The 47,427-nt window shown below is 69.7% G+C and carries 42 protein-coding genes, 1 tRNA gene and 1 pseudogene (1 of these 44 running past the window's edge); 22 read left to right on the forward strand and 22 right to left on the reverse strand.

What is annotated here, in order from left to right; all coding sequences use genetic code 11:
• The 3 genes from AC1RRF_RS11830 to AC1RRF_RS11840 all read right to left on the reverse strand — a co-directional run.
• On the reverse strand, window positions 1–1,564 hold the 5' portion of the coding sequence (locus tag AC1RRF_RS11830) for a DUF885 domain-containing protein (RefSeq protein ID WP_492834714.1). 290 nt of this gene lie to the left of the window's left edge; 1,564 of the gene's 1,854 nt are visible here — the first part of the coding sequence; the start codon lies at window positions 1,562–1,564; its stop codon lies beyond the left edge, outside the window.
• A gap of 75 nt (window positions 1,565–1,639) precedes the next feature.
• Window positions 1,640–2,257 (reverse strand): DUF6655 family protein, encoded by a 618-nt coding sequence (locus AC1RRF_RS11835; RefSeq protein WP_492834716.1) that lies wholly within the window; start codon window positions 2,255–2,257, stop codon window positions 1,640–1,642.
• Entirely contained in the window at window positions 2,254–2,694 is a 441-nt protein-coding gene (locus AC1RRF_RS11840; protein WP_492834718.1) for a VOC family protein, read from the reverse strand. The genes AC1RRF_RS11835 and AC1RRF_RS11840 overlap by 4 nt, the downstream gene beginning before the upstream one ends.
• A 142-nt stretch (window positions 2,695–2,836) precedes the next feature.
• Here AC1RRF_RS11840 and AC1RRF_RS11845 point away from each other — a divergent pair, with 142 nt between their 5' ends.
• The 4 genes from AC1RRF_RS11845 (at window position 2,837) to AC1RRF_RS11860 (ending at window position 4,957) form a co-directional block, all read left to right on the forward strand.
• Complete coding sequence (locus tag AC1RRF_RS11845) at window positions 2,837–3,412, forward strand: YqaA family protein (RefSeq protein ID WP_492834720.1); 576 nt, start codon at window positions 2,837–2,839, stop codon at window positions 3,410–3,412.
• A gap of 45 nt (window positions 3,413–3,457) precedes the next feature.
• Window positions 3,458–3,991, forward strand: a complete 534-nt coding sequence (locus tag AC1RRF_RS11850) for a disulfide bond formation protein B (protein ID WP_492834722.1) — start codon at window positions 3,458–3,460, stop codon at window positions 3,989–3,991.
• Window positions 3,969–4,577, forward strand: coding sequence for a demethoxyubiquinone hydroxylase family protein (locus tag AC1RRF_RS11855; RefSeq protein WP_492834724.1), 609 nt, complete (start codon window positions 3,969–3,971; stop codon window positions 4,575–4,577). Before AC1RRF_RS11850 ends, AC1RRF_RS11855 begins: the two co-directional genes overlap by 23 nt.
• Window positions 4,578–4,654: 77 nt before the next feature.
• Entirely contained in the window at window positions 4,655–4,957 is a 303-nt protein-coding gene (locus AC1RRF_RS11860; RefSeq protein ID WP_492834725.1) for a hypothetical protein, read from the forward strand.
• A gap of 63 nt (window positions 4,958–5,020) precedes the next feature.
• Here AC1RRF_RS11860 and AC1RRF_RS11865 read toward each other — a convergent pair whose 3' ends face one another.
• Together AC1RRF_RS11865 and cobT are read right to left on the reverse strand one after the other, a co-directional pair.
• Complete coding sequence (locus tag AC1RRF_RS11865) at window positions 5,021–6,010, reverse strand: esterase-like activity of phytase family protein (protein WP_492834727.1); 990 nt, start codon at window positions 6,008–6,010, stop codon at window positions 5,021–5,023.
• The gene (gene cobT, locus AC1RRF_RS11870) at window positions 6,007–7,881 is read right to left on the reverse strand and encodes a cobaltochelatase subunit CobT (protein WP_492834729.1); all 1,875 of its coding nucleotides are present in this window, start codon (window positions 7,879–7,881) and stop codon (window positions 6,007–6,009) included. The genes AC1RRF_RS11865 and cobT overlap by 4 nt, the downstream gene beginning before the upstream one ends.
• Window positions 7,882–8,006: 125 nt before the next feature.
• Here cobT and AC1RRF_RS11875 point away from each other — a divergent pair, with 125 nt between their 5' ends.
• Window positions 8,007–9,473, forward strand: a complete 1,467-nt coding sequence (locus AC1RRF_RS11875) for a serine hydrolase (protein ID WP_492834731.1) — start codon at window positions 8,007–8,009, stop codon at window positions 9,471–9,473.
• Between the two features lie 20 nt (window positions 9,474–9,493).
• Here the strand turns inward: AC1RRF_RS11875 and ppa are convergent, their stop codons facing one another.
• Window positions 9,494–10,051, reverse strand: coding sequence for an inorganic diphosphatase (gene ppa / locus AC1RRF_RS11880; protein WP_291835585.1), 558 nt, complete (start codon window positions 10,049–10,051; stop codon window positions 9,494–9,496).
• A 166-nt stretch (window positions 10,052–10,217) separates the two neighbouring features.
• On the opposite strand from ppa, the gene AC1RRF_RS11885 reads away from it, so the two are divergent.
• Window positions 10,218–10,901: a DUF599 domain-containing protein gene (locus AC1RRF_RS11885; protein WP_492834733.1), complete on the forward strand. Its 684-nt coding sequence runs from the start codon at window positions 10,218–10,220 to the stop codon at window positions 10,899–10,901.
• Window positions 10,902–11,153: 252 nt separating this feature from the next.
• On the opposite strand, the gene AC1RRF_RS11890 is transcribed toward AC1RRF_RS11885, so the two are convergent.
• Window positions 11,154–12,020, reverse strand: coding sequence for an N-formylglutamate amidohydrolase (locus AC1RRF_RS11890; RefSeq protein WP_492834735.1), 867 nt, complete (start codon window positions 12,018–12,020; stop codon window positions 11,154–11,156).
• A 147-nt stretch (window positions 12,021–12,167) separates the two neighbouring features.
• On the opposite strand from AC1RRF_RS11890, the gene cpdR reads away from it, so the two are divergent.
• From cpdR to AC1RRF_RS11905, 3 genes are all read left to right on the forward strand, one after another.
• A complete protein-coding gene (gene cpdR, locus AC1RRF_RS11895) occupies window positions 12,168–12,524 on the forward strand; it encodes a cell cycle two-component system response regulator CpdR (RefSeq protein WP_492834737.1) in 357 nt (118 codons plus the stop codon).
• Window positions 12,525–12,620: 96 nt separating this feature from the next.
• Window positions 12,621–12,695: transfer RNA gene (locus tag AC1RRF_RS11900), tRNA-Val, on the forward strand.
• Window positions 12,696–12,842: 147 nt separating this feature from the next.
• On the forward strand, window positions 12,843–13,136 hold the full coding sequence (locus AC1RRF_RS11905; RefSeq protein ID WP_492834739.1) for a DUF6916 family protein: 294 nt from the start codon (window positions 12,843–12,845) through the stop codon (window positions 13,134–13,136).
• Window positions 13,137–13,173: 37 nt separating this feature from the next.
• On the opposite strand, the gene AC1RRF_RS11910 is transcribed toward AC1RRF_RS11905, so the two are convergent.
• Genes AC1RRF_RS11910 through AC1RRF_RS11925 form a run of 4 tightly spaced genes read right to left on the reverse strand, consistent with a single transcriptional unit; the run spans window position 13,174 to window position 15,361 of the window.
• Complete coding sequence (locus tag AC1RRF_RS11910; protein ID WP_492834741.1) at window positions 13,174–13,683, reverse strand: GNAT family N-acetyltransferase; 510 nt, start codon at window positions 13,681–13,683, stop codon at window positions 13,174–13,176.
• A 42-nt stretch (window positions 13,684–13,725) separates the two neighbouring features.
• Window positions 13,726–14,253: a phage tail protein gene (locus AC1RRF_RS11915; protein ID WP_492834743.1), complete on the reverse strand. Its 528-nt coding sequence runs from the start codon at window positions 14,251–14,253 to the stop codon at window positions 13,726–13,728.
• Between the two features lie 13 nt (window positions 14,254–14,266).
• Complete coding sequence (locus AC1RRF_RS11920; protein ID WP_492834745.1) at window positions 14,267–14,800, reverse strand: phage tail protein; 534 nt, start codon at window positions 14,798–14,800, stop codon at window positions 14,267–14,269.
• A 24-nt stretch (window positions 14,801–14,824) separates the two neighbouring features.
• The gene (locus AC1RRF_RS11925) at window positions 14,825–15,361 is read right to left on the reverse strand and encodes a phage tail protein (protein WP_492834747.1); all 537 of its coding nucleotides are present in this window, start codon (window positions 15,359–15,361) and stop codon (window positions 14,825–14,827) included.
• A 420-nt stretch (window positions 15,362–15,781) separates the two neighbouring features.
• Here AC1RRF_RS11925 and AC1RRF_RS11930 point away from each other — a divergent pair, with 420 nt between their 5' ends.
• From AC1RRF_RS11930 to AC1RRF_RS11950, 5 genes are all read left to right on the forward strand, one after another.
• The gene (locus tag AC1RRF_RS11930; protein ID WP_492834812.1) at window positions 15,782–23,851 is read left to right on the forward strand and encodes a putative Ig domain-containing protein; all 8,070 of its coding nucleotides are present in this window, start codon (window positions 15,782–15,784) and stop codon (window positions 23,849–23,851) included.
• A 204-nt stretch (window positions 23,852–24,055) separates the two neighbouring features.
• Entirely contained in the window at window positions 24,056–25,162 is a 1,107-nt protein-coding gene (locus AC1RRF_RS11935) for an ATP-binding protein (protein WP_492834749.1), read from the forward strand.
• Complete coding sequence (locus AC1RRF_RS11940) at window positions 25,159–25,860, forward strand: response regulator transcription factor (RefSeq protein WP_492834751.1); 702 nt, start codon at window positions 25,159–25,161, stop codon at window positions 25,858–25,860. Before AC1RRF_RS11935 ends, AC1RRF_RS11940 begins: the two co-directional genes overlap by 4 nt.
• Before the next feature lie 47 nt (window positions 25,861–25,907).
• A complete protein-coding gene (locus AC1RRF_RS11945; RefSeq protein WP_492834753.1) occupies window positions 25,908–26,732 on the forward strand; it encodes a DUF3313 family protein in 825 nt (274 codons plus the stop codon).
• A 69-nt stretch (window positions 26,733–26,801) separates the two neighbouring features.
• Window positions 26,802–27,260 (forward strand): hypothetical protein, encoded by a 459-nt coding sequence (locus AC1RRF_RS11950; RefSeq protein WP_492834755.1) that lies wholly within the window; start codon window positions 26,802–26,804, stop codon window positions 27,258–27,260.
• A 51-nt stretch (window positions 27,261–27,311) separates the two neighbouring features.
• Here the strand turns inward: AC1RRF_RS11950 and AC1RRF_RS11955 are convergent, their stop codons facing one another.
• The 3 genes from AC1RRF_RS11955 to AC1RRF_RS11965 all read right to left on the reverse strand — a co-directional run bounded on the left by AC1RRF_RS11955 (window position 27,312) and on the right by AC1RRF_RS11965 (window position 30,184).
• Window positions 27,312–28,133, reverse strand: coding sequence for an alpha/beta fold hydrolase (locus tag AC1RRF_RS11955; RefSeq protein ID WP_492834757.1), 822 nt, complete (start codon window positions 28,131–28,133; stop codon window positions 27,312–27,314).
• Between the two features lie 126 nt (window positions 28,134–28,259).
• Complete coding sequence (locus tag AC1RRF_RS11960) at window positions 28,260–29,042, reverse strand: alpha/beta hydrolase (RefSeq protein WP_492834759.1); 783 nt, start codon at window positions 29,040–29,042, stop codon at window positions 28,260–28,262.
• A gap of 212 nt (window positions 29,043–29,254) precedes the next feature.
• Complete coding sequence (locus tag AC1RRF_RS11965) at window positions 29,255–30,184, reverse strand: LysR family transcriptional regulator (protein ID WP_492834761.1); 930 nt, start codon at window positions 30,182–30,184, stop codon at window positions 29,255–29,257.
• A gap of 112 nt (window positions 30,185–30,296) precedes the next feature.
• Here AC1RRF_RS11965 and AC1RRF_RS11970 point away from each other — a divergent pair, with 112 nt between their 5' ends.
• Window positions 30,297–30,995 carry a pirin family protein gene (locus AC1RRF_RS11970; protein ID WP_492834763.1) on the forward strand — a complete coding sequence of 233 codons (699 nt, stop codon included), beginning with the start codon at window positions 30,297–30,299 and terminating at the stop codon, window positions 30,993–30,995.
• Window positions 30,996–31,104: 109 nt separating this feature from the next.
• Here AC1RRF_RS11970 and AC1RRF_RS11975 read toward each other — a convergent pair whose 3' ends face one another.
• Complete coding sequence (locus tag AC1RRF_RS11975; RefSeq protein ID WP_492834814.1) at window positions 31,105–31,500, reverse strand: MarR family winged helix-turn-helix transcriptional regulator; 396 nt, start codon at window positions 31,498–31,500, stop codon at window positions 31,105–31,107.
• A gap of 202 nt (window positions 31,501–31,702) precedes the next feature.
• On the opposite strand from AC1RRF_RS11975, the gene AC1RRF_RS11980 reads away from it, so the two are divergent.
• On the forward strand, window positions 31,703–32,269 hold the full coding sequence (locus AC1RRF_RS11980) for a DUF308 domain-containing protein (protein ID WP_492834765.1): 567 nt from the start codon (window positions 31,703–31,705) through the stop codon (window positions 32,267–32,269).
• Window positions 32,270–32,328: 59 nt separating this feature from the next.
• Here the strand turns inward: AC1RRF_RS11980 and AC1RRF_RS11985 are convergent, their stop codons facing one another.
• Complete coding sequence (locus AC1RRF_RS11985) at window positions 32,329–33,030, reverse strand: glutathione S-transferase N-terminal domain-containing protein (RefSeq protein WP_492834766.1); 702 nt, start codon at window positions 33,028–33,030, stop codon at window positions 32,329–32,331.
• 234 nt (window positions 33,031–33,264) lie between these two features.
• Between AC1RRF_RS11985 and AC1RRF_RS11990 the strand changes: the two genes are divergently transcribed.
• Window positions 33,265–34,653, forward strand: a complete 1,389-nt coding sequence (locus tag AC1RRF_RS11990) for a methylmalonyl-CoA mutase family protein (RefSeq protein WP_492834768.1) — start codon at window positions 33,265–33,267, stop codon at window positions 34,651–34,653.
• Window positions 34,650–36,788 carry a methylmalonyl-CoA mutase gene (gene scpA / locus AC1RRF_RS11995; protein WP_492834771.1) on the forward strand — a complete coding sequence of 713 codons (2,139 nt, stop codon included), beginning with the start codon at window positions 34,650–34,652 and terminating at the stop codon, window positions 36,786–36,788. The genes AC1RRF_RS11990 and scpA overlap by 4 nt, the downstream gene beginning before the upstream one ends.
• Here scpA and AC1RRF_RS12000 read toward each other — a convergent pair.
• From AC1RRF_RS12000 to AC1RRF_RS12020, 5 genes are all read right to left on the reverse strand, one after another.
• Entirely contained in the window at window positions 36,785–37,201 is a 417-nt protein-coding gene (locus tag AC1RRF_RS12000; RefSeq protein WP_492834773.1) for a hypothetical protein, read from the reverse strand. The genes scpA and AC1RRF_RS12000 overlap by 4 nt on opposite strands.
• A 32-nt stretch (window positions 37,202–37,233) precedes the next feature.
• On the reverse strand, window positions 37,234–39,042 hold the full coding sequence (gene mnmC2, locus AC1RRF_RS12005; protein WP_492834775.1) for a tRNA (5-methylaminomethyl-2-thiouridine)(34)-methyltransferase MnmC2: 1,809 nt from the start codon (window positions 39,040–39,042) through the stop codon (window positions 37,234–37,236).
• A gap of 95 nt (window positions 39,043–39,137) precedes the next feature.
• On the reverse strand, window positions 39,138–39,422 hold the full coding sequence (locus AC1RRF_RS12010; protein WP_492834777.1) for a hypothetical protein: 285 nt from the start codon (window positions 39,420–39,422) through the stop codon (window positions 39,138–39,140).
• Between the two features lie 261 nt (window positions 39,423–39,683).
• The gene (gene motA / locus AC1RRF_RS12015) at window positions 39,684–40,550 is read right to left on the reverse strand and encodes a flagellar motor stator protein MotA (protein ID WP_492834779.1); all 867 of its coding nucleotides are present in this window, start codon (window positions 40,548–40,550) and stop codon (window positions 39,684–39,686) included.
• 81 nt (window positions 40,551–40,631) lie between these two features.
• Entirely contained in the window at window positions 40,632–42,431 is a 1,800-nt protein-coding gene (locus AC1RRF_RS12020) for a long-chain-acyl-CoA synthetase (protein ID WP_492834816.1), read from the reverse strand.
• A 313-nt stretch (window positions 42,432–42,744) separates the two neighbouring features.
• On the opposite strand from AC1RRF_RS12020, the gene AC1RRF_RS12025 reads away from it, so the two are divergent.
• Window positions 42,745–43,275: a hypothetical protein gene (locus AC1RRF_RS12025; protein WP_492834781.1), complete on the forward strand. Its 531-nt coding sequence runs from the start codon at window positions 42,745–42,747 to the stop codon at window positions 43,273–43,275.
• A gap of 55 nt (window positions 43,276–43,330) precedes the next feature.
• Here the strand turns inward: AC1RRF_RS12025 and AC1RRF_RS12030 are convergent, their stop codons facing one another.
• Window positions 43,331–44,656, reverse strand: a complete 1,326-nt coding sequence (locus AC1RRF_RS12030) for a PQQ-dependent sugar dehydrogenase (RefSeq protein WP_492834783.1) — start codon at window positions 44,654–44,656, stop codon at window positions 43,331–43,333.
• A gap of 187 nt (window positions 44,657–44,843) precedes the next feature.
• Between AC1RRF_RS12030 and AC1RRF_RS12035 the strand changes: the two genes are divergently transcribed.
• From AC1RRF_RS12035 to AC1RRF_RS12045, 3 genes and pseudogenes are all read left to right on the forward strand, one after another.
• On the forward strand, window positions 44,844–45,782 hold the full coding sequence (locus AC1RRF_RS12035) for an ABC transporter ATP-binding protein (protein WP_492834785.1): 939 nt from the start codon (window positions 44,844–44,846) through the stop codon (window positions 45,780–45,782).
• Window positions 45,782–46,549, forward strand: coding sequence for an ABC transporter permease (locus AC1RRF_RS12040; RefSeq protein WP_492834787.1), 768 nt, complete (start codon window positions 45,782–45,784; stop codon window positions 46,547–46,549). Before AC1RRF_RS12035 ends, AC1RRF_RS12040 begins: the two co-directional genes overlap by 1 nt.
• Before the next feature lie 137 nt (window positions 46,550–46,686).
• A pseudogene (locus AC1RRF_RS12045) lies at window positions 46,687–47,427 on the forward strand (hypothetical protein); the annotation flags it as partial.

The following is a 47,427-nucleotide window of genomic DNA, read 5'->3' on the forward strand; positions in this document are numbered from 1 at the left end:
TCCAGCGCTTGGCGTGCAGGCCGGTGTCAGTGACCAGTCGCACCGCGCGCCACAGCTCGGTCGAAAGGCGGCCGAAGTCGGAATAGGGGTCCTGGTAGAAGCCCATCTCCTTGCCCAGCTGCTCGGCGTACAGGCCCCAGCCCTCGGCGTAGGCGCCGTAGCCGCCGAAGCGGCGGAACGACGGCAGGCCCTGCATCTCCTGCGCATAGGCGATCTGGAAGTGATGCCCCGGCGCGCCCTCGTGATAGCTGATGCCTTCGATCTGGGGCTTCAGCACCTGGGTCATGTCCGACAGGTTGACGTAGTAGATGCCGGGGCGCGAACCGTCGGGCGCCGGGGCGTTGTAGAAGGCGATGGAGGCGGTGGCCTCGCGCCATGCCTCGACCGCGCGGACCTCCAGCGCCGCCTCGGGCAGGTCGCTGAACCATTGCGGAGCGGCCGCCATCACCTGGGCGATGAAGGCGCGGGCGTCGGTCAGATACTGCTCCTTACCCTCCGGCGTGTTCGGATACTGGAAGCGCGGATCGGTCTTCAGATAGGCGAACATCTCCTGCAGCGTGCCGGTGAAGCCGACCTGGGTCATGATCGTCTGCATCTCGCCCTGCAGGCGCGCCACTTCGCTCAGGCCGATCTGGTGGATCTGGTCGGCGGTCAGGTCGGTGGTGGTCGAGAGCTGCAGGCGAGCGTTGTAGTAGGCCTCGCCGTCCGGCAGCCGCCAGACGCCGCCGTCCCGGTCGGGCATGACCGCCGCCTGCTGCTGTACCTCGGCCAGCGCCGTCAGCACCGTCTCATAGCCGCGCTTCCATTCGCCGGTCAGGGCCGCGCGGCCTTCGCCCAACAGCCGATCCTTGGTCGCCTGATCCGTGTCCAGCGCGCCGACTTTTTTCTGGAAGTCGGCCCAGACCGGATTGTCGGCGGCGTCGTCGAACGGCGCGCCGGTGATGATGTTGCGGGTGTTGGCGATCGAAGGCTCGAACACGAAGTTGGGCGAGATGATTCCCTTTGACGCCCGGTCGCGCAGCTCGGCGGCGATCTCTCCCATGACCCGCTCCGAGGCCCGGATGCGCGACACATAGGCCTCGGCGTCCGAGACGCTGGAGACGCGGTGGTTGTTGATCAGGAAGACCGGCAGTCCGGTGGTCGGATTGCCGTTGGCCGCGAACTGATAGCCCCAGTCGCGCCAGCGGTTCGACAGGCGCGCCTGCGCCACCCCGTATTCGAACAGCCGCATGGACATCCGGCTGTCGGCGTTCACGGTCGCCGGATCGAAGTCGCTCTTCATCCGCGCCAGCTGGCTCTCGGCCAGGGTCAGCGACCGGTCCGCGGCCGCGTCGGTGGCGTCGTCCAGCTTGTCGTAGTCCGTCTTGATCCCCAGCGAGGTCATCGTCTGCGGCGACAGGGCGATCCGCTCCTGCCACGCCTGTTCGAAGAAGGCCGCCAGCCGCGCGTCCTCGGTCTGGATCGACATGTCCGCCGCCGGCGCGGCGGTCTGGGCCATGGCGACGGCGGGCGCGCCGGCCAGGACGGCGACGGCGCAGGCGGTGGTGATCAGAAGACGACGCATGGAAACCCTCCCAGAAACATACGGCCCGGACCTTCGACGGTCCGGCGGAGGGACGCAAGCTACGGCGACGCTGACTTAGAACTGCCGCCAGCTGTCGCCGGGGTCGCGTTCGCCCGGGTCGACGGTCTGCTGGCCCCAGGCCACGATCATCAGCAGCTTGTGGCTGCGGATGCGGAACTGGCCGGTCATCGGCAGGACGGCGCCCAGCGGGGCGCCGGTCTTGGGCTCGTAGAGGAAGCCCGAGAATTCGGCCACGCCGATCCGGTCGCGGCGGCTGTAGACCGACAGCTCCGGGATCGAGACCACGTTGAAGCTCTCGTTGATCGGCACCCGCATGTCCGGCAGGCCGAAGACGCGGCGCATCTGCTCCAGCGACAGCGCCCCGACGCGCAGTTCGAACACCGCGTCGGCGTCGGCCTTGGACGGGGCCAGGGCGTAGCCGGCGTCCGACAGGGCGTTGCGGACGGCGCTGACGGCGTAAGGGCTGCTCTCAGCACGGAAATAGGTGTCGTCCACAAACACCCGCGAGCCGGCCGGGATCGGCAGGGTCAGGCCCTCGACCGCGCGGTCGGCGGCCCGGGACAGCAGGAGCTGCTCCGTCGCCGTGCGCGACGGATAGGTCTCCGAGGTCGAGGCGCAGGCCGCGAGGCCCAGCAAGGCCAGGGGGAGAAGCGCGAAAGCTCTCAAGATCACCAACTCCCGGTGTTGGGCATCGAGGCCCAGGGCTCGGCGGGGGACAGGGGCGCGCCCTCCTGGAGAAGTTCGATGGAGATGCCGTCCGGCGACCGGACGAAGGCCATGTTGCCGTCGCGCGGGGGTCGATTGATGACCACCCCGCCGTCCATCAAGCGCCGGCAGGCGGCGTAGATATCGTCGACCTTGTAGGCCAGATGGCCGAAATTCCGCCCGCCGGAATAGGTTTCCGGATCCCAATTGTACGTCAGCTCGACCTCCGGGGAGCGCTCGGCCTCGGAGCGCGACAGGTCCGCGGGAGCGGCGAGGAAGATCAGGGTGAAGCGCCCGGCCTCGTTCTCCATCCGGCGCATCTCGCGCAGACCCAGCAGGTCGCACCAGAAGCGCAGGGAGGCGTCGAGGTCCGTCACGCGGACCATGGTGTGCAGATAGCGCATGGTCTTCCGATCCGAAGGGGGAGGGCGGAGGCGGCCTTATAGCGACGGATCGCCGCGACCGCGACTCAAGCTGCGTTTCGGCGGATGCGCGGGGCGCGACGTCCTGCTAGACGCGAGGGCTCGGCCTTTCGCCGGAGGATCGATGCTCCGCAAGCTCTACGACTGGGTCTTCTCGCTGGCCCGCAGCAAGCACGCCACCACCTCGCTGGCCGTCGTGTCGTTCGCGGAAAGCTCCTTCTTCCCCATTCCGCCCGACGTCATGCTGGCGCCGATGATCCTGGCGCGGCCGGAGCGCGCGTGGTTCTACGCCACGGTCTGCACGGTCGCCTCGGTGCTGGGCGGCATCCTCGGCTATGCGATCGGTTATTTCCTGACCGACGTCGGGATGATGATCCTGTCGTGGCTGGGCAAGGCGGACACCTTCGAGGCGTCCAAGGCCCTGTTCCAGCAGCACGGCGCCTGGGTGATCCTGGTGAAGGGGCTGACCCCCATTCCGTTCAAGCTGATCACCATCGCCTCCGGCATCTTCCAGTTCAATTTCCCGCTGTTCGTCGCCCTGTGCGCCGTGACGCGAGGCGGCCGCTTCTTCCTTGAGGCCTGGATCCTGAAAACCTGGGGGCCGGCGGTGCTGGCCATGGTCGAGAAGCGGCTGGCTCTGTGGACCGTCATCGGCATTGCCGTGCTGGTCGCCGCCTTCGCGGCGGTGAAGCTTCTCTGATCGCCAATCGACGGACGGCTCAAGCCTCGCTATGAACGTCGTCTGATGAGAGGCCTGTATCGACTCCTGACGCGGTGGTGGACCGCATTCGCGCTCGTGGCGTCGCTGGCGCTGCTGGGCTTCGCCCACCTGTCTGAGACGATCTGGGACATCTCGCCCTGCAACCTCTGCCTCAAGGCGCGCGAGGTCTACTGGGGCGCGGTCGTCGTCGCCCTGCTCGCCACCGTCTGGCATCTGGTCAGCCGCGGCAGCCGCGGCACGCCGCGCATCGCCGCCTTCCTGCTGGCCGTGATCTTCGCCACCGGAACCATCACCGCCGTCTTCCACATGGGCGGCGAGTTGAAATGGTGGGACCTGCCCGCGACCTGCGCCGCGGGCGGCCGCGTCGATCTGGAAAGCATGACCGCGCTGGCGCTGGGCACCGGACCCGCCCCCCGGGCGGTCATGTGCGACGCCGTGACGTGGACCTTCCTGGGCCTCAGCATGGCAGGATGGAACGCGCTGATCTCCGCCGCATTGGCCGGGTTCAGCCTTCTCGCCGCCAAGAGGCCCAAGGATGCCCGCGCCCCGCGATCCTGATCCGATGCCCGGCTCCCCCGAGGGCGACCGTCGCATTCCCCTGCCCCGTCCCGGCCGCGGCGCCAGCAAGCGCCGCCGTGACGAGATCCTGCGTGTCGACCATGCGGGCGAATACGCCGCCGTCCACATCTACCGCGCCCAGCACGCCGTCTTCGCGGGCCGCGCGGGCAAGGCGGCCATCGCCGCCGACATGGAGGAGATGCGTGGGCAGGAGCAGGTCCATCTGGAGCGCTTCCAGGCCCTGCTGAAGGCCGAGAACGTGCGCCCCACGGTGATGACCCCGGTCTGGCGCCTGGCCGCCCTGGCGCTCGGCGCCGGCACCGCCCTGATCGGCGAGAAGGCGGCCCATGCCTGCACCGAGGCGGTCGAGAGCGTGATCGAGGAACACTACGCCGACCAGATCGCCGAAATTCAGGATCGCGACCCGGCGCTGGCCGCCGAGCTGACCAAATTCCGCGAGGAAGAGTTGGCCCACCACGACCACGCCGTCGAGCACGGCAGCCGCGAGGCTCCGGCCTACGAGCTGCTCAGCGCGATGATCAAGGCGGGCTGCCGGGTGGCGATCAAGGTGTCCGAGAGGGTCTGATCGCCTCGAGTTGATTTATCACCTTGGGCAGGCATTACTCGCGCCCAAGGTCATCAATCAGCATGGTGCGTTTGGTCATGGTTTTTGCATCGGTCGTTCTGGCGTTCGCGATCACGGCGCAGGCTCCCCAGGTCCCCGCATCGTCAGGGGTCGATGCGACCCAAGCCACGAATGCCCAAGCGCCGGCCGCCGGGACCTCCGGCGCCGCCTCGGCCCCGAACAACGATGCCGAGATCGTCTGTCGCAACGAGGCGGTGACCGGTCGTCGTGTCCAGACCCGGGTCTGCCGCAGTCGCGCGCAGATGCGAGCCGAGGCCGCCGCGGGCCAGGACGCCCTGCGGCGGGCGCAGGACAGCCATCGTAGAACCCAAGGCGAATAGGTTCGGCGACGTCAGATCTGGCGACGTTCGGACTGCGTCAACGCGAGCCCTGGCCCCGATGATCTAGTGCGCGACGTCGAACGCCAGCAATAGCGTCCGCTGAGCCGGGTTAGAATTGTCGTCGGACAGGATGTACAGGCGCGTCCCGCCATCGCGGGCGACGGCGGCGATCCCTTCGAAATTGTCGGTCGTGCCGGGCAGTTTCAGTTCGACCAGAACCGGGCCGAGCGCGCCGTCTTCGGCCATGCGGCGGACGCGGGCGCGGGCGTCCAGCGGCGGCCGGTATGAGCGCTGGACGATGACAAAGCCCTGACCCGCCGGATCGCGGTCCATGCCGGTGGTCCGGTAGTCGCCGTCGGTCGGCGGCGTCGCGGGCGGAGGCGTCACGACGCGGCAGGCTTCTGGGCGGCAATCCCAGACGCCGCCGTTCTCGGCCGAGACCCTCCAGCCGTCGTCACGGGCGACCGAGATCCCCTCCATGCCGTCGTTCAGCGGCAGCGCCACGTCCGGGCGACGCACCGGCGTCGGCATGGCGCGCGGGGCGTCGGCGGAGCCGTAGTCCCAGATGCGGTGATTGCGCTCGAAGCTGATGAACAGGTCGCCGCCGTCGGTGACCAGCAGGCCCTCGGCGTCCCCATCGGCCTTGTCGACGATGGGCGCGCCGTCCAACAGGGTCAGGCGGCGGTAGCGCAAGCCCGAGACGCCGGTCAGCCGTCCCCGGGCGTCCAGCACCAGGCGGCCGCGCACCAGGTCGCCCGCGTCGGTGATGCTGACGAAGCCCCCATCGCCCTGAGCGTCGCCGGTCAGCTTCAGATCGGACAGGCTGTGCAACGGAGAGGTCGCGTCCAGCACCAGCTCGACCCCGCCGGCGAAGCGGACGCCGTCAGCGAGGCGGGCGCCGCCGGGCAGGCCCAGGCCGATGGGCCGCGTAGAGGCCGCTCCGGTCGTCCAGCCCGCGACCGGCGTGAGCGGCGGCGTCACCGAAACCGCGCCGGCGCAGGCGGCCAGGGTCACGGCCGCGAGCGCGGGCAGCAGGCGGCGCAGCATGGTCATGCGGCCTTCTTCCGGCGACCGGTCGGCGCTTCGGCCTTGGCCTCGAACAATTCGGCCAGCTTCTCGATCATCGCCCCGCCCAGCTGTTCGACGTCGACGATGGTCAGGGCGCGGCGATACCAGCGGGTCACGTCGTGGCCGATGCCGATGGCCAGCAGCTCGACCGGCGAGCGGGTCTCGATCTGCTCGATCACCTGTCGCAGGTGCTTGTCCAGATACAGGGCCGCGTTGGCCGACTGGGTCGAGTCGTCGACCGGCGAGCCGTCCGAGATGACCATCAGGATCTGGCGCGCCTCGGGCCGGGCCATCAGCCGGTCGTGAGCCCACAGCAGGGCCTCGCCGTCGATGTTCTCCTTCAGCAGGCCTTCGCGCATCATCAGGCCGAGGTTCTTCTTGGCCCGCCGCCAGGGGGCGTCCGCCGACTTGTAGATGATGTGGCGCAGGTCGTTCAGGCGGCCCGGCATCGCCGGCTTGCCCGCCGTGATCCAGGCCTCACGGCTCTGGCCGCCCTTCCAGGCTCGGGTGGTGAAGCCCAGGATCTCGACCTTGACCCCGCAGCGCTCCAGCGTCCGCGCCAGGATGTCGGCGCACACCGCCGCGACCATGATCGGCCGCCCGCGCATCGAGCCGGAATTATCCAGCAGCAGGGTCACCACCGTGTCGCGGAATGGACTCTCGCTCTCGGCCTTGAAGCTGAGCGGGCTGGTCGGGTCGGTGATGATCCGGGTCAGGCGGGCGGTGTCCAGCACCCCCTCTTCCAGGTCGAAATGCCAGCTGCGGTTCTGCTGCGCCATCAGGCGGCGCTGCAGCTTGTTGGCCAGCCGGGCGACGACCGAGCTCAGCGCCGTCAGCTGGGCGTCCAGCAGGCCGCGCAGGCGTTCCAGTTCATTGGGGTCGCACAGGTCGGCGGCGTCGATGATCTCGTCGAAGGCGGTGGTGAAAACCCGATAGGCGTCGATCGCCCGGCCGTCGTCCATCGTCTGCTGGCGGTTGGGCAGGGCGCCTTCGTTCAGGTCGGGGCCATCCTCGGAGGCCTCGCCGTTCGGGTCGGCGGGTGAGCCGTCCGGGCGGGCGTCGCGCTCGTCGCTGGCGGTCTGGTCGTCGGTGGAGCCGTCCATCGACTGGCCCTCGCCGCCGCCGGCGTCATCCTCTTCCTCGTCCTCGGAATCGGCGGCGTCCGGGTCCTGCGGGTCCGGCTCCTCATTGCCCGGATCATCCGAGACGTCGTCGCCGCGCCCGTCGCCCGGGTCCATGTCCAGCGCCTTGAGCACGTCGCGCAGCCGCTCGGCGAAGGCCGTCTGGTCGCCCGCGACCTCGGTCAGGGCGTCGATCTTGCGGCCCGCCTTGTTCTCCAGCTCGGTGCGGACCAGGTCCAGCAGGGCCCCGGCGCCGTCCGGGGCGCGCTGGCCGGTCAGGCGCTCGCGCACCAGCAGGGCCACGGCCTCGGCCACCGGGACGCGCTCGGCGTCCGTCACGCGCAGGGCGCCGCTCTTCTCCAGCCGGGTCAGCAGGGCCGAGTTCATATTGGCCCGCACGCCGGCCAGCGACTGCGAGCCGACGGCCTCGACGCGGGCCTGTTCGACGGCCTCGAACACCTCGGCCGCGCGGCTGTCGGCGGGGCGCAGGCGGGCATGGACGCCCTCATCATGATTGGCTAGCCGCAAGGCCAGCCGGTCGGCCTGTCCGCGCAGGGCGGCGCTCTCGGGCGCGCCCGGATCGCGCGGCGGATGCGGCAGAGTCAGCACGCCGTTGGCCAGCTTGGGCCCGTCCGAGCCGAACACGACCTCCAGCTCCGATTGCTCGGCCAGGGCCCGCGCCGCGTGGGCGAGGGCGCGCTTGAACAGGTCTGAGGGGGTCTCGGCGGCGGCCATGGACCGGAGATAGCGGGTTCCCGATGGGGGGAGAAGGGGTGAGGCGAGCCGGATCGCCTGTCGAAAGCTTAACTTGCCGGGGCAAGCGAGCGTCTGATCTTACGCCCTCCCAGTTGGAGCGTTGCATGAAGTCCCTGATCGCCGCCGCAGCAGCCCTGCTGTTCTCCGTGACCGCCGCCGGCGGTGTCCAGGCGAAACCGTCCGACGAGGCCGTCGTCGAGGCTCTGGCGCGGACCATGGACGGCTATGTGCGCAACCGTGACTTCAACGGCGTGGTGCTGGTCGCCCGCGACGGACAGGTGCTCCTGCGCCAGGGCTATGGAACGGCGTCCATAGAGGCGGGGACGCCGAACTCGCCTGACGGTGTCTTCCGCGTGGGATCGTTGACCAAGCCGCTGACGGCGGTGCTGACCCTCAAGCTGGTGGAGGAGGGCCGGCTGGCGCTGGACGGAACCCTGGCCCGATACCTGCCGGACCAGTACGCGGGGACGTCGGCGGCGAACGTGACGATCGAGCAGCTTCTGGCCCACACGTCGGGGCTGAAGGACGTTCCGGGCAACTACAACGACCCATGGTGGCGAACGACCGCGCGCCAGTCGTTCACCCCGCAGGCGTACATGCAGGCCTGGATCCCCGGCGAGCTCACGTCGGCGTCGGGCGAAAGGCGCTACAACAACAACGGCTACTATCTGCTGGGTGTGATCATCGAGGCGGTCACCGGCCAGACCTACGCCGAGGCCCTGCGAGACCGGGTGCTGGCTCCGGCGGGGATGGACCACAGTGGCCTCTTCACCGCGACCCTGGCTCAGCCGGGGCTGGCCGCCGGCTATACCCGCGCGAGCAACGGCCGGATGGAGCGGCCGATGTACATTGATCCTTCGGTCTCCTATGCGGCCGCGGGCGCCTACACCTCGGCGGATGATCTGTTGCGTTTCAACCAGGCGCTGGATGACGGGCGTCTGCTGGGGCCCGCCATGCGCGCCGAGATGTTCCGCCCCCGGGGGGCTGACTACGCTCTGGGCTGGAACGTCGCCGAATGGCCGACCGCGTCCGGGACGAAGACCCCTATCCAGATGCATACCGGCAGCGTGCCGGGCTACCAGACCTATCTGATCCGCTCCGAAGCGGATCGCGGCGTGATCATCATTCTGAACAATTTCTGGCAGGGACAGACGGTCGTGCAGCTGGGCCGGGACCTCTACGACGTCCTGCAGGGCGCGGCGGCGCGCACGCCCAAACGTCTGCTGACCGAATTGATCACGCCCATCGCCCTCACCGGGGACCTGCAGGCCATGGATGCGGCCTGGCGCGCCGCGCCGCGCGAGGGGACCCAAGCCTATGACGTCAGCGAGGGCGCCCTCAACAGCCTCGGCTACGCCCTGAAGCGCAGCGATCGCCTGCCGCAGGCGATCCGGGTGTTCGAATGGAATGTGGAGGCGAACCCGACATCGGCCAATGTGCACGACAGCCTGGGAGAGGCCTATCTCGCGGCGGGCCGGCGGGATGACGCCCGCGCCAGCTACGGGCGGGCGTTGGCGCTGGATCCGGAAAGCGCTTCGGCCAGGGCTGCGTTGGCCGCCCTGGCCGAATAGGTGTCCTGAAGAGCCGTGGATCAGGCCGCGTTGGCGGCCTTTGCCTTCAGCTTGTCCTGGTGGGCGCGCATGCCTGCGGCGATCAGCTCGGCGGCCTCGCCGGCGTCGCCCCAGCCCTTGACCGTGACCGACTTGCCCTTCTCCAGATCCTTGTAGCGGGTGAAGAAGTGCTCGATCTGCTCGACCAGGATGGCCGGCAGCTGACGGTAGCTGGCGATGTCGGTGTAGTAGGGGTTCAGCTTGTCGACGGGCACGGCCAGGATCTTCTCGTCGCCGCCGGCTTCATCGACCATCTTCAGCACGCCGATCGGGCGCGAGCGGATGACGCAGCCCGGCACGACCGGGGCCGGGTTCAGCACGATCACGTCGCAGGGATCGCCGTCGTCCGACAGGGTGTGCGGGATGAAGCCGTAGTTGCCCGGATAGTACATGGCGGTGTGTAGGAAGCGGTCGACGAACAGCGCGCCCGAGGCCTTGTCCATTTCGTACTTCACCGGCAGACCGCCCTGCGGGATCTCGATGACGACGTTGATGTCCCAGGGCGGGTTCGGGCCGACGGGAATGGCGTCGAGGTTCATGACGGGCTCGTCTATGTTGCATCTGCGAACGGAAGGCCCGGGGTGATAAGCCTCCATGGCGCCCGAAGCAAGGCGCAGGCGTTGTTAAGACCGGCGGTATTCTCAGTCGTGGCTTGAGCGCGCGGGCGATGCGGGCGACTGTGTCGCGGGGCCGCAAGGAACACGCATGACGATCCTGGACTATCTGGCGCTCGGCCTCTTCTTCCTGTGCTGGCTGGGCTACGGCCCCCTGCTCAAGCTGCTGGCGCACCGCACCGGCACCCTGAACGACGACATGGGCATCGTGCGCCGGGTCTGGATGACGGCCATGACCCACCGCGAGATGCGGCTGGTCGACAGCCAGCTGATGGGTCACTCCATCAACTCCGCCAGCTTCTTCGCCTCGACCAACCTGCTGCTGATCGCGGCCGTCGCGGGCATTCTGTTCGGCGGCCAGACGGCGCTGGACGGCTTCGCCTCGATCGGCGCCGAGGCCGTGCCGACCCGGGTGCTCGAGGCCAAGCTGGCGCTGGTGCTCATCTGTCTGGTGCGCGGCCTGCTGGATTTCATCTGGGCTCTGCGCCAGATGAACTACACCCTGGCCCTGATCGGCGCCGCGCCGGAAATCCACACCGAGGCGGATCGCATCGCCCTGGGCGCGGCGGCCACGGACCTTCTGAACCCGGCGCTGAACACCTTCAGCCAGGGCGTGCGGGGCTATTATTTCGCGCTGGCGGCCGCGGCCTGGCTGTTCGGGCCGGTATGGCTGGCGGCCGGGGTGGCGGCGGCCTTCTGCCTGCTGGTCTGGCGTCAGTCCGGCTCGCCCGCCGCCCGGGCCATCCGCAGCGCGCGTCGGCTGCTCGAGCCCTGACTTTTTCGGATACGGCCATGCTCGTTCGCAGCCGCGTTGTCCGCGGGGCGATTTTCTCCACTGAAAACGGTTACCTTGCGGAAATGCGACAGAAGTGTGCCGTTACACGGCGTTACCGCAGGCGCGAAATACCCGCTTGACCATTTGTGCACTGCACACTAGCTTGGTTTTCGACGCCGCGAGGCGTCATGCCCTTCCTGGGCGTTTCCTCCCTATAGACTTTATATGCCGCGCCCTCGGGCGCGGCTTTTTTTATGTCCCGAGACCTGCCTGGCCGCCGGCCATGGCGGCGATGACGCGCGCCACGCCCTTTTCCGTGCGCGACCAGCCGATCCCGGGCTGGCGTTCCATCTCGTTGAAATACAGGGCGCGGTTCAGTTCGACCTGGACAGCGTGGAAGCCCTCATCGGGCCGGCCCCAGCTCTGGGTGGTCCAGCCGCCGGCGTAGGGGTGGTTCAGCGCCACCCGCCAGCCCAGCGCCTCGAACGCCGTCCGCAGCCGCCGCGTCAGCTCCGCCGAACAGGACGAGCCGTGGCGGTCGCCCAGCACCACGTCCGGACCGCGCGGTCCTCCGGGAGCGCGGGTGGCCCGCTCGGGCATGGAGTGCCAGTCGATCAGCACCGCTTCGCCGAACCGGTCGCGGGCCGCGTGCATCTCGGCGGCGAGCGCCGCGTGCCAGGGGGCGTGCACCATCGCCAGTCGCGCCCGGGCCTCGTCCAGCGTCAGGCGCCGCGCATAGAGGGGGCGCCCGTCCCCCGTCAGCCGGGGAATGACGCCGTACCCCGCCGTCGACCGCGGAGAGGCGGGATGCCCCAGTCCCTCGATCAGCTGGGGGTCGAGATCCGCGGGGTCCCGGTTCAGGTCGACATAGGCCCGGCCCAGCCGCGCCAGCACCAGGGTCGCGCCATGGGTGGGGCCGGGCGCGATCAGCCGGTCGACCAGGGCGTCCTCGGCGCTGCGAACACTGGCCTCGGACAGGACCGGGTCGGCGTTCAGGTCGTCGGGATACAGGGCGCCCGAGTGAGGCGAGGCGAAGATCAGTCGTCCGGGCGTGGCGGGGCGCACGACCGTGACCGCCGTCTGCTCCTCCCGCGTCTCGCCCGCATTCACCGTCGTCATCGCAAACCGCATAGCCTGTTTCGTGGCTTCATCCACAGACGGGACGTCTCCCTGCGGCTCGCCCTTACGGCGTTTTTCATGGCGGGTTTACCAGTGCGGGCCTAGCCTCGGGATTCAAGACGATCCGGGGCGGACGACGAAACACCAATGGCGCGCATCCTTCTGGCTGAAGACGACAATTCGCTTCGCGGCTTCCTGACCCGCGCGCTGCAGCGCGCCGGCCATGAGGTCGTCGACTGCGAGAACGGCGACGACGCCATCGACGCCCTCGACCAGGGCCCGTGGGACCTGCTGTTGACCGATATCGTTATGCCCGGCGCCGACGGCATCGAGGTGGCCCGCGTCGCCGCCGCCCGCCAGCCCGGCATCCGCATCATGTTCATCACCGGCTTCGCCGCCGTGGCCCTGTCCGCCGCCCAGGCCAGCCCACAGGCCAAGGTCCTGGCCAAGCCCGTCCACCTGCGCGATCTGGTGGGCGAGGTTGAGCGCATGGTCGCCGCCTGAAGAAACCTCGCGGTTTCACCCTTGCGGTCCGCGCGGCCGTCGGGTTATAGACCGCGCCTTCCCGCCCGGGGGGCTTGCTCCCAGGGCCGTCAAGGCGGACGCGTAGCTCAGCGGGAGAGCACTACGTTGACATCGTAGGGGTCACAGGTTCAATCCCTGTCGCGTCCACCATTTCTTTCAATGAGTTGAGAGACTTCCGCCCCGGCTTCGCATGTTCGCGCGAGGCCGGTTTTCGGCCATGCGTTGTTCTCGGCGGTTGCGTGTTCGCGGCATACGGGTCAATCTGGCTGAACGCGGATCGCCGGGGGAAAATGCGTCATGCAGGTCATGAAGACCGAGGAGTTCGCGCCGCGCGCCAACGAGACCTTCGACCTGTCGCTGGGCGAAACCAGCATGACCCTGACCCTGGTCGAGGTTCAGCCGCTACCCGCCCACGCCTATCCCGGCCAGATGCGTCAACCCTTCTCCCTGCTCTTTCGCAGCGGCTCGCCGGTGGTCATGCCCCAGAGCGTCTATCGCCTGACCAACGCCAGCCTCGGCGCGCTCGACATCTTCCTCACCCCCGTGGCCCGGGATGCGGAGGGGATCGTCTACCAGGCGGTGTTCAACTAACGCCCGACGTCGCGCCGCGGATGCAGGCGCTGCGGCCTCAGGGCCGCCACTCCATCCGCCAATGAGTCGGGCCGCGTTCGACGACTTTGAAGCCCAGCCGTTCATAGAGGCGCGCCGCCGCGACATTGTGGGCCTCCACGTGAAGCCAGGTCTTGGGCAGGCCGGATCGACGGGTCTGGATCTGCACCTGGCGCAGCAGCGCTGTCCCCAACCCCCGACCGCGCCACGCCTGCAGCAGGCTGATGTCCACCACCAGCCGGCCTTCGGCGGAATCGTGCAGATACAGCCGCCCGATGGGCTGGTTCGCCGCCTCGACGATCTGAATGTCGCCGCCGGCGAAATGAATGTTGAAATGATCGCTCTGCAGCGCGAACTGGCTGTCCAGGAAGGCCCGGCTCTGGGCCTCCGGCCAGCCGGCCAGGGCTATTTCGTCGGCGCGGACGTCGCCGAAGAGCATGCGCTGGAATTCGTGGTCGTCGGGCGTTGCGGGCCGCAGGGTCAGGCCCTGGCCCGCCCACCGCGGCGGGGCCGGCAGGAGAGGCGTCATGACACGGTCAATGACGCCCGGGCCGACCGTCGTCCAGTCCGTCTAGCCGAACGACGGGAAGGCCCCCTCCAGGGCGATGCAATAGGTCAGGGCCAGGAACGGCTGCCGGTTCTCGTGCGGCTGGTTCTGGCCCGACGGCTGGATCACCGCCGGCGACAGAGTGGTGTTGTAGGTCGGATTGGCCAGGAAACACTGGGTCGCGCCCGGCGCCGACAGGCCGGCCCCGGACGTCGGAGCCGCGCTGCGGTTGGCCGATCCCCCGTAGCTGGTCATTGAGTGGTTGTGGCCCGGAAGGTTGTCGACCGTCAGGGTGACGCCGTTTGACCCGAAATTCTCGCCGACCGTACGCGGGGTCAGGCCCGGGCCGGAGCCCTGGTTGCAGGGCGCGCGGTTCATCAGGTTCGGCAGGGCGAAATTGGTCGTGCCGTTGCCGCCGTACTGAATGCCGATCAGGGAATAGAGGGCGGGGTTCTGCTGGACCGGCACCAGCGCGCCGTTACAGAACGCCCAGCCGCGCGGATTGAAGTTGAAGCCGAAGATCTGAACTTCGCCAAGGAACGGTTCGGTCATGGTCGGCTCCGTCTCAGCTCTGTGAAGGGAAGATGCCGAACAGCGAGATGCAGATCGACAGCGTCAGGGTCGGCATGAGGTTGTCGTGCGCGACGTTGTTTCCGGTAAGCGCCAGCTCGTTGGCCGCCAGGGCCACGGGCGTCGCGCCGGCCAGGTCGGTGATGTACATGGTGTCGCCGCCGGTCACGGCGGCGGGCGCCAGGGTCGGTCCGGGCGGCAGGGCCGTGGCGGTCGAGGTGCCGGCCAGCATGATGTGGTTGTGCGCCGGCATCTGCAGCTGGTTCAGGGTGACGCCCTCGGTTCCGCTCATCTGACCGGCGACATAGGCCGACAGGCCGGGGCCCCGGCCCCAGTGGATCGGCACGCGGCCGCGCAGATCGGGCACCGCGAAGCTGTTGACCCCGTTGCCGCCGTAGGTCGTGCCCAGCAGGGTGTAGAGGGTCTCGTACTCCGCGATCGACAGCAGGCTGCCGTCACAGGCGTGCCAGCCGTTGGGAATGCGCGGGAACCCGAAGATACGGATCTCGCCGATGTAAGGCGTGCTCATGATGCGCTCCTGGCGAGGTTCTGATCAGCTGCGCGAAGGGAAGATGCCGGTCAGGGCGACCTGGAAACTGATCGTCTCATACGGCTGGATATTCGGGTGCGGCGAGGTGCCGCCCGTGATGCCGACCGTCGTCGGCGACAACGGCTGCGGCGGCGACGGCGAACCGTAGACCGGCTGGCCCGCCACGGCCGAGGCCGCGAAGCCGCCGTTGACCTGGCTGCGGCCGCCGCCGTTGGTCGTGGTGGCCTGCGCCATGTGGGTGTGCGACGGCATCTGGGTCAGCAGCACGGTCACGTTCTCCGCGCCGGCGACCATGCCGATGGGGTAGGGCGCCGGCTGCCAGCCCGGATCGACGGAGTTGCCGTAGCCCACGGGCGTGCGGCTCTGCAGGTTCGGCAGGGCGAAGTTGGTGGTGCCGTTGCCGCCGTAGTAGGTGCCCAGCAGCGAGAACAGCGCGGCGTTCTGCTGAACGGGCAGAAGTTGCCCGTTGCAGAGCGCGAAGCCCTTCGAGCCGAAGGCCCAGCCGGTCATCATGACCTGGCCCAGATAGTATTCCGCCATCTCTCCCCCCTGCAGTGTCCGCGCCGCGTTAATCGCGGGAGCGGAATGGCTCAGCTGTCAGGCGAGAACCATGGACCGCCACAACCGCAACTGCAAAGAGAATTTCTCAGTTCCGAGAACATTGTTACAATTGAAGGAGATAAGTGGTTCTACGTGGTCTTCTGGCGCAAATTCCGCGCGAAAGTTGCAACAGGCGGGGTGAATTAAGCCGGACACATCTTGGAGATGTCCTAAAATTCGTTAAGCTTTCTGGCTCACGGGCGTCCCCAAAAATGGGTGTGTCCGTATAGGTTGTGTTCTGCCCGGAGGGGGTGGGAACACGGCCAGGGGTTGGGGAGCCTGCAAGTGACGAGTGGAATCGATTGCGCGGAAACGCACGGGACGGCGACGACCTCCGGAGCGTTCGCGGCCTTGGGTCGGATGATCGAGCGGGTCCTGGGCCTGCCGCGATGGCTGGGCATGTCCGCCCTGTTCCTGTTCGTCCTGCTGGCGTCTTCCCTGGGCGGAACGGCTCCGGCCCAGGCCCAGTGCGTGGTCTCCACCCACACCTATACGACGACCGGCCCGACCTCCGGATATACGTTCAGCGCGCAGGCCTGCGACACCTATATCGCGGCGTTCTCGAGCTGGGGCGGCCTGTTCGAGACCAACAACGTCGACGCTTACGACTTCTATGGGGTCGGGGTCGACAATTTCGGCGGCGCCGCCTTCGAGCCGCTGGAAACGGCCAATGCGAGCTACACGATCAGCGGCAACCTGAGCAACGACGCCCATACGCTGAGGCTGATCGCGATCAAGCCCGGCGCCGTCGCGAACGACGTCATCCAGCTCTATACCTGCCCCGCCCTGGTGGGCACGGACTGTATCTCGACGCGGTCGACGCAGATCCAGATCACCCTGCCGATCCCGACGATCAACACCGCGACCCTGCCGGGCGGGACCGTCGGCGTCGCCTATAACCAGACCGTCGCGGCCACGGGCGGCGTGACGCCGTACACATTCTCGGTGTCGAGCGGCGCCCTGCCGACCAGCCTGAACCTGAACACCTCCACCGGCGCCATCACCGGCACGCCCAGCGCCGTGGGGACGTTCAATTTCAGCATCACCGTCACCGGCACAGGGGGCGGGACCGCTGTTCAGCCCTACACCGTCGCCATCGTGTCGCCGATCGCCCTGGCTCCGACGACCATGCCGGCCAGCCAGGTCGGCGCGGCCTTCAGCCAGACGATCACCGCCACCGGCGGAGCTTCGCCCTATAGCTACGCCGTCACCGCCGGCGCCCTGCCGGCCGGCCTGTCCCTGGCCGCCAACGGCGCGCTGACCGGAACGCCGACCTCGGGGGCGGCGGCCAACTTCACCGTCACCGCCACCGATGCGACGACGCAGACGGGCCTGCGCGCCTATTCCATGACGCCGGCCGCCGCGACGATCGTGGTCAACCCAGCCGCGCCCGCCACGCCCAAGGTGGGGGTCGCCTACACCACCACCTTCACCGCCAGCGGCGGCACCGCGCCCTACACCTACGCCCGCACGGCGGGGACCCTGCCGACCGGCCTGACCCTGGCGACCAACGGGACGCTCAGCGGCACGCCCACCGCCGGAGGTCCGTTCAACTTCACGATCACCGCCACCGACAGCAGCGGCGGCACGCAGTATTCCGGGGGGCAGGCCTTCACGGTCACGGTGGACGCCCCGACCATCGTCGCGGCCCCGACCAGCCTGACCAACGCCCAGGCGGGCGTGGCGTACAACGCCGTGATCACCGCCAGCGGGGGCACGGCGCCTTACGCCTTCACCGCGCCGGGCGGCGGCCTGCCGCCCGGACTCTCCCTGGCCTCGAACGGGACCCTTTCGGGGACTCCGACCTCGGCGGGGACCTTCAACTTCTCGGTCACGGCCACCGACAACAGCGGCGGCACGGGACCCTTCAACGTCGTGACGCCCTACGTCCTGGTCGTCGATGCGCCGACCATCGTCGTGGCTCCGCCCACCCTGCCGGGCATGACGGTCGCGGCGGCGTTCAGTCAGACGCTGTCGAGCACGGGCGGCACCGGTCCGTACGCCTACGCCGTGACCGCCGGCGCCCTGCCCGCCGGAGTCACCCTGGCCGGCGCGCTGTTGAGCGGCACGCCCACCCAGGGCGGCGCCTACAGCTTCACCATCACCGCCACCGACAGCACCGGCGGGGGGACGTTCACGGGCGCGAGGACCTACAGCGGGACCGTCAACGCCCCGACCATCTCCGTGGCCCCGGCCAGCCTGTCCATGACGGTCGGCCAGACCGTGGCGCAAACCATCACCGCCAGCGGCGGCACGGCGTCCTACACCTACGCCGTCACGGCCGGCGCCCTGCCGGCCGGCGTCTCCCTGGCCGCCAACGGCGCCCTGAGCGGCGCCCCGACCTCCAGCGTGGCGGCCAACTTCACTGTCACCGCCACCGACAGTTCGACGGGCGACGGCCCCTACACCGGCGCGCGCGCCTACAGCGTCACGCCCGTGGCGCCGACCATCACGGTGAATCCGACCACCCTGACCCCGGCGGCTGTCGGGTCCGCCTACGCCGCCACGATCACCGCCGTCGGCGGCGTGGCGCCTCACGCCTTCACGATCACCGCCGGCGGCTTGCCGCCCGGACTCTCCCTGGCCTCCGACGGGGCGCTGACGGGGACGCCCACGGCCGGCGGCGTGTTCAACTTCACCGTCACCGCGACCGACAGCGGCACGGGGCCGGGCTCGCCCTTCACCGGCGCGCGCGCCTACAGCCTGACGGTCAATGCGCCGACCCTGGTCCTGGCGCCGCCGACCCTGCCGGGAAGCACGGGCGGCGTGGCCTACAATCAGACGCTGACCACCAGCGGCGGCACCGCGCCCTACAGCTATGCCCTGACCGCCGGCGCCCTGCCGGCCGGGATCAGCGTCAGCAGCGCCGGCGTCGTGTCGGGCACGGCGACCGCGGCGGGGACGTTCAACTTCACCATCACCACCACCGATTCCTCGGGCGGAACGGGTCCCTATTCGACCGACCGGGCCTATGCGCTGACGATCACAGCGCCGACCATCACCCTCACGCCGACGACCCTGACCGCCGGCACGGTCACCGTGGCCTATCCGGCCGCGACCATCACCGCCTCGGGCGGCGTGGGCCCCTACACCTACGCCGTCACCGCCGGCGCCTTGCCGCCCGGAATGAGCCTGTCCGGCGCCGGGGTCCTGTCGGGCACGGTCCCGCAGGCCTCGACCGGAACCTACAACTTCACGGCCACGGCGACCGACGCCAACGGCTTCACCGGGGCGCGCGCCTATTCGCTGAACATGGCGGCGGTGACCCTGACCCTGTCGGGACCTCCGGCCGGTGTCGCCGGAACGGCGTACAGCCACGCCTATGCAGCCGGCGGCGGGACGGGACCCTACACCTATGCGGTGACGGCGGGCGCCCTGCCGGCCGGGATCGGCCTCAGCGCCGCCGGGGTGCTTTCGGGCACGCCGACCGTGGCGGGAACCTTCAACCACACCGTCACCGTCACCGACGCCAATGGCGCGACCGGAGCCATTGCGCTCAGCCTGGTGGTCGCGGCGCCGACCATCGGCCTCACGCCGACGACGCTGGCGGACGGTACGGTCACCGTGGCCTACCCGGCGACGACCCTGACCGCCTCGGGCGGCGTGGGCCCCTACACCTACGCCGTCACCGCCGGCGCCCTGCCGCCCGGAATGAGCCTGTCCGGCGCCGGGGTCCTGTCGGGCACGGTTCCGCAGGCCTCGACCGGAACCTACAACTTCACGGCCACGGCGACCGACGCCAACGGCTTCACCGGCGCCCGCGCCTATTCGCTGAACATGGCGGCGGTGACCCTGACCCTGTCGGGACCTCCGGCCGGTGTCGCCGGAACGGCGTACAGCCACGCCTATGCGGCCGGCGGCGGGACGGGACCCTACACCTATGCGGTGACGGCGGGCGCCCTGCCGGCCGGGATCGGCCTCAGCGCCGCCGGGGTGCTTTCGGGCACGCCGACCGTGGCGGGAACCTTCAACCACACCGTCACCGTCACCGACGCCAATGGCGCGACCGGAGCCATTGCGCTCAGCCTGGTGGTCGCGGCGCCGACCATCGGCCTCACGCCGACGACCCTGACCGCCGGCACGGTCACCGTGGCCTACCCGGCGACGACCCTGACCGCCTCGGGCGGCGCGGCGCCCTACACCTACGCCGTCACCGCCGGGGCCCTGCCGCCCGGACTCACCCTGTCCAGCGCCGGGATTCTGTCGGGCACGGTCCCGCAGGTCTCGGCCGGAACCTACAACTTCACGGTCACGGCGACCGACGCCAACGGCTTCACCGGGGCGCGCGCCTATTCGCTGACCATCGCGGCGGTGACCCTGACCCTGTCGCCGACGCCTCCCGCCGGAACCGCGGGGACGGCCTACAGCCACGCCTACGCGGCGGGCGGCGGAACCGGACCCTACAGCTACGCCCTGACCGCCGGCGCCCTGCCGGTCGGGATCAGCTTCAGCGCCGCCGGCGTCTACAGCGGCACGCCGACGGTCGCCGGAACGTTCAACCAGACGATCACGGTCACCGACGCCAACGGCGCGACCAGGGCCTTCCCGGTCAGCCTGGTCATCGCGGCCCCGACCATCGCCTTCACGCCCGCCGTGCTGGCGGACGGTCCGGCCACCGTGCCCTATCCGACGACCACCTTCGCGGCGTCCGGCGGCGTGGCGCCCTACAGCTACGCCCTGACCGCCGGCGCCCTGCCGGCCGGGATCAGCCTGTCCAGCGCCGGCGTCCTGTCCGGCACGGCGCCGCAGGCGGCGATCGGGGCCTACGCCTTCGACGTCACGGCGACGGACGCCAACGGCTTCACCAAGACCAACAGCTATGCGCTGAACATCACGGCCCTGACCCTGACCCTGCCGCCGCCGCCTTCCGGCACGGCGAGCGCGTCGTACAGCCACGCCCTGGCGCCGTCCGGCGGGACCGGCCCCTACAGCTTCGCCTTGACCGCCGGCGCCCTGCCGGCCGGGATCAGCTTCAGCGCCGCGGGCGCCCTCAGCGGCGCGCCGACCGTGGCGGGGACGTTCAACTTCACCGTCCTGGTCACCGACGCCAACGGCGCGACCGGGTCGTTCCCGATCAGCCTGGTGATCGCCGCCCCGACCATCAGCCTCGCGCCGACCACGCTGGCGAACGGCACGGCCACCGTGCCCTATGCGTCGACGACCATCACCGCCTCCGGCGGTCTGGCTCCCTACAGCTACGCCCTGACGGCCGGTGCCCTGCCGGTCGGGATGAGCTTCAACAGCGCCGGGGTCCTGTCGGGAACGCCGGTCCAGGCCTCGGCCGGGACCTACAACTTCAGCATCACGGGGACGGACGCCAACGGCTTCACCGGAACCCGCGCCTATACGCTGAACATCGCGGCGGTGACCCTGACCCTGTCGGGTCCCCCGGCGGGAACGGCGGGAACGGCCTACAGCCACGCCTACGCGGCGGGCGGCGGAACCGGACCCTACAGCTACGCCCTGACCGCCGGCGCCCTGCCGGTCGGGATCAGCCTGTCCAGCGCCGGCGTCTACAGCGGCACGCCGACGGTCGCCGGGACGTTCAACCAGACGATCACGGTCACCGACGCCAACGGCGCGACGGGGGCGTTCCCGATCAGCCTGGTGATCGCGGCCCCGACCATCGCCTTCACGCCCGCCACGCTCGCGGACGGCACGGCGACCGTGCCCTACCCCGCGACCACCTTCGCCGGATCCGGCGGCGTGGCGCCCTACAGCTACGCCCTGACCGCCGGCGCTCTGCCGGCCGGGATCAGCCTGTCCAGCGCCGGCGTCCTGTCCGGCACGCCGGTCCAGGCCTCGGCTGGAGCCTACGCCTTCGACGTCACGGCGACGGACGCCAACGGCTTCACCAAGACCAACAGCTATGCGCTGACCATCGCGGCGGTGACCCTGACGGTGTCGCCGGCGCCGGGCGGAACGGCCGGAACGGCCTACAGCCATGCCTTCGCGGCGAGCGGCGGAACCGCGCCCTACGCCTATGCCGTGACGGCCGGCGCCCTTCCGGCCGGCCTGAGCCTGGGTTCGGGCGGGCAACTGAGCGGCGCGCCGACGGCGGCGGGGGCCTTCGCCTTCACCGTCACCGTCACCGACGCCAACGGGGCCGTTGCGCCGTTCGCCCAGAATGTGACGATCGCCGCGCCCGTCCTGACCTTGACGCCCGCCGCCCTGCCGGCCCTGCCTTACGGCCAGGCCTTCAGCCAGACGTTCACGGCCGGCGGCGGCGTGGCGCCCTACAGCTTCACCCAGACGGGGGCGCTGCCGACGGGTCTGACCTTCAACGCCGCTTCGGGAACCCTGTCGGGTTCGCCGACCCAGTCGGGCAGCTTCCCGATCACGGTCACGGCCACTGATTCCGCCACGGGCGCCGGCGCGCCGTTCACCGTGACCCGCAATCTGACCGTGGTCGTGGACATCGCGCCTCCGCCGACGGGCGGCGGGACCACCGGCTCGGTGACCGCCAACACCGCCGGCGGGACCACCATCGACGTCTCGGCCCAGTTGAGCGGGGTCTATACGGGCATCGCCATCGCCTCGCCCCCGAGCCACGGGACCGCGACGGTCAGCGGTCTGACGATCAACTATGTGCCGGCCCTCAACTTCTTCGGGACCGACACCTTCACCTACGTCGTCAACGGCCCCGGCGGGACCAGCGCGCCCGCCACGATCACCGTGACGGTCGCGCCGCTGGCCGTGCCGACGGCCCAGCCCAAGACCGCGGTGATCCTGTCCGGCCAGCCGGCCACGATCGCGGCGACCGTCGGCGCGACCGGCGGACCGATCACCGGCGTCGCCGTGGCCACGCCGCCCGCTTCGGGGACCGCCACGGTCAGCGGCGTGAACATCGTCTACACCCCGGCCGCGGGCTTCTCCGGTTCGGACAGCTTCACCTATACGCTCAGCAACCCCTTCGGGACCTCGATCCCGGCGACGGTGACGATCACGGTCAACCCCGTGCCGGTCACCGCCCCGCCGATCACGATCGAGATCCTGGCCGGCCAGACGGCGACGGCGAACCTGACCGCCGCCGCCTCGGGCGGACCGTTCACCGCCGCGACAGTGGTCAGCCTGACGCCGAGCGGCTCGGGGACGGCGGCGATCTCCTCGCCCTCGGCCGGCGCCTATAGCCTGACCTTCACCCCGAACAACGCCTTCGTCGGCACGGCCCAGGTCACCTACACCCTGACCAATGCCTTCGCGACGTCGAGCGCGGGGACCGTCACGGTGATCGTCACGGCCCGTCCCGACCCGTCGCTCGACCGCGAGGTGACGGGACTGATCGCCGCCCAGGACGCGGCGGCCCGCCGCTTCGCCAACGCCCAGATCGGCAACTTCAACCGTCGGATGGAGTCGCTGCACAACGGCGGCGGGGCCGGCGGGTTCTCGAACCAGCTCGGCCTGACGGGCGGTCGGACCGAACGGATCGACGGCCTGGAAGCTCTGGACCGGTATCGCCGCTACCTCGCGGATGACGACGGCCATCCGAATGACGCCCAGTACGGCATGATGGAATCGCTCGACGGCGGCGTCGGCGGCCCCCTGGGCTACGGCCCGGGCGCAGGCGGCGGATCCGGTTCTGGCGGCGGCGGCGAGCCCCGGCGTTGGGGCGTCTGGGCGGCGGGCTCGGCCGACTTCGGCATGCGCGACGCGGTCGGCGGGCAGAGCGGCTTCCGCTTCAGCACCGACGGCCTGACCGCCGGCGCCGACTACCGGATCAACGAGCAGTTGGCGGTCGGTCTGGGCTTCGGCTACGGTCGAGACTCCAGCCGGATCGGCGACATCGGCACCCACAGCCGGGCCGAAAGCTACAGCGGCGCCCTCTACGCCAGCTTCCTGCCGGTCCCGGGCGCCTTCATCGACGGCGTGGTGGGTCTGGGGACGCTCAACTTCGAGTCCCGCCGCACCATCACCACCACCAGCGACATCGCCCGCGGCGATCGGGACGGCGATCAGATGTTCGCCTCGATCACCGCCGGGATCGAGCGTCGCGGCGAACAGTGGCTGCTCTCGCCCTACGGCCGTGTGGGGGTCACACGGTCCAAGCTCGACCGCTTCACCGAGACGGGCGGCGGCGCCTATGGCCTGACCTTCGACGAGCACACCGTGCGCACCCTGACGGGCGCCGTGGGCCTGCGGGGGAACTACGTCTACCTTGTCGGCCGCAACACGATCAGCCCCCACTTCCGGGTCGAGTACACCCATGACTTCGAGGGGGCCGACGACGCGATCCTGAGCTACGCCGACTGGATCGGCGGACCCAGCTATCGCGTGGCCGTCAGCCCGATCGACCGTGATCTGGCCCGGCTGGAACTGGGGGTCGATTTCCGGCTGGAGAACGGGTGGTCGTTGGGCGTCGACTTCGACGGCAGCCTGGGCTCCAACAGCGACAGCCACGGGATTCGGCTCTCGCTGCAGTCGCCCTTCTGACGCGGGAGCGCCGGGTCGGGGGCCGTCGCCGCCCGATCCGGCGTTTCCCGACGCCCGCAGGCCGGAGCCGCGCCTTCGGCCTCGGTCCGCCTTGAAAGCTCCATGAAAGGCGCGTCCCCTACCGCTGCAATCCGGCGGGGCGCCGGCGCATCGGGGACGGACATGGCAGGACCAGCATCGCCGCGCCGGAGCGGGCGCTCCCTGATGGGGATGATCTTTCCGATCCTCGTGACCGTCACCCTGTTCGTCTACTTCGCGCAGGAGGTGCTCGGCCTCGATCCCGACCCCGACGACATGACGCCGATCGAGCGGATCACGACGGGCTACATCCTCGCCGAGGCGCGGGAGGTCCTGCCCATGCTGGGCTTCTACCTGGCCCTGATCAGCGTCGTCGTCTTCTCCGTGCTGCATTTCGGCCTGAGACCCCTGCGCCGGATGTCCGAGCAGGCCGCTCAGATTGGTCCCGCCACGCTCGAGGATCGCTTGAATCTCAAGGCCACCCCCGCCGAGATCGCGCCGCTGGTCGAGGCGTTCAACGGGGCCCTGGACCGGCTGGAGAGCGGCTGGCGGGCCCAACGCGATTTCTCGGCCAACGCCGCCCACGAACTGCGCACGCCGCTGGCCGCCCTGCGCGCCCAGGTCGAGAACCGGCTCGAGCCGGAGGATCGCGAGGATGCGGTCCGCGAGTTCGACCGCCTGTCACGTCTGATCACCCAACTGCTCATGTTGGCCGAGACCGAGCATGGCCAGGCGCGCGCGACCGAGACTTTCGACCTGGTCGCCGTCGCGCGCCGCACGGCCAGCGACCTGGCCCCCGCCATCGTCTCAGGCGGCCGTCAGCTGGAGTTCGGTTCGGTGGTCGAGACCTGGCCGGCGCGGGGCCATCCGTTGATGGTCGATGTCGCGCTCCGGAACCTGCTAGAGAACGCGATCCGGCACACGCCCGACGGGGCCTGCATCAGCGTCACCGTCGGCGGCGCGGGAACGGTGACCGTCGCCGACGACGGCCCCGGCGTGCCCGCTCCCTTCGTCGACCGGTTGTTCGATCGGTTCAGCAAGGCGGATTCGACCAGTGGCGGCGCGGGCCTGGGCCTGTCCATCGTGGCGCGGGTGATGGCGCTGCATGAGGGGCAGGCGCGGCTGATTCCCACGGCGCGCGGCGCCTGTTTCGAACTGGATTTCTCCAACGCGGGCGATCGCCCGGAAGTCGAAGCCCACCCCGCCGAGGCGCGCGCCGACCTGGGATCACGCTGGCGATCTATCTCCGCGAAAGCTTGGCGCAAGACTGGCCCGGCAAAGGTCGCGGCATGAAGGTTCTGCTTGTCGAGGACAACCGGCTGCTGGGGGAATCGACCGCCCGGTCGCTGACCCGCGCCGGTTTTTCGGTGGACCTGGCCGACCGGTTCGAGGACGGCTGGCACGCCTGGCGGACCGCGGACTACGACGTGGTCGTCCTGGACATCATGCTGGGCGAGGACAGCGGTCTGGACCTGCTGGCCCGGGCGCGCGCCGCCGGACGGGTTTGTCCGGTGCTGCTGCTGACCGCGCTCGGCGACATCGATCGACGGGTCGAAGGGCTGAACGCCGGCGCGGATGACTATCTGGTCAAACCCTTCGCCCTGGAGGAGTTGATCGCCCGATTGCGAGCCCTCGCTCGCCGCCCGGCCTCGATGCTCGATCCGGTGCTGCGCTACGGCAACGTCCGCTTCGACACCGGCGCCCGTGAGGTCGCGGTCGAGGACAACAGCGTCCAGCTCTCCCGAGGCGAGGGCATCGTGCTGGAGCGGTTCCTGCGTACGCCGGACCGGATCATCACCCGCGAGCAACTGGGCGAGAGCCTGTACTCCTACGATCAGGACTACACCGAGAATTCCATCCAGGTTCACGTCCATCGGGTCCGGCGCAAGCTGGCCGACCTGAACGCCGGCATGTCGATCCGGGCCATCCGCGGCCTCGGCTACATGGCGATCGAGACTCCGCCGACGCCGCCTCCGACCCCCGACTCCTGACGCTTCCTCCCCGGACGCCTCCTCCCCCACATTGAAGGACGACCCCCATGGTTCGATACCTGAACGCCCTGACCGCGACGGGCCTGCTGGCCGTGGCCGCCTGCCAGACGGCGCCCGAACCCCACGCCGGCTTCCTGACCAGCTATGAAGGGCTGGAGCGCAAGTCGGGCACCATTCGCGCCTCGATCCATCAGCGCCGCGACGACGCCGAGGCCGCGACCCTCGAGCGGGTCTTCATCGAGCCCAGCCTGCTGGTCGGCGACGCGGCGCCCCACCTGAAGGAAGGCGAGCGGCAAGCCGTGCTGCGCGAGGTCGACCGGCAGATCTGCTACGAGGTCAGCGAGCGCTTCACCGTCCTGTCCGAGGCGGCCCCCGACGCCGCCCGCATCCGGGCCGGCGTGACCCGGATCGATCCGACCGGAACGGCGGGCTCGGCGGCCTCGGCGGCGGTCAACTACTTCATCCCCGGTCCGCTCGGGGTGCGGGTGCCCGGCTCGACCGGGGGCCTGGCGGTCGAGACCGAGCTTCTGGCGCCCGGATCGGGCCGGCAGGTGGCGGCCCTGCTCTGGGCCCGCAATGCGACGGCCGTGGGCATGGACGATCGGTCCCTGTCGCGGGTCGGCGACGCGCTGCAGTTCGCGGAACCCTTCGGCGATGCGGTGGGCGACGCCTTCTCGCCCCCGGATCGCAAGCCGCGCGACATCGCCAAGCCGGATCCGTGCGAGGGCTTCGGCCCCCGTTTCAACGCCGGCGGCATGGTGGCCGGCGGCCTGGTCGGCATGGCGACGGGCCTCTATGTGCCGGAACTGGATCGCGCCCGCCCCGCCGCCGCCGCGCCGGCTGAGCCTGCCCCCGCCCCCGCCCCCCGCTGACTGCCCTCTGGCCGTCGCTCGACGGCTGTGAGAGGCTCGCTGTTCATCCAGCGCGAGCAGGGGACCTAGATGCATTGGATCGTCAGCCTACTGGCGGCGCAGACGCTCAGCGTGCCGGCCTATTCGCCGCCCGCGGCTCTGCCGCCGCCCGTGCCCGAACGCCTGAGCCTGGTGGTCGCCACCACGGTGTCGGAAACCGATCCGCAACCGCTCTGTGACCGGCCCAACTGCACCTCGCTGTTCCTCGGGCGCTATACCGGCGCCCGGACGCTGGCGGGGCCCGCCGTCGAGGCCGATTTCGCGGCGCGGGTCGAGATGGGATCGCCATGGATCCGGCCTTACCGGCTGGCGCTCATCGTCGAGCAACGCCCGGGCGCCGAACCGCTGGTGCGGGCCATGACCGGCTTCAGCGGACGTACTGGACAGGCCTGCTTCGGCGCGGACGAACTGACCCCGCTGGGCTGGACGCCGCAAGGCGCGGGCATAGCGGTGACAGACGGCGCGGTCTGCGTCACAGCGCCCGAGTAGGGCGGCGTGGGCTCTGCCCACGGCCGCCCCGGGAGACCATGGCGGAGAGGCCTAGCTGCGGATGAACTCCAGCAGGTCGGCGTTCAGGCGGTCCTGCTCGGTGGTGGCCAGACCGTGCGGGCTACCCTCATAGACCTTCAGGATCGAACCCTTGACGATCTCGTGCGACTTGCGGCCCGCCGCGTCGATCGGGACGATCTGGTCGTCGCTGCCGTGGATGATCAGGGTCGGCTTGTCGAACTTTTCCAGGTCCGGGGTGTAGTCGACCTCCGAGAACTCGTGGATGCAGTCCAGCTGGCCCTTGATTCCGCCCATCATGCCCTGCAGCCAGAAGCTCTCGCGCACCCCTTCGGAGATCTTCGCCCCCGGCCGGTTGTAGCCGTAGAAGGGCATCGTCAGATCCTTGAAGAACTGGCTGCGGTCATCGTAGGTCCCCTTGCGGATGCCGTCGAAGACCTCGATCGGCAGGCCGCCCGGATTGGCCTCGGTCTTGAGCATGAGCGGCGGCACCGCGCCGATCAGGACGATCTTGGCGACCCGGCTGGTCCCGTGACGGCCGACGTAGTGGGTGATCTCGCCGCCGCCGGTCGAGTGGCCGACCAGGACGATGTCCTTCAGGTCCAGCTTTTCGATCAAGGCCGACAGGTCGTCGGCGTACTGGTCCATGTGGTTGCCGTCCCAGGTCTGGTCCGAGCGGCCGTGGCTGCGGCGGTCATGGGCGATGACGCGATAGCCGTTCGAGCCGAGGAACTGCATCTGGGCGTCCCAGGCGTCGCCGCTCAGCGGCCAGCCGTGGCTGAACAGGACGGGCTGACCCTTGCCCCAGTCCTTGTAGAAGATCTGGGCGCCGTCGTTCGCGGTGATGAAGGCCATCGAAGTCTCTCCTGAGGGTTCGGGCGGAAGCCGCCGTCGGTGTTTGACGAACGGATCATCGCCCTGGAGGGTGTGGGTGAAAACGGAAACGATCGAAACTCAATCTTTCCGGAAAGTGGTCTCGGCTTAGCGCTGGATCTGGTGCTCGACGGCCCAGCCGAGCGCGTCGTCGGCGACCGCCTCCCAGCCCGCATCCATGCAGTTCCAGTGCGACCGGCCCGCGTATTCCTTGTAGTCGGTGCGGGTCGGGGCCTGCTTCTGCTTCTTGTAGATGTTGCGGACCATGCTCGCGTCGGCGATCAGGTCGATCTCTCCGGCGATCAGAAGCAGCGGCGCCCGTTTCGGGTTCTTCCAGTGGATCTTGCCCGAGGCGCCGGTGACGCCGTCCCAGTAGACCTTGCCCGGCGTGGGCACGATGTAGGCGTCGTACAGCGCCGTGACCTGATCGCGTGGCGCGGTCTGGGCGAAGCGCTCGGCGAAGAATTTCCGCGACATGGTCTTGCTCTTCTTCCAGCTGAACAGGTCCATGAAGACCGGCAGGGCCGAGACGATGGCGTGGCCGCCCAGCGGCACGCCCGGCGTCGGCGCCGGATTGATCGCCACCCCCGCCACGCCCAGGCCGCGGTCCAGCAGGTGCTGAACGCAGACCCCGCCCATGGAATGCCCGATCAGGATCGGCGTCTCGGGCAGGGCGCGGATGAGCCGCTCATAGTGATCGAACAGATCGACCTGACCGATCTTGGCCAGGGCCTTGTTCGGATAGTCGCGCAGCTCGGCCGGGGTGCGGTCGTCATAGGGCCAGTCGGGGGCCACGACGGTATAACCCTTGGCCTCATAGCGCGCCTTGAAGCCGGCCCAGCTGGCCGAGTTCAGCCAGGCGCCGTGGATCAGCATGATGGTCTTGGACATGGTCAACCTCAGGATCGGGCGCGACGCCGCCGCCGCGCGGTCAGACGGGTCTCACGCCGCCTGGAAAGCGACGTCACGCGGACGCTCGGAGGACGGGTTCGCCGGGATGGGAAGCGGCGAACGCGCTGATCAACTGACAGCTTGGCCATTGAGCCACAAATGGGCCCGGCGGGGAAGATGACACCGGGATCAACTCCGGTGTCGCGGAGTCCTCAGCGCTTGCCGACCGTGTCGCCCGGCCACAGCGGTCCCGAGAATCTCGCCGCCAGATAGGTCATCAGCGCCGTCACCCGCGCGGGTCGCGGACCGCCGCCCGGCGCGACCAGATGCAGGGCGATCGGCGGCAGGCTCCAGTCGGTCATCACCGTCTCCAGCTTCCCCGCAGCCACGTCGCGCCAGTAGATGAAGTCGGGCTGGGGCGCGACGCCGAGGCCCGCGCACAAGGCATAGGTCAGGGCGTCGGCGTTGTTGGCGCGGAAGGGACCGTGCGGCCGCACCGTCGCCTCCTCGCCCGCCCGGTTCACGAACCGCCACAGTTCGGCGTTAGGCAGATAGGCGTAGCCGAGGCAGGCGTGGCGCACGAGGTCGGACGGATGCTCGGGCCGTCCCCGTTGGGCCAGATAGTCGGGCGAGGCCACGAGGTAGCGCTGGATCGGACGCAGCCGCCGCGCCGTCATCGATGAGTCCGCCAACGCCGCGATCCTCAGCGCGCAGTCGAAGCCGCCGCCGACCAGGTCGATGACCTCGTCCGACAGGTGCAGGTCCACCGACACGTCCGGATGGGTGGCCAGGAATTCGGGCAGGGCGGGAGCCACATAGGCCATGCCGAACGACATCGGCGCCGCCAGCCGCACCAGGCCGCGCGGCTTCACCGCCTGATCCAGCATCTCGCCTTCCGCCGCCTCGGCCTCGCTCAGCATCTGGCCGGCGCGCGCCGCCAGCGTCCGCCCCGCGTCGGTCAGGGAAAAGCGGCGCGAAGTCCGGTGCAGCAGGGTCGTGCCCAGACGTAGCTCCAGGCGGCTGACCGCCTTGGACACCGTCGCCTTGGACAGGGCCAGGGCCTCCGCTGCGCGCGAGAAGGACTGGGTCTCGGCCACCTTCGAAAAGATGGCCAGGGCCTCCAGGTCCGGCAGTTTCGACATGCGCGCTCCGCGAAACGATGAGTTTCAGGTGTTTCTATTTTGGATCCGAAGCCGATCGCTATCTTGTCGTCAAGCAACAGCGGCCCCGACGGCGGGGCGCGGAGACAAGACCATGATCGAGCTGAGACCGTTCGACAGCCTGGGCGGCGCGAACCACGGCTGGCTCAACGCCAAACACCATTTCTCGTTCGCCAACTACTATGATCCCAAGCGGATGAGCTGGGGCAATCTGCGCGTCTGGAACGACGACGAGATCGCCGCCGGCACGGGCTTTCCGCCCCACCCGCACGCGGACATGGAGATCATCACCTATGTCCGTGAAGGGGCCATCACCCACGAGGACAGCCTGGGCAACAAGGGCCGCACCGAGGCCGGCGACGTCCAGGTGATGAGCGCGGGCACCGGCATCCGTCACGCCGAATACAACGCCGAGCCGGACCTGACCCGGATCTTCCAGATCTGGATCGAGCCGACCCGCCGCGGCGAGAAGCCCGCCTGGGGTTCGCGACCCTTCCCCAAGGGCGACCGCGCCGGTCAGTTCGTGGTCCTGGCCTCGGGCTTCGACGGCGACGGCGACGCCCTGCCGATCCGCACCGACGCCCGCATCGTGGCGGCGACCCTGAAGGCCGGCGAGACCGCTGAGTATCCGCTCGGCGGCGCCCGTCGCGGCTATCTGGTTCCGGCCCACGGCGAGATCGAGGTCAACGGCGTGCGGGCCAACGCCCGTGACGGCGTCGCCATCGCCGAGGTCGAAACGATTACGGTGAAGGCCCTGTCCGACACCGAACTGGTCCTGGTCGACGCGGCGTAAGCCTCCGGCCGGAGCGGGCCCGCGGTTCCCTGTCTGCCCCCCCGACGCCGCGGGTCCGCAGCTTTCAAAGGCGAAAAGGGGACGACCTCGCGGTCGTCCCCTTTTTCATTCAATGCGGCTGGCGGTCGCTGATGAACCGCGTCACCGAATCCCGGAACGTCTGGACATCCTTGTTCAGCTGGACGAGCCGGTCGACGCCGACCCCGGCGGCGGCGAACAGCGTCTCGCCGAGGCAGGCGCTCCGCGCCTGCATGTCGCGCCCCTGTTCGGTCAGGTGGACGGCGACCTGACGTTCGTCATCGGCGCTGCGTGACCGCGTGACCAGTCCCGCCGTCTCCATCCGCTTCACCAGGGGCGTGACGTTGCTGGAATCGAGCCCAAGCCGTTCGGCGACGGCGCCGACCCCGAGCCCGTCGACCTCCCACAACGCGCTCAGCACCAGATACTGCGGGTAGGTGATGGCCAGCCCGTCCAGTAGCGGCTTGTAGGCCCGGTTGATGGCCATGCTCGCCCCATAGAGTGAAAAGCACAGCTGTTCGTCGAGCGTGACGGTGCGGGCCAAGGTGTTCTCCGGGAAGCGATTACCGGCTTATCGCCGAAAATAGATGTCGTGACAATTATTCACTCGACAGCCGCCCTGAGGCTCACTACCAGATAGATGTCGTGACAACGAATGTCGCGACATCATTGAAATCAACGGAGCCGTCATGGCCAAGATCGTCCCCGGGCAGGAGCCCGCCGCTTCGCTTCGAAACCACTATGCGCTCCGGGCGGGTGTGGGGACGCTATGGGTCGCGGCCGCCTTCACGGTCGGCGTCAGGGAACCGGCCGTCGCGGGCGCGTTGCTGGTGCTCTACCCGGCGTGGGACGCCCTGGCGAACGTACTCGACGCCCGCGCCAACGGCGGCTTCGGGGCCAATCGGTCCCAGGCCCTGAATATGGTGGTGAGCGGTCTGGTCGCGGTGGCTGTCGCGGTCGCCCTGACGATCGGTCAGGGGCTCGTGCTCGGTCTGTTCGGCGCCTGGGCCACCGGCGCCGGGCTGCTCCAGCTCGCGACCGCCGTCCGTCGATGGCGGGCCTATGGCGCCCAGTGGGCGATGGCCCTCAGCGGCGCGCAGTCCGCGGCGGCCGGCGGTTTCTTCATCTTCATGTCCACCGGTCCGATGACGCGGCCGGCGATCGCCGTCGTGGCCGGCTATGCGGCCTTCGGGGTCTTCTACTTCCTGGTTTCCGCCATCCTGCTGACCGTCAGGAAAGGTCGCGCGGCCCGTTGAAGTAGGGCTGTGCGGTCGTCGGCTTCCCTCTTCGCCGGAAGAGGGAAGCCGCGCGGTCGTCAGCCCCTGGCCGGAATCTCCAGCCCGCGCTGCACCGCCGGACGGGCCAGGCCGCGCTCCAGCCAGGCCGGCACGTTCTTCAGGTCGTCGAAGCCGACCAGGTCGCGGGCCTCGTAGAAGCCGATCAGATTGCGCACCCAGCCGAGGGTGGCGACATCCGCGATCGAATAGTCGCCCATGATCCAGTCGCGGCCCTCAAGCCGCGTTTCGAGCACGCCCAGCAGCCGCTTCGCCTCGCCGACGTAACGCTCCAGCGGACGCTTGTCCTCGAAGGCCTTGCCCGCGAATTTGTTGAAGAAGCCGACCTGCCCGAACATCGGGCCGATGGCCGCCATCTGGAACATGACCCACTGCAGGGTCTCGTAACGGGCGGCGGGATCGGTGGGGATCAGCTGGCCGGTCTTTTCGGACAGGTAGACCAGGATGGCGCCCGACTCGAACAGGGCCAGCGGCTTTCCGCCCGGGCCGTCCGGATCAATGATCGCCGGGATCTTGCCGTTCGGGTTCAGCGACAGGAATTCCGGACCCCAGGTCTCGTTCTTGGTGATGTCGACCAGATGCGCCTCATAGGGCAGGCCGATCTCCTCCAGCATGATGGAGACCTTCACCCCGTTGGGTGTGTTCAGGGAATACAGCTGCAGCCGGTCGGGATGCTGGGCGGGCCAGCGGGTGGTGATGGGGAAGGCGGAAAGGTCGGCCATGTGGGGGATCCTGTGAAGCTCCGGCAGGATGTAGGGCGGTCCGCTTCAATCGCAACCGTGTCGGCGGCGGATTGATGCGTCCGAACCTGACGTGTCGCGAGCCTATCATGCCCCATCGCCACGCTCACCCGCCCGGACGATCCGGACGCTTCGGACAGATCGAACGGTGTTTTCGCTGAGTCCGGAATGTTCGCTCTCTGGACCCGGAGCGCCGACGGGGGCAATGGAGACGCCATGACCTTTCCCACGCCGTCCCCCGCCGAATGGAAGACGCTCGCCGAGAAGGCGCTGAAGGATAAACCCTTGGAAAGTCTCGTCCATATGGACGCGGACAATCTGGTCGTGCGTCCGCTCTACGCTGGGGCCACCGGGGTGGAGACGGTGTTCGCCCCGCGTCCGTCGGACGCCGAGGGCCGGGCCTGGGACCTGCGCGCCCTGGTCGAGGGCGATGATCCGGCGGCGGTGAACGCGGCGATGCTGGCCGACCTGCAGGGCGGGGCGGCCTCGGTGTTGCTCAAAGGCGCCGTGCTGGCGGACAGCGAGCCCCTGGCCAAGGCGCTGGACGGCGTGGCGCTGGAACTGGCGGCCGTCGGCCTGGACGCCGGGCTGGATGGCCCCGACGCGGCCAACGCCCTGGCCGTCGCGGCCAAGGGCTCGCCGCGCGCGAAACTGATGTTCCACATGGATCCGGTCTCGGCCTTCGCGGAGGCCGGCGCCGCCCCCCGATCGATCACCGAACACCTGACCCTGGCCGCCAACACGGCGGCGCGGCACGCCGGCGCCTATCCGGACGCGACCTTCTTCTTGGCCTCGGGCCGAGTCGCGCATGAGGCCGGCGGCTCCATCGCCCAGGAGCTGGCCTTCGCCGCCGCCAACGCCGTGACCCTGATCAACGCCGCCGTCGAGGCCGGGATGCCGGTCGAGGCCGCGCTCAAGAGCGTGGTGCTCAGCGTCGCGGTGGACCAGGAGTATTTCGACGGCCTAGCCAAGGTCCGGGCCCTTCGCCTGATGTGGCGCTCGATCTCCAAGGCCTATGGACACGAGGTCCCGGCGGTCATCGAGGCCCGCTCCTCGCGGCGGATGCTGTCGGCGCGCGACCCCTGGCCCAATCTGCTCCGGCTGACGGCGGCCGGGTTCGCCGGCGCCGTCGGCGGGGCCGACGCGGTGGTGCTGGACGGCTTCGTCCGCGCCGAGGGCCGGGCCGACGCCTTCGCCCGGCGCCAGGCGCGCAACACCCAGCTGGTGCTGATGGAGGAGGCCAGCCTCGGCCGGGTCGACGATCCGGCGGCGGGCAGCTGGTACCTGGATCACCGCACCCGTGAGCTGGCCGAGGCCGGCTGGGCCGAGTTCCAGGTCATCGAGGCCGAGGGCGGGCTGGTCGAGGCCCTGCGCGGCGACCTGGTCCAGTCCCGCGTCGCCCGGGCCCGAGAGGTGCTGGAGCGCGCCCTGTCCAATGGATCGAAGCAGATCGTCGGCGTCACCAAATTCGTGGACCCCGACCCGCGTCCGACCACCTTCGACCCGGATCCCGGCGCGGCCCCTGCGGGCGGCGGCGACGCCTGCACGCCGCTGACGCCCTTCCGCCTCGCCGCGTCCTTCGAAGCCGGGGAGGCCGCCCGATGAGCCCGAAATTCTCCACCCTGCCGCTCGACCTGTCGCCCACCGGAACCGGTCCGGTTCGCGCGCCGTGGAAGACGCCCGAGGGGCTGACGGTCTCCACCGCTTACGCCGCCCCTGCGCTGGACGGGCTGGACTTCATCCACGGCCTGCCGGGCATCGCGCCCTACCATCGTGGGCCGTATCCCACGATGTACGCGGGCAATCCGTGGACCATCCGCCAGTACGCGGGCTTCTCGACCGCCGAGGAGTCCAACGCCTTCTATCGCCGCAACCTCGCCGCCGGTCAGAAGGGGCTCAGCATCGCCTTCGACCTGGCCACCCACCGGGGCTATGACTCGGACCATCCGCGGGTGAAGGGCGACGTCGGTATGGCCGGCGTGGCCATCGACAGCATCTACGACATGCGCACCCTGTTCGACGGCATCCCGCTGGACCAGATGTCGGTGTCGATGACCATGAACGGCGCCGTCCTGCCGATCCTGGCCCTCTATATCGTGGCGGCGGAAGAGCAGGGCGTGGCGCACAGCGCCCTGACCGGGACCATCCAGAACGACATCCTCAAGGAGTTCATGGTCCGCAACACCTACATCTACCCGCCGACCCCGAGCATGCGGATCATCGCGGACATCTTCGCCTGGACGGCGGAGCACGCGCCCAAGTTCAACTCCATCTCGATCAGCGGCTATCACATGCAGGAGGCCGGGGCCTCGGCGGACCTGGAGCTGGCCTACACCCTCGCCGACGGCATCGAATATCTGAAGGCCGGGGTCGAGGCGGGCATGGACGTGGACCGGTTCGCGCCGCGCCTGTCCTTCTTCTGGGCCATCGGCATGAACTACTTCATGGAGGTGGCCAAGATGCGCGCCGGCCGCCTGCTGTGGGCCGAGGCGGTATCGAAATTCGGCGCCAAGGATCAGCGCTCCCTCTCCCTGCGCGCCCACTGCCAGACCTCCGGCTGGAGCCTCGCCGCTCAGGACGTGTTCAACAACGTCTCGCGCACCATGGTCGAGGCCATGGCGGCGGCGGGCGGCCAGACCCAGTCCCTGCACACCAACGCCCTGGACGAGGCCCTGGCCCTGCCGACCGACTTCTCGGCCCGGATCGCCCGCAACACCCAGATCCTGCTCCAGCAGGAGACCGGCCTGACCAAGGTCATCGATCCTTGGGGCGGCAGCTTCTACGTCGAGCGCCTGACCCACGAACTGGCCGAGCGCGCCCGCGCCCACATGGCCGAGGTCGAGGCCCTGGGCGGCATGGCCAAGGCCATCGAGGCCGGCATTCCCAAGCTGCGCATCGAGGAATCGGCGGCCAAGACCCAGGCGCGCATCGACACCGGCCAGCAGACCGTGGTCGGGGTGAACAGTTATTTCAACGACGTCCCCGACGACATCCCGATGCTGAAGGTCGACAACGCCGCCGTGCTGGCCGCGCAGATCGACAAGCTAAAGCGCCTGCGCGCCGAACGCGACGAGGCGGCGACCGAGGCCGCCCTCGGCGCCCTGACCAAGGGCGCGCACGGGACGGACAACCTGCTGCAGCTGGCCGTCGAGGCCGCCCGGGCCAAGGCCACGGTGGGCGAGATCTCGGACGCGCTGGAGGCTGCCTTCGGCCGCCACATCGCCACCGTGAAGACCGTCTCGGGCGTCTATGCGAAAGAGGCCGGGAACGATCCGAAGATCTCCAGGGCCCGCGACATGGTCGCCGCCTTCATCGAGAACGACGGCGGCCCGCCGCGCATCCTGATCGCCAAACTGGGTCAGGACGGCCACGACCGGGGCCAGAAGGTGGTCGCCACCGCCTATGGCGACCTGGGCGTCGACGTCACCGCCGGCTCCCTGTTCCAGACCCCGGCCGAGGCGGCGCAGGAAGCCGTGCAGAAGAACGTCCACGCCGTCGGTGCCTCCTCGCTGGCGGCCGGCCATCTGACGCTGGTGCCCGAGCTGAAGGCCGAGCTGGAGAAGCTGGGCCGGTCCGACATCATGATCGTGGTCGGCGGGGTGATCCCGCCGTCAGACGTGCAGCCGCTGCTCGAAAGCGGCGCGGCCGCCGTCTATCCGCCTGGCTCGGTCATCGCCGACACGGCCATCGACCTGATCGAGAAGCTGAACCAGCGCCTCGGCTACGCCCAGAAAGCCTAGGGCTTGTAGGCGGCGGGCAGGGCTGCAACCTCCGCATCGGACAGCCTGCGGGTCAGGCGGACGCGGCAGACTTCGGTCGACGCGGTCGCACCCGGCACGACCACGCGGGCCAGGTCGCCGGTGCATAGCCGCGATCCGACGGCCCCGGCGAAGTCGGGCACGATGGCCATCCGGTTGGCGAAGTCCAGGTCGCGGCAGGCGACGCCGGTCATCTCATAGACGTCGCTGCGGCCCACGCGCAGGAACACCTGATCCATGCGGCCCTGTCGGAAGTTTCTCACCTGCTGGACGTTGAAACACTGCCGCGCCAGCGGCGCTTCGGCGCTGTCCCCGGTCGTGGCGGTCGGCGCGCAGGAGGCGGCCATCAGGGCGGCGGCGGAAAGACCCAGACAGGTCAGGACAGGCGTGCGCATGGAACACTTCCTCATGTCGACCCCCGACAAGCTCAACCGTCGAACGATACGCCGGGTTGCGCAAGCCCCTTTGCGCCGGGAAGGCGCGACGGCTTGACCCGGGCGGCCAGGTCCAGCGCCAGCGGAGAGGGCGCGCCGATCGACACGGCGGCGACATGCTCGGCCAGCAGGGGCGCGGCGCAGAAGCCGCGCGAGCCCAGGCCGCCGAGGATGTAGAGACCGTCGGCCAACGCGCCGGCCAGGGGCAGGCGATCGGGCGTCGTGGCTCGCACCGCGACCCGGGACTGCGACGGCCCCGCCGCCTCGATCCGCGCCGCCAGTCCGGGCAGGCGCGCCGCCACGGTCGCCCGGTTACGGAGGCCGGCCTCCTCCGAGGGCGCGGGATCGGTCACGCCCCGGTCGTGGGTGGCGCCGAACAGCAGGCCGGCGCCGGTCGGAACCGCATAGCCGCCCCAGGCGACCGGTCCCCCGTCGACGCCCTCGATCACCTCCGCCTGCCCGGCGACGGGCGCCAGCGGCGCGCCGGGGGCGAGGGCCGCGCTGCCCCATCCGGCGGCCAGGACCACGATGTCCGCCTCCATCAGGGTCGTCCCATCGGCGGCGAGGATCCGCCAGCCGTCGTCGCCCGGTTCGATCCCGGCCGCGGCGGCGGCGATCCGGTCCGCGTCCGCCAGCCAGGCGTCCAGCACGGCGGCGGGCTGGACGGCCATCGCGTCGCGCATCCACAGGCCCCCGGTCTCGATCGGTTCGCCCAGCCGGGCGGCGCAGGCGGCGGCGTCCAGCGGAACCATGGCCGCTTCGGGCCACAGGTCCTGCGCGGCGATCTTGGCGTGACGACCCGCGTCGCGCGGGGCCTGTTCCAGCTGCAGCACGCCCCGGCTCAGCACCGCGCCGGGCGTGGCGGCGTACAGGGCCGCGGCCCGCTCCAGCGCCGAAGCATACAGGGCGGCGATGCCCCGGTCCCCGGCGTCCAGACGCGGCGTGACCAGGGCCGCCGCGAAGCCCGAAGCGCCCGCGCCCGACCCCTCGGCCTCGATGACCGTCGGACGCAGCCCCAGGGCGACGAAGGCGCGGGCCAGGGCCGCGCCCGCGATGCCGGCGCCGACGACGGCGACCCGGGGCGGGGCGGGATCGGAGACCTGGCCCGGCGCCCGGGCCTCCAGCCGCTCGCGCTTGCGGCCATGGCCGGGCCGCTTCTCGACCGTGAAGCCCCGCTCGGTCAGGCCGCGCCGGACCGCGCCCGCGACGGTGAAGGTGGCCACGCGCGCGCCAGGGGCCGATCGGGCGGCGATCAGGCCCATCACCACGTCGGACCACATGCCGGGATTGGTCGAGGGCGCGAAGCCGTCCAGGAACCAGGCGTCCGCCGCGCCGGACCATTGCGTCAGGGCGTCCTCCACCTCGCCGACCGCCAGATCCAGGGTGGCGTTGAAGCCGGGCAGGTCGAGCCGGTGCAGGCCCGGCGTCGGGGCGGGCCAGGCGGCCAGCAGGGCCTCGGCGGCGTCGGCGATCTCGGGCCAGGCCGACAGGGCGCGGGCGGCCTCGTCGCGCGTCAGGGGAAAGCCCTCGACCGAGAAGATGTGCAGTCGTCCTTCCGGCGGGCCTTCGCGCCGCCACAAGTCCAGCAGGGCGGCGATGTTCAGCCCGGTGCCGAAGCCCAGCTCGGCCACCGTGAAGCGCCGCCGTCCGGTCCACGCCTCGGGCAGGCCGCAACCCGCCAGGAAGACGGCGCGGGTCTCGGCCAGGCCGTCCTCGCGCGAGAAGTAGACGTCCCCGAACCGGCCCGATTGCGGCGCGCCGTCTTCGGTCCACAGCAGCCGGGGCGAGCGGTCATCGGTCATGGCCTCGACCTACACGGGCGGGGGGCAACGAAAAAGGGCCGCCCGTGAGGGCGACCCTTCTCTCGAACCAGGCCCGAAGGCCGTGTTCGAAGCTCTTAGTGAGCAGCAGCCGGAGCGGCGGCCGGAGCGGCCGGGGCGGCGGCCGGAGCCATCGCGCCGTCAGCGGCCGGAGCAGCGGTGGCGGCGTGGGCGGCGGCGTCGCCGGCGGCGGCGGTCGCGTCAGCGGCGGCTTGGTCGGCGGTCGCGGCGGCGTCCGTGGCGGTGTCGGCGGCGGCAGCGGCGTCGGCCGAGGCGTCAGCGGCCTTTTCTTCGGCGGCCGGTTGGCAGGCGGCCAGGGCCAGAGCGGCGGCCGAGGCGGCGATCAGAGCAGTGATGCGCATGGGTTTCATCCTTCAGAAGGTTCACGAGATCATGAGTCCTCGCACCTCGGAGCTAACGGGAAGGTGAGACGAAGCGCAAGTAAAAATCTCACGGCTTCGTGAACGGGCGTAACATACGGAGGCGGCGGCTTTCCGCCCCGGCCCCATGGAACGGGCGGTCAGGTGACCGGGGTCGATGGCGTCGTGCCGCCCTCTACAGGCAGGTTGACTGCGTTCCCGGAACCGTGATCGGCGTTGAGCGCCCGTGAAGAACCCGTGAGGCTATACGGTCGGCGCGGCCGACAGGGTCTCTTCCATTTCGGCGAAGGAGGGCTGGGCCGACGAGGGGATGTCGCCGCGCCCGATCTCGACCGAGATCTGGGCCGCATTGCCGTGCAGGTGGGCGACCAGCACCGACTGGATGATCTTGTAGTAGGCGCCTTCCTCGTCGACGATCGCTTTCAGACGCGCGGCCAGCGGGCCGACCAGGCCATAGGCCAGGAAGACGCCCATGAAGGTGCCGACCAGGGCGCCGCCGATCATGCCGCCGAGGATTTCCGGCGGTTCGGTGATCGAGCCCATGGTCTTGATGACGCCCAGCACGGCCGCGACGATGCCCAGCGCCGGAAGGGCGTCGGCGAGGTTCTGCAGCGCGCCGGGCGCGCCCGACGCCTCGTGGTGGTGCTTCTCGAGCTGCTTTTCCATGGCGTCCTCGATCTGGTGAGGATCCTCCAGGTTCATGGTCATCATCCGCAGCGTGTCGCAGATGAAGTCGGTGGCGAAGTGGTCCTTCAGCACCTTGGGATATTTCTGGAAGATGGGGCTCTCGGCCGGCTTCTCGATGTGGCTTTCCAGGGCGATGACGCCCTTGGACTTCATCGTCTTGGTCAGCTGGAACAGCAGCGACAGCAGGTCCTTGTAGTCCTGCTTCTTCCATTTGGGCCCCGCGAAGGCCTTGCCCAGCCCGCTGAGCGAGGACTTCAGGACCGGCACGCTGTTGGAGATCAGGAAGGCGGCGATGCCCGCGCCCCCGATGGCCATAAGCTCGTGAGGCGCGGCGTGCAGGATCACCTCGAACTTGCCGCCCGAGATGGCGTAGCTGCCGAACACAAGGGCGAACAGCAGCACAATGCCGATAATCTGGAACATGAGAAGACGGGGAGCCCCAACGCGCGCGAGAGCCCGACCATCGCCGTTAATGATTAATCTGCGGTTGCGATTCCGCCGATATCAGAGCCGGGTTTCACCGGACAGGATCGCCGCGCGCGCCGCCTCGGTCAGCTTGGCGTAGCCGTTCTTGCCGCCGCGCACGTAGAGGGCGCCGTCCACCTTGTCCGGATCGAAGCCGTCGGCGACCAGATCGATCTTGCGGTATTTGAAGGTCCCGGTCGTCTCGGCCGACTTGATCAGGCGGATAAAGGCGGGGCGGGCGTAGGACGGCAGTTCCTGGTCGACCCATTCGGCGAAGACCTTGGCCGAGAAGCGGCCGTCGATCACCAGGGCGACCATGCCGGCCTTGCCTTCCTGACCCGGCACCGGAACGCCGTAGGCCACGACCTCCTTGATGCCCGGCGCGTCGGCGAGCCGTTGTTCCACCTCGGCGGTCGAGACGTTCTCGCCCTTCCAGCGGTAGGTGTCGCCGATCCGGTCGATGAAATAGATATAGCCGTCCGAGTCCTGTTTCATCAGGTCGCCGGTGCGGAACCAGCGGTCGCCCTTGGCGAACACGTCGCGCAGGATCTTCTTCTCGGACGCCGCCTTGTCGGCATAGCCGGAGAAGGCGTGGCGGGTGTCGTCGCCGATCATGCCCAGGGCTTCGCCGACCTCGCCCGGCTTGGCCAGTTGGCACAGACCGTCCGGACCGCGCACGGGCAGTTCGGTATCGATGTCGAAGCGGACCAGCCGGCAGTTGATCTGGTTCTTCAGGAAGCCTGGAACACGACCGATCGCGCCCGCCTTGCCGTCGAAGTTGAACAGCGAGACGTTGCCCTCGGTCGAGCCGTAGAACTCAAGGATCTCGGGCACGGCGAAGCGCTTCTGGAAATCTTCCCAGACATCGGGACGCAGGCCGTTGCCGAAGGCGAGGCGCAGCTTGTGAGCGCGCTCGTCCGGATTCTCCGGGCAGTTCACCAGATAACGGCACAGCTCGCCGATGTAGACGAACAGGGTCGCGCCCGAGGCCTTCACGTCCGGCCAGAAATTGGTGGCCGAGAAGCGTTTGCGCAGAACCAGACGGCCGCCGTTCAGCAGGGCCGGCCCGATGCCGACCAGGCCGCCGGTGGAGTGGTAGAGGGGCAGGACGTTGAAGGTCACGTCCTTCTCGGTGCCCGAGGTCGCCCCGGCGAAGGCGCGCATATAGGTGCGGGCGCGGGCGTGGGTGATCCGGGCCGCCTTGGGCAGGCCGGTGGTGCCCGAGGTGTAGATGTACAACGCCGTGTCGCGGTTGGTCAGGCCCGAGCGGATCGAGCGGGCGGGCCGCACCGAGGAGCCGCTGCGCACCGGCTTGTCCAGACCACGGCGCTCATCCGCCTCGTCCGCGTCCGACAGGCCCAGCACCCACAGCATCAGGTTACGGTCGACCAGCGGGCGCGCCTCCTCGACCTTGCGCCAGCAGTCCTCGTCGGTGACCACCTGCGAGGCGTTGGAGATGGTCAGGCAGTGGGCGAGGGCGTGGCCGGTCAGGTTGGTGTTGATCAGCGCCGTGCCGACCCCGACCTTGGAGAAGCCGAGCCAGGCGGCGATGTATTCGGCCCGGTTCAGCATCACCAGGGCGACCGAGTCGCCCCGCTTCAGGCGACGGCTGACAGCCCAGTGGCCGAACCGGTTGGCCATGGCGTCCAGCTCTCGATAGGTGATCGAGCGGCGGTCGTCCTGGATGGCGATGTTGTCGGAAAACTTGTCGACGGCCTCTTCCCAGTCGTCACAGACCAGGTCGACGCTGTCCATGGTGATCGGCTTGATGCGGCCGAGCAGGCGGCGAAGGCCCTTCACGAACCGAATGTCTCGCCGGATGTTCGCCACCAAACCCATAGCCACGTCCACTCGCCAGATGCCCTCTCTGGTGATGAACAAGCCAGTCCCCCGGGTCAACCGGTGGGAGAATCGACGCGTCGTTTTTGGCCGTTTGCGAACGGTTTGCGGCTGGGCGTGGCGCCGAAGCGGCGGTGACGCAACGTCACTTGAGGACCACCGCGTCGCCTCATCTGGCCGGATGAGGGCCGCCAAACCGGGCGCTTGCCGCCGCATATGTGTCAGCAAAGGTGTTTCTTCAGGACATTCAACCTGTTCGCGGAACCGCGCTCTTCCGGGGCGGTTGGGAACCCACGCTCAAGGAGGAACAGATATGTCCATTACCTATCCCCAAGACCGCGCTGACGCCGTTGGCGAAGAGACCTTCGTCCCCGTTTATGCGCGCACCAAGGCCCAGCTTCGCCGCAAGGGCGGCATGCGTACCTGGATGATCCTGGCCCCGATCGGGGTTCTGGTGATCGGCGGCGCCGCCGCCATGATGGTGATGAACGGCGGCGGCGACGTCGCCGAGGCTCCGTTGGCCGAAGCGGCGGCGACCGCTCCGGTCCTGCCGACGACCCCGGCTCCGCTGCCGATGGCAGCGGAACCCGCTCCGGTCGACACCACGCCCCTGCCGCCCGTGCGTGAGGCCGCGCCCGCGCCGGTCCGTCGTGAAGCCCCGGCGGCCCGCCGCGCCGCGCCTCGCGCCGAGACGCCCGCTCCCGCGCCGGCTCCGCGCGTCGCCGCGCCCGCGCCGTCGCCGGTGACCTCGACGCTGAACAGCGCTCCGGCCGCCCCGGCGCCGACCGTGACTCCGACCCCGGCCCCCCCGCCGCCGGTCATCGTGGTCGAACCGCTGAGCTGATCCCGGTTGAATGATGCAAGGCCCCGGCGGAGTGATCCGCCGGGGCCTTCGCCTGTCAGGCGGCGGGCGAGACGCGCCAGATGACGTTGCCCACGTCGTCGGCGACCAGCAGGGCGCCGGTCCGGTCGAACTGCACCCCGACCGGACGGCCCATGGCCTTGTCCTGGGCGCTGATGAAGCCGGTCAGGATGTCCTCGGGCGGGCCGGACGGCACGCCGTTGGCGAAGGGCACGAACAGGACGCGGTAGCCGTTGCGCGGCTTGCGGTTCCACGAGCCGTGCTGGCCGACGAACGCTCCGCCGCGATAGCGGGCCGGGAACAGCGCCCCCTCGCCGAAGGTCAGGCCCAGCGAGGCGGTGTGGGCGCCCAGTGCATAGTCGGGCCGCAGCGCCCGGGCGACGAGGGCGGGATCCTGCGGCTCCACCCGGGTGTCGACGATCTGGCCGTAGTAGCTGAACGGCCAGCCGTAGAAGCCGTCGGGCGTGACCGAGGTCATGTAGTCGGGGACCAGATCGTTGCCGAGCTCGTCCCGCTCATTGACCGACACCCACAGCCGGCCGCTGTCCGGCTGCCACGCCAGCCCCACCGGATTGCGCAGGCCCGAGGCGTAGACCCGGCGCGCGCCGGTCGCCGGATTGATCTCCAGGATGGCGGCGCGGTCGGTTTCCTCGTCCATCCCGTTCTCGCCGATGTTGGAGTTCGACCCGACCCCGACATACAGGCGCGATCCGTCGGCGCTGGCGACCAGGCTCTTGGTCCAGTGGTGGTTCCGGCCCGCGGGCAGGTCGGCGATCTTGCGCGGCGCGGCCTCGATCCGCGTCTGGCCGGTCTGGTAGGGGAAGGCCACCACGGCGTCGGCGTTGGCGACGTAGAGGGTGTCTCCGACCAGGGCCATGCCGAAGGGCGACATCAGGTGCTCCAGCAGGACCGACCGGGTCTCGGCCACGCCGTCGCCGTCGGTGTCGCGCAGCAGGGTGATGCGGTCGGGGCTGGGCGTGCGCGCGCCGGCCTTCTTCATCACCAGTCTCTGGGCCCAGGCGCGGAAACCGCCCCCGGCGCCGTCGTCCAACCCCTCGGGCTTGGGCGGCGCATTGGTTTCGGCCACCAGGATGTCGCCGTTGGGCAGACGGTAGAGCCAGCGCGGATGGTTCAGCCCGGCGGCGAAGGCCTGCACCCGGAAGCCCTGTGCCGCGACCGGGGTCCGGCCTTCGGGCCAGCCGGCGGCGTCGGCGATATTGACCGTCGGGAGCAGGGTGTGGCTGGGCGCGGGCAGCACCGGATCGGCGCCGTAGCCGGCGGCGGGATCCAGCGTCGACTCCGTGCCGCAGGCGGCGAGCGAAAGGGCGAGGACGGAGACGAGGGCGAGGCCGGTACGAGACATGCGAGGCTCCTTCAGCGGCGCGGGGGCACGTCCGGATGTTAGCGTGTCCTGCGCGGGAATACGCGGCGGCGATCCAGGTTCCGCGACCGGCGGCGTGTGGCGAAAAGATATAGCTCCGCTGGAGCCGCGGCGCCCTTGTCCGGACCGGGGTCGGCGCATATCTGCGGGCCCCAGGGAGAGGGACCCCATGCCGGCCGCCATCACCATCGAAGGTCTGACGAAGACCTATAAATCCGGGCTGCAAGCCCTCAAGCCCGTCGATCTGACGATCGCCAAGGGCGAAATCTTCGCGCTTCTCGGACCGAACGGGGCGGGTAAGACCACCCTGATCTCGATCGTCTGCGGCATCGTCACGCCCACCAGCGGCACGGTGACGGCCGACGGCCATGACATCCAGAAGGCCTACCGCAAGGCGCGCACCGTCATCGGCCTGGTGCCGCAGGAATTGACCACTGACGCCTTCGAGACGGTGTGGGCGACGGTGACCTTCAGCCGGGGCCTGTTCGGCAAGGCGCCGAACCCGGCCTATATCGAGCAGCTGCTGCGCGACCTCAGCCTGTGGGACAAGAAGGACGCCAAGATCATGACCCTGTCCGGCGGCATGAAGCGCCGGGTCATGATCGCCAAGGCCCTGAGCCATGAGCCCGACATCCTGTTCCTCGACGAGCCCACGGCGGGCGTCGACGTCGAACTGCGCAAGGACATGTGGGAGATGGTCCGCAAGCTGCGCGAGCGCGGCGTGACCATCATCCTGACCACCCACTATATCGAGGAAGCCGAGGAGATGGCCGACCGGGTGGGCGTGATCCTCAAGGGCGAATTGATCCTGGTCGAGGACAAGACGACCCTGATGAAGAAGTTGGGCCGCAAGACCCTGACCCTGCAACTGCAGGAGCCGCTGGAAGTCCTGCCCGCCGAGTTGTCGGACTGGGTCCTGGAGCTCAAGTCGGACGGGGCCGAGCTGGAGTATGTCTTCGACTCAAACGCCGAGCGAACCGGCGTGCCGTCCCTGCTGCGGCGGCTCAGCGACATCGGCGTCGGGTTCAAGGACCTGAGTACGCGCCAGAGCTCGCTGGAGGATATTTTCGTGGGCCTGGTCCACCAGTCGAAGTCGGAGGCGGCGTGATGGCGTTCAACGGTTACGGCGTCTGGGCGATCTACCGCTTCGAGATGGCGCGCGCCCTGCGCACGGTCTGGCAGTCCATCGTGACGCCGGTCATCACCACGGCCCTGTATTTTGTGGTCTTCGGCTCGGCGATCGGATCGCGGATGACCGAGATCGACGGCGTGCCCTACGGCGCCTTCATCGTGCCCGGGCTGATCATGCTGAGCCTGTTCACCCAGTCGATCTTCAACGCCTCGTTCGGCATCTACTTCCCCAAATTCACCGGCACGATCTACGAACTGCTCTCGGCGCCCGTCAGTCCGCTGGAGATCGTCCTGGCCTATGTCGGGGCGGCGGCGACCAAGTCGGCGGTGCTGGGGCTGATCATCCTGGCCACGGCGGCCCTCTTCGTGCCGCTGCAGATCCTGCATCCGATCGAGATGCTGCTGTTCCTGGTTCTGATCTCGACAACCTTCAGCCTGTTCGGCTTCATCATCGGGATCTGGGCGCAGAGCTTCGAACAGCTGCAGTTCATTCCCATGCTGGTCGTGACGCCGCTGACCTTCCTGGGCGGGTCCTTCTATTCGATCCACATGCTGCCGGAGCCGTGGCGGACGATCACCCACTTCAACCCCGTCGTCTATCTGATCTCCGGATTCCGCTGGACCTTCTACGGGTCCGGGGACGTGGGGATCGGCGTCAGCCTGACGGCGACGTTGGGCTTCCTCTTCGGTTGCCTGGCCATCATCGGCTGGATGTTCCGCACCGGCTACCGGCTGAAGAACTAGCGAACCCCGGGGCCGGGCTGGACGGTGTCCGACCCGGCCGTTTCGCTGTAGACCGTCACGAAAGCGGCCAGATCGGCGGCCACCTTCGTCGGCAGTCCGCGTTTGAGAAACGCGCCGTACACGGCGCGGGAGCCTGCATGTCCAACCAGAACGATCCCAAGCCGAACGGTTCGCCCGTCAACGGCCAGGCCCAGCCGGAGTCTTTCCGCCGCTCGGTGACCTGGGGTCGCCCGCCCGCGACGGTGTTCCGCGCCGGGCCGTTGCCACGCGGCGGGACCCTGCCGCCCCTGCCTGAACCGCCGAAGCCCCGCGCCGCCCCGCTCCGGCCGTCGGGCATCCTCAGCGGTTCGATGATCCCGCGCGCCGCCCCGGCCGCGCCGAGACCCGCACCGACGCCGGCGCCTGAACCCGAACGCCCGGCGCCGAAGCCCGAGCCTGCGCCCGCCGCGACCGCTCCAGACCTCGCCGTGCGTCCTCTGCCCGAGCCGGAACCCGCGCCGCTGCCCGTCGCCGCTCCGGTCCCGACGCCCGCCCCCGAGGTCGAGCCCCTGGCCGATATCGTGGTTGTCGCGCCGCCCCGCGCCGCAAGCGCCGGGATCGCCGCGGCGCGAGGAAGACCCTCCGGGCGTCTGCCGCTCTACGTCGGCGGCGGCGTGGCCGCCCTGGCGGCGGTGGCCGTCGGCGCCTGGGCCCTGACGCGGTCGCCGGCCGAGACGCCCGCGCCCGCGGCGTCCATCGTGGCCGCGCCGCCGGTCTCGCCCGAGATCGCCGCTCCGGCGGATGCCGTCGTCGCCCAGCCTGAGCCCGTCGCCGAGGCGCCCGCCCCTGCCGTGGTTCCGCCGCCCGTTGCGGCCGCGCCGGTTCGCGCCGCCGTGGCT

It is taken from the genome of Brevundimonas sp. GW821-FHT12C05, assembly GCF_058807475.1.

What these genes read in the sequence shown, in the direction of transcription:
- AC1RRF_RS11840 (WP_492834718.1), bottom strand. Translation starts at nt 2,694, where the DNA reads ATGCGCTATCTGCACACCATGGTCCGCGTGACGGACCTCGACGCCTCC.
- AC1RRF_RS11845 (WP_492834720.1), top strand. Translation starts at nt 2,837, where the DNA reads ATGCTCCGCAAGCTCTACGACTGGGTCTTCTCGCTGGCCCGCAGCAAG.
- AC1RRF_RS11850 (WP_492834722.1), top strand. Translation starts at nt 3,458, where the DNA reads ATGAGAGGCCTGTATCGACTCCTGACGCGGTGGTGGACCGCATTCGCG.
- AC1RRF_RS11855 (WP_492834724.1), top strand. Translation starts at nt 3,969, where the DNA reads ATGCCCGCGCCCCGCGATCCTGATCCGATGCCCGGCTCCCCCGAGGGC.
- AC1RRF_RS11860 (WP_492834725.1), top strand. Translation starts at nt 4,655, where the DNA reads ATGGTTTTTGCATCGGTCGTTCTGGCGTTCGCGATCACGGCGCAGGCT.
- AC1RRF_RS11865 (WP_492834727.1), bottom strand. Translation starts at nt 6,010, where the DNA reads ATGACCATGCTGCGCCGCCTGCTGCCCGCGCTCGCGGCCGTGACCCTG.
- cobT (WP_492834729.1), bottom strand. Translation starts at nt 7,881, where the DNA reads ATGGCCGCCGCCGAGACCCCCTCAGACCTGTTCAAGCGCGCCCTCGCC.
- AC1RRF_RS11875 (WP_492834731.1), top strand. Translation starts at nt 8,007, where the DNA reads ATGAAGTCCCTGATCGCCGCCGCAGCAGCCCTGCTGTTCTCCGTGACC.
- ppa (WP_291835585.1), bottom strand. Translation starts at nt 10,051, where the DNA reads ATGAACCTCGACGCCATTCCCGTCGGCCCGAACCCGCCCTGGGACATC.
- AC1RRF_RS11885 (WP_492834733.1), top strand. Translation starts at nt 10,218, where the DNA reads ATGACGATCCTGGACTATCTGGCGCTCGGCCTCTTCTTCCTGTGCTGG.
- AC1RRF_RS11890 (WP_492834735.1), bottom strand. Translation starts at nt 12,020, where the DNA reads ATGACGACGGTGAATGCGGGCGAGACGCGGGAGGAGCAGACGGCGGTC.
- cpdR (WP_492834737.1), top strand. Translation starts at nt 12,168, where the DNA reads ATGGCGCGCATCCTTCTGGCTGAAGACGACAATTCGCTTCGCGGCTTC.
- AC1RRF_RS11905 (WP_492834739.1), top strand. Translation starts at nt 12,843, where the DNA reads ATGCAGGTCATGAAGACCGAGGAGTTCGCGCCGCGCGCCAACGAGACC.
- AC1RRF_RS11910 (WP_492834741.1), bottom strand. Translation starts at nt 13,683, where the DNA reads ATGACGCCTCTCCTGCCGGCCCCGCCGCGGTGGGCGGGCCAGGGCCTG.
- AC1RRF_RS11915 (WP_492834743.1), bottom strand. Translation starts at nt 14,253, where the DNA reads ATGACCGAACCGTTCCTTGGCGAAGTTCAGATCTTCGGCTTCAACTTC.
- AC1RRF_RS11920 (WP_492834745.1), bottom strand. Translation starts at nt 14,800, where the DNA reads ATGAGCACGCCTTACATCGGCGAGATCCGTATCTTCGGGTTCCCGCGC.
- AC1RRF_RS11925 (WP_492834747.1), bottom strand. Translation starts at nt 15,361, where the DNA reads ATGGCGGAATACTATCTGGGCCAGGTCATGATGACCGGCTGGGCCTTC.
- AC1RRF_RS11930 (WP_492834812.1), top strand. Translation starts at nt 15,782, where the DNA reads ATGATCGAGCGGGTCCTGGGCCTGCCGCGATGGCTGGGCATGTCCGCC.
- AC1RRF_RS11935 (WP_492834749.1), top strand. Translation starts at nt 24,056, where the DNA reads ATGGGGATGATCTTTCCGATCCTCGTGACCGTCACCCTGTTCGTCTAC.
- AC1RRF_RS11940 (WP_492834751.1), top strand. Translation starts at nt 25,159, where the DNA reads ATGAAGGTTCTGCTTGTCGAGGACAACCGGCTGCTGGGGGAATCGACC.
- AC1RRF_RS11945 (WP_492834753.1), top strand. Translation starts at nt 25,908, where the DNA reads ATGGTTCGATACCTGAACGCCCTGACCGCGACGGGCCTGCTGGCCGTG.
- AC1RRF_RS11950 (WP_492834755.1), top strand. Translation starts at nt 26,802, where the DNA reads ATGCATTGGATCGTCAGCCTACTGGCGGCGCAGACGCTCAGCGTGCCG.
- AC1RRF_RS11955 (WP_492834757.1), bottom strand. Translation starts at nt 28,133, where the DNA reads ATGGCCTTCATCACCGCGAACGACGGCGCCCAGATCTTCTACAAGGAC.
- AC1RRF_RS11960 (WP_492834759.1), bottom strand. Translation starts at nt 29,042, where the DNA reads ATGTCCAAGACCATCATGCTGATCCACGGCGCCTGGCTGAACTCGGCC.
- AC1RRF_RS11965 (WP_492834761.1), bottom strand. Translation starts at nt 30,184, where the DNA reads ATGTCGAAACTGCCGGACCTGGAGGCCCTGGCCATCTTTTCGAAGGTG.
- AC1RRF_RS11970 (WP_492834763.1), top strand. Translation starts at nt 30,297, where the DNA reads ATGATCGAGCTGAGACCGTTCGACAGCCTGGGCGGCGCGAACCACGGC.
- AC1RRF_RS11975 (WP_492834814.1), bottom strand. Translation starts at nt 31,500, where the DNA reads ATGGCCATCAACCGGGCCTACAAGCCGCTACTGGACGGGCTGGCCATC.
- AC1RRF_RS11980 (WP_492834765.1), top strand. Translation starts at nt 31,703, where the DNA reads ATGGCCAAGATCGTCCCCGGGCAGGAGCCCGCCGCTTCGCTTCGAAAC.
- AC1RRF_RS11985 (WP_492834766.1), bottom strand. Translation starts at nt 33,030, where the DNA reads ATGGCCGACCTTTCCGCCTTCCCCATCACCACCCGCTGGCCCGCCCAG.
- AC1RRF_RS11990 (WP_492834768.1), top strand. Translation starts at nt 33,265, where the DNA reads ATGACCTTTCCCACGCCGTCCCCCGCCGAATGGAAGACGCTCGCCGAG.
- scpA (WP_492834771.1), top strand. Translation starts at nt 34,650, where the DNA reads ATGAGCCCGAAATTCTCCACCCTGCCGCTCGACCTGTCGCCCACCGGA.
- AC1RRF_RS12000 (WP_492834773.1), bottom strand. Translation starts at nt 37,201, where the DNA reads ATGCGCACGCCTGTCCTGACCTGTCTGGGTCTTTCCGCCGCCGCCCTG.
- mnmC2 (WP_492834775.1), bottom strand. Translation starts at nt 39,042, where the DNA reads ATGACCGATGACCGCTCGCCCCGGCTGCTGTGGACCGAAGACGGCGCG.
- AC1RRF_RS12010 (WP_492834777.1), bottom strand. Translation starts at nt 39,422, where the DNA reads ATGCGCATCACTGCTCTGATCGCCGCCTCGGCCGCCGCTCTGGCCCTG.
- motA (WP_492834779.1), bottom strand. Translation starts at nt 40,550, where the DNA reads ATGTTCCAGATTATCGGCATTGTGCTGCTGTTCGCCCTTGTGTTCGGC.
- AC1RRF_RS12020 (WP_492834816.1), bottom strand. Translation starts at nt 42,431, where the DNA reads ATGGGTTTGGTGGCGAACATCCGGCGAGACATTCGGTTCGTGAAGGGC.
- AC1RRF_RS12025 (WP_492834781.1), top strand. Translation starts at nt 42,745, where the DNA reads ATGTCCATTACCTATCCCCAAGACCGCGCTGACGCCGTTGGCGAAGAG.
- AC1RRF_RS12030 (WP_492834783.1), bottom strand. Translation starts at nt 44,656, where the DNA reads ATGTCTCGTACCGGCCTCGCCCTCGTCTCCGTCCTCGCCCTTTCGCTC.
- AC1RRF_RS12035 (WP_492834785.1), top strand. Translation starts at nt 44,844, where the DNA reads ATGCCGGCCGCCATCACCATCGAAGGTCTGACGAAGACCTATAAATCC.
- AC1RRF_RS12040 (WP_492834787.1), top strand. Translation starts at nt 45,782, where the DNA reads ATGGCGTTCAACGGTTACGGCGTCTGGGCGATCTACCGCTTCGAGATG.